General features: G+C 64.4%; 55 protein-coding genes (1 of these 55 only partly in view). 37 read left to right on the top strand and 18 right to left on the bottom strand.

The genetic code is table 11. The annotated features are described in order from the left end of the window. Window positions 1-682: the 3' end of a sensor histidine kinase gene (locus ACLEJU_RS23020; protein WP_435423025.1), read on the top strand. It extends 710 nt beyond the left edge of the window; the window shows 682 of its 1,392 coding nt (coding positions 711-1,392); the start codon falls outside the window, past its left edge; the stop codon is at window positions 680-682. Between the two features lie 120 nt (window positions 683-802). Here ACLEJU_RS23020 and cysS read toward each other — a convergent pair whose 3' ends face one another. Continuing rightward, a complete protein-coding gene (cysS, locus tag ACLEJU_RS23015) occupies window positions 803-2,185 on the bottom strand; it encodes a cysteine--tRNA ligase (RefSeq protein WP_435423026.1) in 1,383 nt (460 codons plus the stop codon). Window positions 2,186-2,194: 9 nt separating this feature from the next. Next, the gene (locus ACLEJU_RS23010; protein WP_435423027.1) at window positions 2,195-3,898 is read right to left on the bottom strand and encodes a glutamine--tRNA ligase/YqeY domain fusion protein; all 1,704 of its coding nucleotides are present in this window, start codon (window positions 3,896-3,898) and stop codon (window positions 2,195-2,197) included. Window positions 3,899-4,146: 248 nt separating this feature from the next. Here ACLEJU_RS23010 and ACLEJU_RS23005 point away from each other — a divergent pair, with 248 nt between their 5' ends. Next, window positions 4,147-4,650: a peptidylprolyl isomerase gene (locus tag ACLEJU_RS23005; RefSeq protein ID WP_103447066.1), complete on the top strand. Its 504-nt coding sequence runs from the start codon at window positions 4,147-4,149 to the stop codon at window positions 4,648-4,650. Beyond that, on the top strand, window positions 4,647-5,369 hold the full coding sequence (locus tag ACLEJU_RS23000; RefSeq protein ID WP_435423028.1) for a UDP-2,3-diacylglucosamine diphosphatase: 723 nt from the start codon (window positions 4,647-4,649) through the stop codon (window positions 5,367-5,369). Before ACLEJU_RS23005 ends, ACLEJU_RS23000 begins: the two co-directional genes overlap by 4 nt. Before the next feature lie 120 nt (window positions 5,370-5,489). Here ACLEJU_RS23000 and pvdQ read toward each other — a convergent pair whose 3' ends face one another. Next, window positions 5,490-7,802, bottom strand: a complete 2,313-nt coding sequence (gene pvdQ / locus ACLEJU_RS22995) for a bifunctional acylase PvdQ (protein ID WP_435423029.1) — start codon at window positions 7,800-7,802, stop codon at window positions 5,490-5,492. Window positions 7,803-8,005: 203 nt separating this feature from the next. Here pvdQ and ACLEJU_RS22990 point away from each other — a divergent pair, with 203 nt between their 5' ends. Further along, a complete protein-coding gene (locus ACLEJU_RS22990; protein WP_435423030.1) occupies window positions 8,006-8,380 on the top strand; it encodes a fe2+ zn2+ uptake regulation protein in 375 nt (124 codons plus the stop codon). Window positions 8,381-8,415: 35 nt separating this feature from the next. On the opposite strand, the gene ACLEJU_RS22985 is transcribed toward ACLEJU_RS22990, so the two are convergent. After that, on the bottom strand, window positions 8,416-8,604 hold the full coding sequence (locus ACLEJU_RS22985) for a hypothetical protein (protein ID WP_003248064.1): 189 nt from the start codon (window positions 8,602-8,604) through the stop codon (window positions 8,416-8,418). A 148-nt stretch (window positions 8,605-8,752) separates the two neighbouring features. Here ACLEJU_RS22985 and ACLEJU_RS22980 point away from each other — a divergent pair, with 148 nt between their 5' ends. The 4 genes from ACLEJU_RS22980 to ACLEJU_RS22965 all read left to right on the top strand — a co-directional run bounded on the left by ACLEJU_RS22980 (window position 8,753) and on the right by ACLEJU_RS22965 (window position 11,184). Then, entirely contained in the window at window positions 8,753-9,211 is a 459-nt protein-coding gene (locus ACLEJU_RS22980; RefSeq protein ID WP_435423031.1) for a hypothetical protein, read from the top strand. Window positions 9,212-9,445: 234 nt separating this feature from the next. After that, entirely contained in the window at window positions 9,446-9,826 is a 381-nt protein-coding gene (locus ACLEJU_RS22975) for a Mor transcription activator family protein (protein ID WP_435423032.1), read from the top strand. A gap of 64 nt (window positions 9,827-9,890) precedes the next feature. Continuing rightward, the gene (locus ACLEJU_RS22970) at window positions 9,891-10,553 is read left to right on the top strand and encodes a DUF2589 domain-containing protein (protein ID WP_435423033.1); all 663 of its coding nucleotides are present in this window, start codon (window positions 9,891-9,893) and stop codon (window positions 10,551-10,553) included. Window positions 10,554-10,647: 94 nt separating this feature from the next. After that, on the top strand, window positions 10,648-11,184 hold the full coding sequence (locus ACLEJU_RS22965) for a DUF2589 domain-containing protein (RefSeq protein ID WP_435423070.1): 537 nt from the start codon (window positions 10,648-10,650) through the stop codon (window positions 11,182-11,184). Between the two features lie 8 nt (window positions 11,185-11,192). Here the strand turns inward: ACLEJU_RS22965 and ACLEJU_RS22960 are convergent, their stop codons facing one another. The 3 genes from ACLEJU_RS22960 to ACLEJU_RS22950 are packed head-to-tail and all read right to left on the bottom strand — an operon-like array spanning window position 11,193 to window position 17,310. Beyond that, window positions 11,193-14,867, bottom strand: coding sequence for a translocation/assembly module TamB domain-containing protein (locus ACLEJU_RS22960; protein ID WP_435423034.1), 3,675 nt, complete (start codon window positions 14,865-14,867; stop codon window positions 11,193-11,195). Beyond that, window positions 14,864-16,606 carry an autotransporter assembly complex protein TamA gene (locus ACLEJU_RS22955; RefSeq protein ID WP_435423071.1) on the bottom strand — a complete coding sequence of 581 codons (1,743 nt, stop codon included), beginning with the start codon at window positions 16,604-16,606 and terminating at the stop codon, window positions 14,864-14,866. The genes ACLEJU_RS22960 and ACLEJU_RS22955 overlap by 4 nt, the downstream gene beginning before the upstream one ends. A 53-nt stretch (window positions 16,607-16,659) precedes the next feature. Further along, on the bottom strand, window positions 16,660-17,310 hold the full coding sequence (locus ACLEJU_RS22950) for a GNAT family N-acetyltransferase (protein WP_435423035.1): 651 nt from the start codon (window positions 17,308-17,310) through the stop codon (window positions 16,660-16,662). Between the two features lie 163 nt (window positions 17,311-17,473). Between ACLEJU_RS22950 and xthA the strand changes: the two genes are divergently transcribed. Beyond that, entirely contained in the window at window positions 17,474-18,286 is an 813-nt protein-coding gene (xthA, locus tag ACLEJU_RS22945; protein ID WP_435423036.1) for an exodeoxyribonuclease III, read from the top strand. Between the two features lie 105 nt (window positions 18,287-18,391). Here xthA and ACLEJU_RS22940 read toward each other — a convergent pair whose 3' ends face one another. Together ACLEJU_RS22940 and ACLEJU_RS22935 are read right to left on the bottom strand one after the other, a co-directional pair. Beyond that, on the bottom strand, window positions 18,392-19,144 hold the full coding sequence (locus ACLEJU_RS22940; protein ID WP_435423037.1) for an anti-sigma factor family protein: 753 nt from the start codon (window positions 19,142-19,144) through the stop codon (window positions 18,392-18,394). After that, window positions 19,141-19,662: a sigma-70 family RNA polymerase sigma factor gene (locus ACLEJU_RS22935; protein WP_435423038.1), complete on the bottom strand. Its 522-nt coding sequence runs from the start codon at window positions 19,660-19,662 to the stop codon at window positions 19,141-19,143. Before ACLEJU_RS22935 ends, ACLEJU_RS22940 begins: the two co-directional genes overlap by 4 nt. A gap of 130 nt (window positions 19,663-19,792) precedes the next feature. On the opposite strand from ACLEJU_RS22935, the gene ACLEJU_RS22930 reads away from it, so the two are divergent. The 4 genes from ACLEJU_RS22930 (at window position 19,793) to ACLEJU_RS22915 (ending at window position 23,286) form a co-directional block, all read left to right on the top strand. Next, window positions 19,793-20,839 carry a catalase family peroxidase gene (locus ACLEJU_RS22930; protein WP_435423039.1) on the top strand — a complete coding sequence of 349 codons (1,047 nt, stop codon included), beginning with the start codon at window positions 19,793-19,795 and terminating at the stop codon, window positions 20,837-20,839. After that, window positions 20,836-21,369 (top strand): cytochrome b, encoded by a 534-nt coding sequence (locus tag ACLEJU_RS22925; protein WP_435423040.1) that lies wholly within the window; start codon window positions 20,836-20,838, stop codon window positions 21,367-21,369. Before ACLEJU_RS22930 ends, ACLEJU_RS22925 begins: the two co-directional genes overlap by 4 nt. A gap of 87 nt (window positions 21,370-21,456) precedes the next feature. Then, window positions 21,457-22,662, top strand: a complete 1,206-nt coding sequence (locus ACLEJU_RS22920; RefSeq protein WP_435423041.1) for an MFS transporter — start codon at window positions 21,457-21,459, stop codon at window positions 22,660-22,662. Between the two features lie 78 nt (window positions 22,663-22,740). Further along, window positions 22,741-23,286, top strand: coding sequence for a cupin domain-containing protein (locus tag ACLEJU_RS22915; RefSeq protein ID WP_027916793.1), 546 nt, complete (start codon window positions 22,741-22,743; stop codon window positions 23,284-23,286). A 38-nt stretch (window positions 23,287-23,324) separates the two neighbouring features. Here ACLEJU_RS22915 and ACLEJU_RS22910 read toward each other — a convergent pair whose 3' ends face one another. Then, complete coding sequence (locus ACLEJU_RS22910; RefSeq protein WP_435423042.1) at window positions 23,325-23,918, bottom strand: 2-hydroxychromene-2-carboxylate isomerase; 594 nt, start codon at window positions 23,916-23,918, stop codon at window positions 23,325-23,327. A gap of 26 nt (window positions 23,919-23,944) precedes the next feature. Then, window positions 23,945-24,676: an SDR family oxidoreductase gene (locus ACLEJU_RS22905; protein ID WP_261940290.1), complete on the bottom strand. Its 732-nt coding sequence runs from the start codon at window positions 24,674-24,676 to the stop codon at window positions 23,945-23,947. An 87-nt stretch (window positions 24,677-24,763) separates the two neighbouring features. On the opposite strand from ACLEJU_RS22905, the gene ACLEJU_RS22900 reads away from it, so the two are divergent. Both ACLEJU_RS22900 and ACLEJU_RS22895 read left to right on the top strand, forming a co-directional pair. Beyond that, a complete protein-coding gene (locus tag ACLEJU_RS22900) occupies window positions 24,764-25,327 on the top strand; it encodes a TetR/AcrR family transcriptional regulator (protein ID WP_435423043.1) in 564 nt (187 codons plus the stop codon). Further along, window positions 25,314-25,907 carry an eCIS core domain-containing protein gene (locus ACLEJU_RS22895; protein ID WP_435423044.1) on the top strand — a complete coding sequence of 198 codons (594 nt, stop codon included), beginning with the start codon at window positions 25,314-25,316 and terminating at the stop codon, window positions 25,905-25,907. Before ACLEJU_RS22900 ends, ACLEJU_RS22895 begins: the two co-directional genes overlap by 14 nt. A 23-nt stretch (window positions 25,908-25,930) precedes the next feature. On the opposite strand, the gene ACLEJU_RS22890 is transcribed toward ACLEJU_RS22895, so the two are convergent. Then, window positions 25,931-26,935, bottom strand: coding sequence for a bile acid:sodium symporter family protein (locus ACLEJU_RS22890; protein WP_435423045.1), 1,005 nt, complete (start codon window positions 26,933-26,935; stop codon window positions 25,931-25,933). 122 nt (window positions 26,936-27,057) lie between these two features. Here ACLEJU_RS22890 and ampC point away from each other — a divergent pair, with 122 nt between their 5' ends. Together ampC and ACLEJU_RS22880 are read left to right on the top strand one after the other, a co-directional pair. Beyond that, window positions 27,058-28,194 carry a class C beta-lactamase gene (ampC, locus tag ACLEJU_RS22885; protein ID WP_435423046.1) on the top strand — a complete coding sequence of 379 codons (1,137 nt, stop codon included), beginning with the start codon at window positions 27,058-27,060 and terminating at the stop codon, window positions 28,192-28,194. 304 nt (window positions 28,195-28,498) lie between these two features. After that, a complete protein-coding gene (locus tag ACLEJU_RS22880; protein WP_027916800.1) occupies window positions 28,499-28,831 on the top strand; it encodes a hypothetical protein in 333 nt (110 codons plus the stop codon). 47 nt (window positions 28,832-28,878) lie between these two features. Here the strand turns inward: ACLEJU_RS22880 and ACLEJU_RS22875 are convergent, their stop codons facing one another. From ACLEJU_RS22875 to ACLEJU_RS22860, 4 genes are all read right to left on the bottom strand, one after another. Continuing rightward, window positions 28,879-29,175: a hypothetical protein gene (locus tag ACLEJU_RS22875; protein ID WP_435423047.1), complete on the bottom strand. Its 297-nt coding sequence runs from the start codon at window positions 29,173-29,175 to the stop codon at window positions 28,879-28,881. Window positions 29,176-29,335: 160 nt separating this feature from the next. After that, a complete protein-coding gene (locus ACLEJU_RS22870) occupies window positions 29,336-29,524 on the bottom strand; it encodes a hypothetical protein (protein WP_110638228.1) in 189 nt (62 codons plus the stop codon). 135 nt (window positions 29,525-29,659) lie between these two features. Beyond that, window positions 29,660-29,980 (bottom strand): YbjQ family protein, encoded by a 321-nt coding sequence (locus tag ACLEJU_RS22865; protein ID WP_110638227.1) that lies wholly within the window; start codon window positions 29,978-29,980, stop codon window positions 29,660-29,662. 59 nt (window positions 29,981-30,039) lie between these two features. Next, entirely contained in the window at window positions 30,040-30,927 is an 888-nt protein-coding gene (locus ACLEJU_RS22860; protein WP_435423048.1) for an EamA family transporter, read from the bottom strand. 234 nt (window positions 30,928-31,161) lie between these two features. Between ACLEJU_RS22860 and ACLEJU_RS22855 the strand changes: the two genes are divergently transcribed. The 10 genes from ACLEJU_RS22855 to ACLEJU_RS22810 all read left to right on the top strand — a co-directional run bounded on the left by ACLEJU_RS22855 (window position 31,162) and on the right by ACLEJU_RS22810 (window position 41,422). Beyond that, complete coding sequence (locus ACLEJU_RS22855; RefSeq protein WP_435423049.1) at window positions 31,162-32,559, top strand: purine-cytosine permease family protein; 1,398 nt, start codon at window positions 31,162-31,164, stop codon at window positions 32,557-32,559. Window positions 32,560-32,774: 215 nt separating this feature from the next. Beyond that, a complete protein-coding gene (locus tag ACLEJU_RS22850) occupies window positions 32,775-33,608 on the top strand; it encodes a transporter substrate-binding domain-containing protein (RefSeq protein WP_435423050.1) in 834 nt (277 codons plus the stop codon). Window positions 33,609-33,657: 49 nt separating this feature from the next. Next, window positions 33,658-34,479, top strand: a complete 822-nt coding sequence (locus ACLEJU_RS22845) for an amino acid ABC transporter ATP-binding protein (RefSeq protein WP_435423051.1) — start codon at window positions 33,658-33,660, stop codon at window positions 34,477-34,479. 10 nt (window positions 34,480-34,489) lie between these two features. Next, window positions 34,490-35,161, top strand: a complete 672-nt coding sequence (locus tag ACLEJU_RS22840; RefSeq protein WP_435423052.1) for an amino acid ABC transporter permease — start codon at window positions 34,490-34,492, stop codon at window positions 35,159-35,161. A gap of 10 nt (window positions 35,162-35,171) precedes the next feature. Then, window positions 35,172-35,837 carry an amino acid ABC transporter permease gene (locus ACLEJU_RS22835; protein ID WP_435423053.1) on the top strand — a complete coding sequence of 222 codons (666 nt, stop codon included), beginning with the start codon at window positions 35,172-35,174 and terminating at the stop codon, window positions 35,835-35,837. Between the two features lie 24 nt (window positions 35,838-35,861). After that, on the top strand, window positions 35,862-36,737 hold the full coding sequence (locus ACLEJU_RS22830; protein ID WP_435423054.1) for a dihydrodipicolinate synthase family protein: 876 nt from the start codon (window positions 35,862-35,864) through the stop codon (window positions 36,735-36,737). Window positions 36,738-36,867: 130 nt separating this feature from the next. After that, window positions 36,868-38,148, top strand: coding sequence for an NAD(P)/FAD-dependent oxidoreductase (locus tag ACLEJU_RS22825; protein ID WP_435423055.1), 1,281 nt, complete (start codon window positions 36,868-36,870; stop codon window positions 38,146-38,148). Then, a complete protein-coding gene (locus ACLEJU_RS22820; RefSeq protein ID WP_435423056.1) occupies window positions 38,145-39,626 on the top strand; it encodes an aldehyde dehydrogenase family protein in 1,482 nt (493 codons plus the stop codon). The genes ACLEJU_RS22825 and ACLEJU_RS22820 overlap by 4 nt, the downstream gene beginning before the upstream one ends. A 9-nt stretch (window positions 39,627-39,635) precedes the next feature. Further along, window positions 39,636-40,661, top strand: coding sequence for a proline racemase family protein (locus tag ACLEJU_RS22815; protein WP_435423057.1), 1,026 nt, complete (start codon window positions 39,636-39,638; stop codon window positions 40,659-40,661). Between the two features lie 53 nt (window positions 40,662-40,714). Further along, window positions 40,715-41,422, top strand: a complete 708-nt coding sequence (locus tag ACLEJU_RS22810; protein WP_294323439.1) for a GntR family transcriptional regulator — start codon at window positions 40,715-40,717, stop codon at window positions 41,420-41,422. Between the two features lie 133 nt (window positions 41,423-41,555). Here the strand turns inward: ACLEJU_RS22810 and ACLEJU_RS22805 are convergent, their stop codons facing one another. After that, window positions 41,556-42,599: an ABC transporter substrate-binding protein gene (locus ACLEJU_RS22805; protein ID WP_435423058.1), complete on the bottom strand. Its 1,044-nt coding sequence runs from the start codon at window positions 42,597-42,599 to the stop codon at window positions 41,556-41,558. 188 nt (window positions 42,600-42,787) lie between these two features. On the opposite strand from ACLEJU_RS22805, the gene ACLEJU_RS22800 reads away from it, so the two are divergent. The 8 genes from ACLEJU_RS22800 (at window position 42,788) to ACLEJU_RS22765 (ending at window position 52,380) form a co-directional block, all read left to right on the top strand. Continuing rightward, the gene (locus ACLEJU_RS22800) at window positions 42,788-44,740 is read left to right on the top strand and encodes an oxidoreductase (protein ID WP_435423059.1); all 1,953 of its coding nucleotides are present in this window, start codon (window positions 42,788-42,790) and stop codon (window positions 44,738-44,740) included. A 39-nt stretch (window positions 44,741-44,779) separates the two neighbouring features. Continuing rightward, entirely contained in the window at window positions 44,780-45,382 is a 603-nt protein-coding gene (locus ACLEJU_RS22795) for a helix-turn-helix domain-containing protein (protein WP_435423060.1), read from the top strand. Between the two features lie 39 nt (window positions 45,383-45,421). Beyond that, a complete protein-coding gene (locus tag ACLEJU_RS22790) occupies window positions 45,422-46,477 on the top strand; it encodes a GlxA family transcriptional regulator (RefSeq protein WP_435423061.1) in 1,056 nt (351 codons plus the stop codon). 94 nt (window positions 46,478-46,571) lie between these two features. Continuing rightward, window positions 46,572-47,774 carry an NAD(P)/FAD-dependent oxidoreductase gene (locus tag ACLEJU_RS22785; protein WP_435423062.1) on the top strand — a complete coding sequence of 401 codons (1,203 nt, stop codon included), beginning with the start codon at window positions 46,572-46,574 and terminating at the stop codon, window positions 47,772-47,774. Between the two features lie 155 nt (window positions 47,775-47,929). Next, window positions 47,930-48,769, top strand: a complete 840-nt coding sequence (yghU, locus tag ACLEJU_RS22780; RefSeq protein WP_435423063.1) for a glutathione-dependent disulfide-bond oxidoreductase — start codon at window positions 47,930-47,932, stop codon at window positions 48,767-48,769. Window positions 48,770-48,905: 136 nt separating this feature from the next. Continuing rightward, window positions 48,906-50,609, top strand: coding sequence for an amidase (locus ACLEJU_RS22775; RefSeq protein WP_435423064.1), 1,704 nt, complete (start codon window positions 48,906-48,908; stop codon window positions 50,607-50,609). A gap of 185 nt (window positions 50,610-50,794) precedes the next feature. Then, the gene (locus tag ACLEJU_RS22770) at window positions 50,795-51,466 is read left to right on the top strand and encodes a helix-turn-helix transcriptional regulator (protein WP_435423065.1); all 672 of its coding nucleotides are present in this window, start codon (window positions 50,795-50,797) and stop codon (window positions 51,464-51,466) included. Beyond that, window positions 51,463-52,380 carry a pyridoxal-phosphate dependent enzyme gene (locus ACLEJU_RS22765; RefSeq protein ID WP_435423066.1) on the top strand — a complete coding sequence of 306 codons (918 nt, stop codon included), beginning with the start codon at window positions 51,463-51,465 and terminating at the stop codon, window positions 52,378-52,380. Before ACLEJU_RS22770 ends, ACLEJU_RS22765 begins: the two co-directional genes overlap by 4 nt. Window positions 52,381-52,410: 30 nt before the next feature. Here ACLEJU_RS22765 and ACLEJU_RS22760 read toward each other — a convergent pair whose 3' ends face one another. Further along, the gene (locus ACLEJU_RS22760) at window positions 52,411-52,623 is read right to left on the bottom strand and encodes a DUF2945 domain-containing protein (RefSeq protein WP_435423067.1); all 213 of its coding nucleotides are present in this window, start codon (window positions 52,621-52,623) and stop codon (window positions 52,411-52,413) included. Window positions 52,624-52,819: 196 nt separating this feature from the next. Between ACLEJU_RS22760 and ACLEJU_RS22755 the strand changes: the two genes are divergently transcribed. After that, a complete protein-coding gene (locus ACLEJU_RS22755; protein WP_435423068.1) occupies window positions 52,820-53,917 on the top strand; it encodes a carboxynorspermidine decarboxylase in 1,098 nt (365 codons plus the stop codon). A gap of 33 nt (window positions 53,918-53,950) precedes the next feature. Continuing rightward, window positions 53,951-55,195 carry a saccharopine dehydrogenase family protein gene (locus ACLEJU_RS22750; protein WP_435423069.1) on the top strand — a complete coding sequence of 415 codons (1,245 nt, stop codon included), beginning with the start codon at window positions 53,951-53,953 and terminating at the stop codon, window positions 55,193-55,195. Window positions 55,196-55,323: the final 128 nt, after the last annotated feature.

The following is a 55,323-nucleotide window of genomic DNA, read 5'->3' as shown; positions in this document are numbered from 1 at the left end:
CGAGGTCAAAGGCGTCTGCGACAACATTGCCCACGACCTGCGCACCCCCCTCACCCGCCTGCGGGCACAGCTGTACCGTATACGTCAGCAGAGCGCGCACGACTCGCCGCAAGCCGAAGCGCTGGACCAGGCGATCGGCGAGACCGACACGTTGATGGCACGCTTTCGTGGCCTGCTGCGTATCAGCGAGCTGGAAGACCGCCAGCGCCGCGCGGGTTTCGTTCAGCTCGATCCGCACGACTTACTGGTGGAACTGCACGACTTCTACCTGCCGCTGGCCGAGGATGGCAGCATCCGCCTGAGCCTAGAGCAGCCTGGCCAGTTGCCGGCGCTGCATGGTGATCGCGAGCTGCTGTTCGAAGCGCTGGCCAACCTGGTGGGTAATGCGATCAAGTTCACGCCCGAAGACGGCCGGGTTGCCATCATGGCGACACAGGATGAGCTGGGCGTGCACATCGCCATCGAAGACAGCGGACCGGGCATTCCCGAAGAGGAGCGGACTGCGGTGTTGAAGCGGTTCTATCGCAGCGAGGAAGGCCACCGCCATTCCGGGTTCGGGCTGGGGTTGTCGATCGTTGCGGCGATCGTCGACCTGCACGGGTTTGGGTTGGAGATTGGCGAGAGCGAGCTGGGTGGGGCCAGGCTGGTATTGCACTGCCCATTGGCCGGTTTGGCTAAATAAAAACTGGGGCTGCTTTGCAGCCCTTTCGCGACAAAAGGTCGCTCCCAGAAGGTGAACGCGATCTCCTGTAGGAGCGGCCTTTGTCGCGAAAGGGCCGCAAAGCGGCCCCAATTACGCCGATCAGTCAGCCAGGCGCCAGGTAGTGGCACCCTTGCTGTCTTCCAGCACCACGCCCATGGCAGTGATCTGGTCACGGATGCGGTCGGATTCCGCCCAGTTCTTGTCCGCACGCGCCTGCAGGCGCGCCTGGATCAAGGCTTCCACCTCAGCCGCGTCGACCTTGCCTTCGGCACCGGCACGCAGGAAGTCGTCGGCCTCCAGCTGCAGCACGCCCAGCACATCACCCAGCTCACGCAGGCGACCGGCCAGGCCAGCCGCCGCGTCGACATCGTTGTCACGCAGGCGGTTGATCTCGCGCACCAGGTCGAACAGCACGGCGCAGGCTTCCGGGGTACCGAAGTCGTCGTTCATCGCCACGCTGAAGCGCTCGACGAATGCTTCGCCACCCTGGGCAGCAACCCGTGGCAGGCCACGCAGTGCGTGGTAGAAGCGCTCCAGGGCGCCCTTGGCATCGCGCAGGCTGTCTTCGGAGTAGTTGATGGCGCTGCGGTAGTGGCTGGCCACCAGCAGGTAGCGCACTACCTCCGGGTGGTACTTGTCGAGCACGTCGCGGATGGTGAAGAAGTTGTTCAACGACTTGGACATCTTCTCGCCATTGATGCGGATCATGCCGCAGTGCATCCAGCTGTTGGCGTACTGCTTGCCAGTGGCTGCCTCGCTCTGGGCGATCTCGTTCTCGTGGTGCGGGAACTCCAGGTCGCTGCCGCCACCGTGGATGTCGAAGCTCTCGCCCAGGCAGCAGGTGGACATCACCGAGCACTCGATGTGCCAGCCCGGACGGCCAGGGCCCCACGGCGAATCCCAGTAAGGCTCGCCCGGCTTGACGCCTTTCCAGAGGACGAAGTCCAGTGGGTCCTGCTTGGCCTCGTCGACCTCTATGCGGGCACCGATGCGCAGGTCTTCGATCTTTTTGCGCGACAGCTTGCCGTAGCCGACGAACTTGCCGACCCGGTAGTACACGTCACCATTGCCCGGCGCGTAGGCGTAGCCTTTGTCGATCAGGGTCTGGATCATCGCGTGCATGCCGGCGATATGGTCGGTGGCACGCGGCTCCAGGTCCGGCTTGAGGATGTTCAGGCGGCGCTCGTCTTCGTGCATCGCATCGATCATGCGCGCGGTCAGGGCGTCGAACGCTTCGCCGTTTTCGTTGGCGCGGTTGATGATCTTGTCGTCGATGTCGGTGATGTTGCGCACGTAGGTCAGGTCGTAGCCGCTTTTACGCAGCCAGCGGGTCACCAGGTCGAACGCCACCATGCTGCGGCCGTGGCCAAGGTGGCAGTAGTCGTACACGGTCATGCCGCACACGTACATGCGCACCTTGTTGCCATCGAGCGGCTTGAAGGCTTCCTTGGTCTTGCTCAGCGTGTTGTAGATGGTAAGCACGGCGATTCCTTAGCTGCCCCAGGAGTCACGCAGGGTGACGGTGCGGTTGAACACCGGGCGACCCGGCTGGCTGTCCTTGAGGTCGGCGCAGAAGTAGCCTTCGCGCTCGAACTGGAAACGGTCCTCAGGCTGTGCCTGGCCCAGCGACGGCTCGGCGCGGCAGCCGGTCAGCACTTGCAGCGAATCCGGGTTGATGTTGTCGAGGAAGCTGCCGCCATCTTCGGTCTTCTCCGGGTTGGCGGAGCGGAACAGGCGGTCGTACAGGCGTACTTCGCACTCGACGCTGCCTTCGGCCGGCACCCAGTGGATCACGCCCTTGACCTTGCGGCCTTCCGGGTTCTTGCCCAGGGTGTCCGGGTCGTAGGAGCAGCGCAGCTCGACGATGTTGCCGTCGGCATCCTTGATCGCCTCGTCGGCGCGGATCACGTAGCTGCCGCGCAGGCGCACTTCGCCAGCCGGTTCCAGGCGCTTGTAGCCCTTCGGCGGCTCTTCCATGAAGTCATCGCGGTCGATGTACAGCTCGCGGGCGAACGGCAGCACGCGCACGCCCATGTCTTCCTTCGGGTGGCGCGGCAGTTCGAGCTGCTCGACCTGGCCTTCCGGATAATTGGTGATGACCACCTTCAGCGGGCGCAGCACGCACATGGCACGTGGCGCGGTGCGGTCGAGGTCGTCACGGATGCTGAACTCGAGCATCGACATGTCGACCACGCCGTCTGAACGGTTGGTGCCGATCATTTCGCAGAAGTTGCGGATCGACGCCGGGGTGTAGCCACGGCGACGGAAGCCCGACAGGGTCGACATGCGCGGGTCGTCCCAGGCGCTGACGTGCTTTTCATCGACCAGCTGCTTGAGCTTGCGCTTGGAGGTGATGGTGTAGTTCAGGTTCAGGCGGCTGAACTCGTACTGACGCGGGTGCGCCGGTACCGGCAGGTTGTCGAGGAACCAGTCGTACAGCGGGCGGTGGCCTTCGAACTCGAGGGTGCAGATCGAGTGGGTGATGCCTTCGATGGCGTCGGACTGCCCGTGGGTGAAGTCGTAGTTCGGGTAGATGCACCACTTGTCACCGGTCTGGTGGTGGTGGGCATGGCGAATGCGGTACAGGATCGGGTCGCGCAGGTTCATGTTCGGCGAGGCCATGTCGATCTTGGCGCGCAGCACGCGCTCGCCGTCCTTGAACTCGCCGGCCCTCATGCGCGCGAACAGGTCGAGGTTTTCCTCGACGCCGCGCTCGCGGAACGGGCTGTTCTTGCCGGGCTCGGTCAGGCTGCCGCGGTATTCCTTGGCCTGATCAGGGGTCAGGTCGCAGACATAGGCCTTGCCACGCTTGATCAGTTCAACGGCCCAGTCGTGCAGCTGGTCGAAGTAGTTGGAGGCATAGCGCACCTCGCCGGCCCAGTCGAAGCCCAGCCATTTCACGTCGCTCTGGATGGCGTCGATGTATTCCTGGTCTTCCTTGGCCGGGTTGGTGTCGTCGAAGCGCAGGTGGCAGACGCCGCCGAACTCCTTGGCCAGGCCGAAGTTGACGCAGATCGACTTGGCGTGGCCGATGTGCAGGTAGCCGTTGGGCTCCGGCGGGAAACGGGTGACGATGCTGCTGTGCTTGCCCGAGTCCAGATCGGCCTGGATGATCGGCCGCAGGAAGTTCGCAGGGACAGCGGGGGCGCCTTTGGCAGCGGCGTTGGGCGCGTTGTCGGCAGTGGGCTTGCTCATAGGATCCTTGAATGCACGTGTCCGGCCTGGGTAGGCCGATTGAATCAAAGGGCCTATCATAGCCGAAGCAGTCAAGCTGCTGACAGCCGGGCACCGACAAACTGGCGCGATTTATCGCGATCCGTGCAAAATGGTCACTGCGCGCCATGTGCCATGAACATGTGTCGCGGTTGCCCGATCCTGCGTCAGGTGGCTACACGCGCCCTGCGCAAACTATTTCCGTATGCCTTGAAAGAGCGAATTTCAGCATGTCCAAAGTCAAACTGACCACCAACCACGGCGACATCGTCATTGAACTGAACGCTGAAAAAGCCCCGATTACCGTGGCCAACTTCATCGAATACGTCAAAGCCGGCCACTACAGCAACACCGTGTTCCACCGCGTGATCAACAACTTCATGATCCAGGGCGGCGGTTTCGAGCCAGGCATGAATGAAAAACGTGACAAGCGTGCCAGCATCCAGAACGAAGCCGACAACGGCCTGAAGAACAACAAGTACAGCATCGCCATGGCCCGCACCATGGAGCCGCACTCCGCTTCCGCTCAGTTCTTCATCAACGTCGCCGACAACGACTTCCTCAACCACAGCGGCAAGAACGTGCAGGGTTGGGGCTACGCGGTATTCGGCGAAGTGATCGAAGGCCGTGAAGTGGTCGACGCCATCAAGGGCGTTTCCACCGGCTCCAAGTCCGGCCACCAGGACGTACCGAAAGAAGACGTGATCATCGAGAAAGCCGAGATCATTGAGTGATCCTGCTGATCTCCGATCTGCATTTGCAAGAAGAACGCCCGGACATCACCCGGGCGTTTCTTGATCTGCTCGACGGCCGCGCCCGTCACGCCAAGGCGTTGTACATCCTCGGTGACTTCTTCGAAGCGTGGATCGGCGACGATGCCATGACCCCGTTCCAGCAGTCGATCTGCCAGGCCTTGCGCCAGCTCAGCGACAGCGGCACGGCGATCTACCTGATGCATGGCAATCGCGACTTTCTGATTGGCCAGGACTTCTGCAAGGCCGCCGGCTGCACGCTACTGGCCGACCCGAGCGTGATCGAGCTGGGCGGTGAACAGGTGTTGCTGATGCATGGCGACACCCTGTGCACCCGCGACCTGGCCTACATGAAGATGCGCCGCTACCTGCGCAACCCGGTGAGCCTGTGGATCCTCCGGCACCTGCCGCTGGCCACCCGGCAGAAACTGGCGCGCAAGCTGCGCAGCGAAAGCCGTGCGCAGACGCGCATGAAGGCTACCGAGATTGTCGACGTCACGCCGGAAGAAGTGCCGAAAGTAATGGCGGCGCACGGCGTGCGCACCCTGGTGCATGGTCACACCCACCGGCCGGCGATTCACAAGCTGGTGGTGGATGGCGAACAGGCACGGCGCATCGTGCTGGGGGATTGGGACCGGCGCGGTTGGACCTTGCAGGTCGATGGGCAAGGCTTTGCCCTGGAGCCGTTCGAGTTTTCCTGACAGATCAAGTCGACCCTTTCGCGGGCAAGCCCGCTCCCACAGGAACCGCACCAAGGCTACAGGCGGTGTAATCTTGTGGGAGCGGGCTTGCCCGCGAATAGGCCAGTGCAGGCTATGACCTCAAGGCCGGCTAGCCACCGCCCCTTTGTCCCGCTCACTGATCACATACTGCCGATACTCCGGGTCCGCCTTGATCTGCGCCTCGGTAAACGGCAGCGCTGCCAGCTGCTTGGCGGCAAACGCCTTGGTCTGATCGCTGAAATGCGCCGAACCGGCTTCGCTGGACTGCGAGAACGCCAGCAACCCACGCGCCTGTGGCCCATTTTCAGTGAAACTCACCAACTGCAGATAGCTGGTACCGCTGACCACCAGGCGCTTGCCCGGCCCGTGCGGAACGCTGAACATCGCATTGTAGACCCCCAACTGCTGCGGCCCGCCCGGTACCGGCGTGCCATCGGCGGCCTGCTGGATCTGCCCCCAACGGCTGCCCTCCTCCACGCCCGCCTTGGCCACTTGCTGCAACGAGGCCAAGGCCGCTTCGCGCAAGAGTTTGCGTACCGCCGCCTGCTCCACCGCCAAGCCACGCGGGGTGTGCTGCGGGTCTGCGGGGTCGAAGGCCACACGCCAGCTTTGCGGGTGTTTGGCCATGCTCTCGACCATGTTCTGGAAATGCACCAGGCCGACACCACTGTTCAGATCGGCATTGCCATTCCACGCGGCGAGGCTGGCGCACACGGCCTGCAGGTCTGCCTCAGCCCCTTTGCACCACTGCAGCAGGTCGGGCAGCACCAGGCTGGCCAGGTATACCTCGTCATCCAGCACCATGCGCTGCAAGTCATCGACACCCAGCTTGGCGCTGCCTTGCAGCCGCTCGAGGGCGAAACGCCCGCGCATGCCCAGCGGCTGGTCGTTGCGGCTGATCAAGGGCGAGAACCCGGTCAACGGCTGGGCCGGGTTGGCCATCCAGGCCGGGTCGTTGGAGTTCTGCACGAAGTCGTTGCGCTCAAGGCTTGGCAGCATCCGCGCCGGGAAAATACCAGGCTGTGCGGCCTGGGCATCGACCTTCCACTGGCAGGCGCTGCGCGACCCATCCAGCATCACCATAGGGCCCTGTGCCGCCGGGTTGCTGCATTCACTCAACAGTTGCTGATCGACATAGGGCACCACGGACTGGTTCAGGTACAGCGCCTTGCCTGTGGCATCGACCGCCAGGGTGTTGACCCAGGGGATGCCCTGCAATTGCTCGATGGATCCCTTGAGGGCATCCAGGCTGTCGGCCTGGTTGATGCGGTACCACTGCTGCAGCACGCGCGTGTTGTCCAGGTTGGCATCGCGCAGGCTATAGGCCGCCTGGGTGTCCCAATCCAGTCGACCGGGCCACTGCACCACCGGCCCGAAACTGGAGCTGTAGACCTGGCGCTCGACCTGGTTGAGCGAGCCATCCGCGGCCTTGACCGTGACGCTCACGGTCTGCTGTGCCATGGGGATCGACTGGCCATCCTGCAGGTAGTGAGTCGGGTCCTTGGGGTCCAGTTGCAGGCGATACAGGGTGAAGTGCTTCGAGGTGTCCACCGTGTGGGTCCAGGCCAGGTGGCGGTTGAAGCCGATGTTCACCACCGGCAGGCCAGGCAAGGCCGCTCCCATCACATCCAGCTTGCCAGGTATGGTCAGCTGCATCTGGTAGAAACGCATGCCGCCCATCCACGGGAAGTGCGGATTGGCCAGCAGCAGGCCACGGCCATTGGCCGAGCGCTGCGCCCCCACTGCCACCGCGTTGCTGCCGCGCTCGGAGGCGAAGCGCTGCTGCTGGGTCAGTGCCACGTCAAAGGCCGAGGCTACTTGCTGGGCTGCCAGCTTTGGCGGTTGGGCCCCCGCCAGCGCTTCGGCAAACTGGCCCACGCCCCCTTCGGCCAGCAGGCGGCGGGTCAGCTTGACCAGGTCCTGGCTGGTGATCGGGCGTACCCACTGGCCATCGCCACATTCCGCTGGCAGGCCTTGGCTGCGTCGCTCGGCCAGGGCTCGATTGAAGCCGCTGGCATACCCCTCCAGCAGTTCACGCACCTGCGCTGGCTGGGCCTGCATGAAGCCACTGACTGCCGCCGGCGTGTTGAGCCAGGTAAAGAACAGGTCGCTGGCCAGGTTGTCGCGTTGCTCGAGGGTCTTGCCCTGGGCGCCGAAATAGCGCGAGCGCTCACCGTTGACCGTCAACACTTCATTGGCCAGCAGGCACAAGTTGTCCTGGGCATAGGCATAGCCAATGCCATAGCCCAGACCGCGCTCGTCCTTGGCGACGATATGCGGCACGCCAAAACTGGTACGGCGGATCTGCGCACTGGCATCAGAGCTGGGTTCCCGCGCCTGCACGGCTACGCTGGAGGCGACCAGGGCAGCCGCCAGGCTGGCACAGGTCAAGGGACGCGAAATTGGCAACACGGGCACTCCTCGGATTCAGGGGGTCATTCCCGATCAGACGAATGGCTGGATGAAAATTTTACGCGCATGCGCGCCGTGAACCGTCTTTAAGGAAAACCGACAGAAATCTTTTTTCAGGCAGAAGCTGCAGATTTGCCGTTCTCATTCGTCCTAATCAGTGAGCCACCCATATTTCGGGACAGTCCACGAAAAGGAGCATTCACATGTACAACCCGCAACCCTCAGTGCAGAGCGGACGCGCCACGGGCAAAGCAGCCGACGGAGCGGCCGCCTGCGTGGACGAGCGTGCCGGCAACGTGCAGATTCGCGAACTGCTGCGCGGATACGGCCTGCGTACCAGCCTTATTCGCCTGAAGGTGATCGACGCGCTGTACAACGCGGACCGCACCGGACGCAGCATTGGCGTACGCGGCGTGCATGCGCAACTGGAACAACTAGACATCCCGCTGTCGTTCCTGAGCGTACGTGAGGTGCTCAAGCGGCTGTGCACAGAGGGTGTGATCAGCCTTGGCAGCGACAAGTGCTACAGCCTCAAGCCAGAAGCACGCGCCGTGCTCGAGCAGCCCTTGCCGCGCTGATTGAAGGCCGGCCTGGCGTGGCCGGCCGGCAGACGTCAGGGCTTGACCTTGCGCCGCAGGATCCCGTTGATCACTACCACGACTACGGCAATGGCAATGGCCAGCATCTGGAAGGTCTGTTCACTGATCGTGCCTTGCTTCTGCAGATGCGACAGGCCCAGCATGAGGCCCAGCACCACCAGGATGATCAGAAGCGAGTATTTGAGGCGCTGCACGTGTGTCATCGAAAATTCCTTCAACATCGGGGGCATTTGGCTCGCAACGAGCAGGCGCAATGATACAACGGCCATGGCTTACGGCGCTGTATTTCCTGCTTAGCGTGGCGAGCCCAGCCTGAAAGCATGGATTTCCCCAATCCATGCTGGAGGCACCATGCGCAATTTCGCGCTGTTCATCATGCTGCTCACACCCTCTCTTCCCACTCATGCCCTGGACACCGGCCAGGCTGCGCCTGAACAATTGCTCAAGCTAGGTAGCCAACTGGCGGCCCACGCAGGCAGCAGCCAATGGCAACAACTTTGGCAAAGAACCCGCGCTGCAGGGCACCTGCAAGTCACGCCCGGGCAAGCCTACTTCACGATCCCCCACCCGCTGCTGCCGGAACTGGCTCGTCAGACGCTGGCGCAAGCGGATCAGGTAGAAACCGTAAAGCGCACCCTCGTACGCTATCGGCGTACTTTCCCCGACAGGGTCATCGGCTTGCTCGATGGTCAGCCCTTGAACAGCCTTTGCCTGATCATCGACTGGCGCACCTTGCCAGAGGAGCAGGCCGACAAAGCCCAGGCCTACCTCGGCAGTGCAAGCCTGTTGAACAGCTATCCATGCAAATAAGGGTGGGTGGCACTTACAGCCACGGTAGACAATGCAACCCTATGTAACATCGGGCCTGTACGGCAGCGCTGAGGCATCTTCCTACACCGCTAGGCATCGTTGCCTGCAAGCCCTGCTCATCAAAACTACAACTGCCAGCCCACTTGGCGCCTAGCGACAGCATTCGTCGCTCATCGAGAATTCCTCCATGCCAACGACAGGCATCGCGCTCCATCCACCGCGAGGAAGTCTCATATGGAACTGCCAGATCTCACAGCCATCGACATCGGCCAGTTACCGCATTCGTTGCAGGCCCTGATCGAATGCATCGGCCTTGAAAATGCCTACCAGCTGACCTGCGCCTACGGCGGCAGGCCCAAGTACATCCCCAAGCACCGAGAGCGCACCAAGCTCGCCGACGTACTCCCCGCCGACGCGCTCGACGCCTTGATCAAGCGTTTCGCCGGTGTCGCCCTGGAAATTCCCAAGGCCGACCATTTCCTGAGGCAATTACGCAACCTGCAAATCCAGAAAGAAAGCGCCGATGGTTTGTCACGCAGCCTGCTGGCGAACAAGTACGGCCTGAGCCTGCGCCAGATAGGCAACATTCGTCGTCAGGAGCATTGCGCTCGCTGAACGTGCTCACGCGCGGCCACCCTGAGTGACCGCATCCCTAGCCTTGCCAAAAGAGATAACCACCATGTCTATCGACAACAGCCTTATCGGTTCGGTCATCAACGCCCTACCCATGGACCGTATGATCGCCGCACCGCTGCAAGCGATGGTGCAAGCGCAGGTCACTGCCAGTAAATCCTATGCGGACTTCCTCATGCAGGTCTGCGTGCAGGATGGAAAAGCGGTCGCCATCCAGTTCGACTACGATGAAACCATCGTTGACGAACAAGGCGAGTACAAAGGCATCGTCAGCAAGTCCATGAAGGTGCCCCTGCTGGCAGCCATCACCCACCCGAACATCACCATCGAAGAAGGTAACGTCGAGTTCGAACTGACCATCAGTCAGATGGCCGAGGACTTCAGCGAATCGAGCAAGAGCGGCGAAGTGGCTGCCTCGCTGGGCTGGGGCCCTTTCAAACTGGATGTGAAAGGCAGCATCAGCAGCAAGTCCACACAAACCCGCAAGACCGATACCCGGGCACGCTATGCGTTCAACACCTCGCTACGTCGCCAGGACCCGCCGGAAGCCATGATGCGGGTGATCGACTTCCTCACCGAAGCCGCCACCAAGCCGACCGTGGTCAAGACCTCAACGCTGGAAAGTCAGGACACCATCTCGCAGGCCGACACCCTGAAACCCACACCCGCCATAGAAAGTGACAATGGCAAGGGTTCCACTAACGCCTGATTGTCAGCCCGATGCTTGATCGCTCGCCCCGCTCCTGCCGGCGGGGCCTCTTCCTGCCTCAGGAGCCAGCCCTTTGGACAACCCACCAGCGCCCATGACCGCAATCGACCTGCGGGATATCACTCGCGGCCTTCAGGAGGCCGCTGCTGCAACCAACAGTCTGATAGCGCAGCAGTACATCAACCTGTTCGACCAGTTTTTCGACTGCGACACCGAGGCACTCGGCAGCCCGATGAAAGCCAAGATGGTCGAGGTCGCCATGGACGACAGGCACGTGATGCGCGTGCCACTGTTCGCCCTGGTGGCGCCCAAGGGCTTGACCCTGGAGCGCATGCAGGTAGACCTGTCAGTGCGGGTCAATGCCACCGAGGAGCTGCGCGCATCACGCGAGGAGTGTGAGCGGGCCAGCGCCGCCAGTTTCAAGGTGACGATCGGCGCACAGGGCCGCCAGGGCGAAATCCGGGACCCTGACGAAGTGCAGATCCGCATGCAGTTTCATGCCAGCGAACCACCCGAGGCGATCAACCGCCTGATCGAGGAGTACACCAAGTTGATTACGCCTATACGCAAACCCGAAACGCCTGTCCCCTCCGAAACCAACGAATTCATCGAGGCCGCCACCGTGCGCTGAAGCCTTCCTCAGAAGTCTCGCTTGTAGAAGATATCCAGCGAGCTTGCCAGCCCGCTGGCGGCCTCCAGGTACACCTTCTTGCTCAGTTTGTATCGCAGCGCAACGGTATTGGCAGGCTCGAACACCCCGACCCCGTAGCGCAAGCTGAGCTTCTCGGTCAGGTTGCCACTGGCCACCACACTGGTGCTGTTACCGGAGCCTTCGGTGTCCAGTTGGAAGTCATCGATCCCCAGGCCCGATGCCAGGCTGCCGGTAATCCCGGCACTGCCCGCCAGGCCCAGGCCCAATGCCGCTTCGGCAAGCATGTTGTTGTCCTCACCGGAAGTCCCGAGTGGGCGCCCGAGCACCAGGTAGGACAACGCCTGCTCCTGGCTCATTGCCGGCTCCGAGAATACGCTGGAGGTCGGTTGCTCGGCACTGCCACTCAAGCGGATACCGGCAATCACATCGTCGACCTTGCGGATGGCCTCGATATCCAGATAGGGCTGGTCGATCGGCCCGGCGAACAACAGCCGTGCGCGGCGAATGGTCAGGCGCTGGCCATAGGCACGGTAGCGTCCATCAGCCAGGCTCAATTCGCCACGGGTGTCCATGTTGTCACCGATGTGCACATGGCCAAGCAGGTTGGCGGTCAGGCCGAAGCCGCTGAACGACAGCGTGTCCTGCCCCACGACCACGTCGATATCCATGGCCATCGCCATGGGCGGTTTGCCCTCTTCGGTCTGGTGGCCGACGATGACGGTGTCGTCCGAGACCTTGACGGTAGAAGGTGGCAACTCGCGCACAACGATCTTGCCCTTGGGCACCAGCACTTTACCGGACACCGCCAGCTTGTCATCTATCAGGCGCAGGTTCAGGTCTGGCGCGACTTCCAGTGTGGCGTAGGGCTCCACGGTCACGGGCAACTGCTGGCCCTGCAGGCGCAGGTCCATGCCCAGCGCCTGGCCCCAGGTCAGGTGGCCGTTGAGCTGACCGCGGCCAGCGTCCCCGCTGCGCCAGCCGCCGTTGAGCTGCACTTGCTCGCCGGCGATCAAGGCCTGCAGGGAAAGGTCCTGCAGGCTGACCGGCAACTCGGCGCCACTGACCTCACCACCACTGAGCATCAGGTTGCCGTTGACCTGTGGCGCCAGCAAGGTACCGCTCAAGCGCCCGCTGCCATTCAACTGCCCGGCCAGGCGCTCGACCATCGGCATGAACGGACGGGCGATCGACAGGTCCAGCCCGGCCAAGCGGAAGTCGCCCGACAGCGGCTTGTCCTTGCCCAGCGGATCAAGGCGCGTGTTCAGGCTCAGTTCGCCCAGGCGTTCGCCACGAAAATCCAGGCGCGTATCGACCCGGCGTGGCGCCAGGGTGCTGTCCAGGCGCAGGGCCTGGTAAGGGAAGTCGATCCAGCGGCCCTTGTCGCGAACGCGCAACGTACCGCCACTGGCATCGACACGCACGCTGCCTTTCGGGCCACTGGCCGGAACATCCAGGTTCACGTCGGCATTGAGCATGCCCTGCCAGGCGAAGTCCTTCGGCAGCCATTGCGCCAGGCTCTCCAGCGGGAACTGCTTGAGGTGATAGCGCAGGCGCGGCTCGGGCGCCAGGCGCTGATCCTCGCCGCACAGACTCGCCTGGCCGGAGCGCCAGCAGTGGGCACCGAAATCGATTTGACCACTGGCCAGTCGCTGCAGCCGCGCGGGTGTCTGCAGCTGCCAGTCCTGGCCGCCGGCCTGGATCCTGCCGCTGGCCAGGCGGCCACGCCAGTCACCTTTGTTCAGCTGGCCATCCAGCCCCAGGTCGAGCTTGAGTTGCGGGCCGTCCAGCGCCAGGGTCAGCGCCTGTTGGCGGATGTCGCCCTTGCCATTGGCCTGCAGAGTGCCCAGCGCCGTGTCGCCCAGGCGGATGCCGTTGGCCTTGAGGTCGATCACACCCCGTTGAGCGCTGTCCAGGCGGGCCTCCAGGTCGAGCCGCTGGAGACGGTTTTCTTCCTGTGCCAGTTGCTGGCCCTGCAGGGTCAGGTTGCCCTGCGGCGCGTTCAGCGTGCCGCTGACATCCAGGCGCCCCTTGACCTGCCCCTGCAGCCTCGGCCACAGCTGGCCGAGCCGCGGCAGCTCGAGGTCGACACGCCCAGCCAGGCGCTGCTGCAGGCTGCCGCTGCCGTTGATACGGTTATCGCCCAGTTGCACGGCCAGCGCACCCAGCGTCCAGCTCTGCCCGGCCCCTTGTGCCTCGACCTTGAGCACCGCCGGCTGCCCACGCAGGCGCCCTTTGAGGTCAAGCTGGGCATCCAGGCTGAGCTGCTCGCCTTTCATCTCACCCTTGCTGCGCAGCGGTCCGGCCAGGGTTCCGGGCAGCTCGGCGAGCCAGTACGCCGGGTCCAGGGCCGACAACTGCAGGTCGACGTCCCAGGCCAGCGTATCGGCGAAGCGCACCGCGACACTGCCCGCCGCCTTGCCCTGCCCGGCCGTCAGCGCCAGCTGCGGCAGGCGCACCTGGCCCAGGTCACCTTCGAACGGGCTGGCCAGGGTGAACGCCCCGGCAGGGCCGTCGAGGTCACCGTTGAAGGTGCCTTGGTAATTGCCATTCTGATATTGGACCTGGGCATTGAAACGCTTGAGGGTAACCTGTGGCGGTGTTTCCAGCGGGTACAGGCGCAGCCACGGAAAGTCCTGCCACTCCAGCTGGGCGTCGGCCTTCAGCGCCTGCTGCCAGTCAGCGCTGGCCTGCAACTTGACACGCTGGGTGTCGCTGGCCGTGAGATCCAGGGCATCGAGCTTGGCGCCCTTGGCGTCCACCTTGCCGGTCAGCGCCAGTGCGATCGGTGCCTGCTCGGCTGGCAAGCTGGCGCTGCCGGACAGTTGATAGCCCTTGAGCAGATCGCCCTGGGCATCCAGCATGAGCTGATTGAGTTGCAACGTGTCGGGCAACGATGCCGTTGGTTTGAAGGCATCGGCGCGAATCTGCAGTTTCGCCGGCAGGTGTTCGGCGAGGGCCTGTACTGTCCCGCTCAGGCGGGCATCAAGGTAGCCGCTGCTGGTGGCGTCGAGTGATAGGGTTTTCTGCAATTCACCCTTTACGTTCAGCGCCAGCAACCATGCCTTGCCCTCCACCTCAGGTAATTGCACCTGACCTTGAAGTTGTACCGGCCATTCGCCCTCTGGCTGCACATCGCCCTGCACTTGCAGGCGCAAATTGTCACGCTGCAGCTGCAGGTTGTCGATGCGCAGGCCGCTCGCTGTCCAATGCGCAGCCAGGTGCAGATCGCCGAGCAGATCACTGCCATCCAGGCGCAGCTGGCCCACCTTTACCTCACCGACCTCGATCGCCACCGGCAAGCGCAGCACGGGTAACTGCAGCGGGCCACTTTCGGCCGGTTGATCGCTTGGCGCAAAGGCCATGTCGACCCGTTGGGCATGCAACTGGTCGATACACAGCGTGGCGCGCATGAGGCAAGCTGGGGACCAGCTCAGTAATGGCGCCTCCACTTGCACATTATTGCCGCCGTCGATCCAGCTCAAATGGCTGGCTTGCCAGGTGCCCGCCAGGCGCCCCTGGAAATCGTCGATAGTCAGCCCTGGCACCCGGCCGAGCGCCCAACGGCTACCACCTTCAGTCCCCAGCAACACGCCCAGGGCCAGGGCCACCAGCAACACACTGCCGAGCACACCCAGCAGAATGAATTTCAACACACGCATCACAGCTCAGGCCCCATGGAGAAGTGCAGGCGAATACCGCCGTCGTCATCGAGTGCCTTGGCCAGGTCCAGGCGCAGCGGCCCGACCGGCGACACCCAGCGCACACCGATACCGACCCCGGTCTTGAGGCTGGGCAGCTCCAACGTGTTGAAGGCGTTGCCCTGGTCGATGAAGGTCGCTACTCGCCATTTTTCGGCCAGCGAATACTGGTACTCGACACTGCCCGCGACCAGGTAGCGGCCGCCGATACGGTCGCCGTCGCTGTTCTTCGGCGACAGGGTCTGGTAGTCGTAGCCGCGCACGCTCTGGTCGCCACCGGCGAAGAAGCGCAGCGACGGCGGAATGTTGTTCTTGTAACCGTTGGTGGCACTGCCACCCAATTGCACCCGGCCGAGAAAGCGGTGGTTGTGGCCAAGGGTGGTCAGGCCCTTGAGCAGGACATTGCCATGCAACAGGTTGGTGTCGGACATCAGCCCTTCCTTGGCCACCTGGGTGTCGAACTGCAAGCGGTAGCCGTTGTGCGGGTCGATGCGGTTGTCACTGCGCAGGTAGGAAAAACTCACGCCAGGCATCAGCAGCTTGCTCAGCCCCGAATCATCGCCCAGGCGGTACTCTTCGCGCTGGTACTTGAGCGAGATCACCCGCTGCCAGCCGCTGGCCAGCTTGCTGTGCCACTCCGGGCCGACGGTCAGCAGCTTGCTGAGGGTGTCGGTGCCGGCGATTTCTTCGTTCTGGTAGCCGCCGGCGAAGCGCAGCTTGTCGGTCAAGGGTGGATCGAGGGGCACGTCGTACCACAGGCCGACGTTCTGCCGCGGTGCCGAAAGCTCTGTTTCCCAGCCATAACTGTGGCCTTGCGGGTTGACCCAGTGCCGTGTCCAGTTGGCCTTGCCTCGCGGCCCCACGTCGGTCGAGAAGCCCAGGCCCAGGCCCATGGTGCGGGGCTTGCGGGTGTCCAGGCGAACGTCCACCGGGATGTCTTCGCCTACCGCCGCAGTGGGTGCGGCATCGACCCGCACGCCTTCGAAATAGCCGCTCGATTGCAGGTCGTTGTTGAGTTGGGCGACCAGTTCGGAGTCGTAGGGCGTACCGGGTTTGAACGAGACCATGCGCTGCAGCAGGTCTTCGTCGAGCGGCGTGTCGCCACTGAACTTCACCGCCCCGAGGCGATAACGCGGACCGCTCTGGTAAACCAGCTCGATATCCGCCACGCCGGCCTGAGGATCGACCGCCAGGCGCTGGCGCGTGAAGTGGCCACTGAAGAAGCCATAACGCGAAGCCTGGTTCTGGATCAGCCGCTTGGCATCTTCGTACAGGCCATGGTTGAGCTGTTCGCCCGCACGCAGGGCGCGGCTGTCAGGCACGCGAAAGGCCTTCATCTCGCTGGCCGGCCCTTCGATGCGCACGGTGACGTTGCGCAGGCGCACCGGCTCGCCAGGGTCGATCTTGATGATCAGTTGTGGATGCCGATCAGCCTTGGCAGGCGGCTTGACCTCGGTGTCGATCTGCGCCTGATAGTAGCCAAGTGCCTGCGCGGCCTTGCGCGCCTGCTCCTGAGCCCCGCGACTGAAACGCAGCAGCGCTTCTTCATCGCGGTCGCCAAGGGTACCTATATAGCCTTCGACATTGGCCTTGAGCTCCTTGTTGGCAGGTTTTACCTTCACCAGCAACTCGCTCTGGCCCCATGCTGCAAAACTGGCGGCCCAGAAAACCAGGCCCCAGGTTAGTCTTCCTGAATACGTCATGCGGCGCATGCTACCAGAGCCAGGCGCTCAAGGGAGGCGCCTGGCGGCCTTCTTCAAGCAATTGATGACATGGATGACACTGGATTGGGGTGAAAGAATACCCTTTCCCGGATTGGCCCTACAGCCACCTCGCCTATCTCTTCATAGCCCTGGCGCGCGTAAAATGCCAGGTAATGCTCATTGCCGGAGTCCAGCACCACGCCCTGGGTATTGGGGTCTTCCGCGCACCAGTCGTGAACAGCTTGTAACAATTGCTCGCCGTAGTGATGGCCACGAAATTGCGGATGCACTCCCAGCAGCGGCAGCATATGCACCTGCCCGGTCGGCAGGCAGCTGGCCAGCGCCGCCTGGTAATCCATGTAACGCCGGGTGCAGCGCTGGCCGGTGCCCAGCAGCATGCGCAAACGCCAGGCCCAGCTGTCGGCCACACCCAGGCGGCGTTGCGGCGGCACGATCAGGGCCAGGGCGATCAGGCGGTCTTCCAGCAGCAGGCCAATGGCCGGCAATTGCAGATAGAAGTGCTGGCGTACCCACTCGCGCACCATCACCCGCAGCCGGCGTTCGTAGCCCGGGCGCTGAGCCTCGAAGATATAGGCGAAGGTCGGTTCGTGGCGGTAGGCGTTGTACAGCAGCGAACGCGCCTCACGGCTGTAGCCGTCATCGAGGGTGCAGATGCGCGCCTGGGCGGCAGTGGCTTCGAGCATGGCGGGTCGTCCTCCTGGAAAGGGCATGTCAGTGCCTTGGAGGTGCTCCACAGCGCATCGTTCACCTCATCCAGCACGTTAGCAGCGCCTTGGCCAAGCCGCCACGCTGGTGATGAACGCCGATGTCGGCTAGCATCCGGCCTTTTACCAGGATTGTCTTTCCATGAAGATCGTCTGTTTCAACATCAACGGCCTGCGGGCCCGCCCGCACCAGCTGGCGGCGCTGATCGAAAAGCACCAGCCGGACGTGATCGGCCTGCAGGAAACCAAGGTCAGCGACGATCAGTTCCCTCTGGCCGATGTCCAGGCATTGGGCTACCACGTGCACTACCACGGCCAGAAGGGCCACTACGGGGTCGCCCTGCTCTCGCGCCAGGCGCCGCTGAGCCTGTTCAAGGGCTTTGCCACGGATGAAGAAGATGCCCAGCGCCGCTTCATCTGGGGCACCTTCGCCGATGCCGACGGCAACCCGATCACCGTCATGAACGGCTACTTCCCGCAAGGCGAAAGCCGCGACCACCCCACCAAGTTCCCGGCCAAGCAGCGTTTCTACAGCGACTTGCAAGCGTTGCTCGAAGGGCAGTTCAAGAACGACCAGCCGGTACTGGTGATGGGCGACATGAACATCTCGCCCCAGGACTGCGACATCGGTATTGGCCCGGACAACGCCAAGCGCTGGCTGAAGACCGGCAAGTGCAGCTTCCTGCCGGAAGAGCGTGAGTGGATGGAACGCCTCAAGGGCTGGGGCCTGGTGGACAGCTTCCGCCACCTGTACCCGGAGGTGGCCGACCGCTTCAGCTGGTTCGACTACCGCAGCCGCGGCTTCGAAGACGAACCCAAGCGCGGGCTGCGCATCGACCTGATCATGGCCTCCCAGGCCCTGGTGCCGCGGATCAAGGCGGCTGGCGTGGACTATGAGCTGCGCGGGATGGAAAAGCCGTCGGACCATGCGCCGATCTGGCTCGAATTGAGTTGAGTTGTCTGGGAGCGTGCCGTCAGGGATGTGTCGCCTGTGAGACCGAGCGCCGCGCGGGCGGCGCGCGATCTCAAACCCACCGCAAACCTCAAGCCTACACCCCCGCTACAACCCCAACCGCAACGCCTCCCCCACCCCTGCCCCACGCCCATCGTCCGCCGCGCTGACCAAGGCAAAGTTGTACGCCCCATGCGACCAGTACCGCGCCTCCAGCTGCCCATCGACCCGCTGCCCCTGCGGCATGCGCTCATAGCGGTCACCGGGCGAGCGCAGGAACAGGCTGATGCGTTGGCCGTTGCGATCCTGGAATACCAGCAGCGCCGCCGGCCCCTGCTCGTTGCTGAGCAAACGCGCGCCCACCGGCTGAAAGCCGTATCCCGCCAGGTCCGGCAATTGCCCCACGCGGCTGAAATGCCGGCCCAGCCAGTCGCGTAGCTGCGCCGGGTCGCTGGCCTGGATATCCAGTGCCTCACTGCCGGCGAACAGCCGATGGGCCTGCACCGCATCGGCCATCGGCAATTCATTGCTGGCCAAGGTCACCTGCCGTGCCTGCCAGCCACCCAACCCGCCAATGCCCATGGCCAGCAGCAATACCGCCGCCGAAGCCAGGCGCCGCTGCCGGCGCTGGCGCACCCGCTGCTGCACCTGGCGCAGGTCGAGCGTGGCCGCCCCAGGCTGCTCGGCAAACCCTGCCAGGGCCGCACGCAGGCGCCGGGCGTCGTTGCGCCAGGCTTCGACCCGCGCCGCCTCCTGCGGGTTGGCCGCCAGCCAGGCCTGTACCTCGGCGCGCCGCGCCGGCTCCAGGCGGTCGTCGATGTAGGCGTGCAGCTCGTCTTCACCAGGGATCAGGCGTGTCATTTGAGTCTCCGCAAGGCCGGCGGCTGGGGGTTGCCCTCGGTCAGTTCGCGAAAGGCGGCACGGGCACGCGACAGGCGCGACATCACTGTACCAATGGGGATTTCCAGGGCTGCGGCCGCTTCCTTGTAACTCAACCCTTCGATACTGACCAGCAACAGCAGGGCCCGCTGCTCAGTCGACAGCTGGGCGAAGGCCTGCAAGTCGGCCTGGGCCAGGACGATGTCCTCGGTGTTGTCCCCCACCACTTCGTGTTCCACGGCGCTTCGGCCGAACCACGATAGCCAGCGAGCATGCAAGCGCTCACGGCGCTTACCATCGAGAAACAGCCGATAAAGAATGGTGAACAGCCAGGCGCGCAGGGCCTCGGCTTCGCGTTGCTGGCCACGGCGGCTCAAGGCGCGTTCGACCGTGGCCTGGACCAGGTCATCGGCACTGCCGGGCTCGCGGGTCAGCCACAAGGCAAAGCGGCGCAGGCGCTGCAATAGCTCACGCCACTGCTGTTCGTCCAGATCGTGCATGGTCAGGTACCGGGCGCTGGGGTTGTCAGTGTATGGGGCAGACGCCTGGCGAGAAAATCTATTCCCGCCGAGGGAATAAGTTTTTCTCTGCGCCGTCGTACCGGCACCTTCACTGAACCGGAAGACGACCATGAACTCACCTTTGCAAGGCCCCGCCAAGGCACTGCGCCTGGCCGGCATCGGCGCCGTGATGCTGGCGCTGGGCGCCGGTTTCGCCTATGCCGCTGGCTGGATCGGCGGGCCGCAGCTGACGCCACAACGCATCATCGACACCTTCGAGGCCCAGGCCGGCCACCACCCGGGCTATCGCAAGAACCACGCCAAGGGCCTGTGCATCAGCGGCTACTTCCAGCCCAGCGGCCAGGCCGCGAGCTTGTCGACTGCACGGGCCTTCAGCCAGGCGCGGGTGCCGGTGATCGGCCGCTTCGCCATCGGCGGTGCCAACCCTTTCGCCCCGGACACCGGCGTACCGGTGCGCAGCCTGGCGATTCAGCTGAGTACTGATGACGGTCAGATCTGGCGTACCGGCATGAACAACCCACCGGTGCTGGCGGTCAGCAACCCGCAGGGCTTCTACGACCAGGTGCTGGCCGGCGCGCCAGACCCGGCCACCGGCAAGCCGGACCCGGTCAAGCTGCAGGCATTCTTCGCCGCCCACCCGGAAAGCGCGGCATTTCGCCAATGGGCGGCGAGCTACAAGCCCAGCGACAGCTTCGCCAGCACCCAGTACCACAGCATCAACGCCTTCCGCCTGATCGATGCCAGCGGCACGGCGCACCCGGTGCGCTGGCAGCTCGAACCGCAAACGCCATTCACCGCCTTGCCCGGCCAGGTCGACGACAAGCAGTTCCTCCAGCACGACCTGCAACAGCGCCTGGCCCAAGGTCCGCTGCGCTGGACCCTGCGCCTGGTCCTGGCCGACCCGGACGATGCAGTGGACGACCCGGCTCGCCCATGGCCAGCGGAGCGCCGTAGCGTCGATGCCGGCACGCTGGTGGTCGAACAGGTCGACGCCCCCGAACAAGGCGCCTGCCGTGACCTGAACTTCGACCCGTTGATCCTGCCCAGCGGCATCGAGCCGTCCGCCGACCCGATCCTCGCCGCCCGTTCGGCGGCCTATTCGGAATCCTTCAACCGCCGCAGCCGCGAGTCTCTCGGCGCAGGAGCACAGCGATGAAACCTGAAGTCTTCCACCCCTTGGCGCGCCTGGTGCACTGGCTGATGGCAATCCTGATCATCAGCATGCTGTTCATCGGCGTGAGCATGGTCGGCGACCTCTCACCGCGCCACCCGCTGCTGGTCGAATTGCACAAGGCCACTGGCCTGGCTTTGCTGGTACTGGTGATCGTGCGCATAGGCCTGCGCCTGACCTTGCCACATCCGCCACTGCCCACCGACCTGCCGGCGTTCCAGCGCTTTGCCGCAGGCGCCTCGCACCTGCTGCTCTACGGCTTGATGTTGGCCATGCCGCTGCTGGGCTGGGCGATGCTGTCGGCGGGTGGCTACCCACGCCCCCTGCAACTGCCGGCGATCGCCCCTCACGACCTGCAACTGTATGCCGTGCTGCGCCAGGCCCACGGCTGGGCTGGGTACCTGCTGTTCGCCACCGTGCTGGTGCATCTGGGGGCCGCATTGATGCATGCACTGGTGCGTCGGGACGGCGTGTTGCGTAGCATGTGGCCAGGCCCCGTGCGGCGCAGCGAATGACAGGCTGATGCCCGGGCGGGCTCGACAAACAACAATTATTCTCATTAAGCTCGACAGCTTTCTTGTCGACCTGCCCTGGATTGCCTTATGAACGTCGCAAAGGACCCTGCATTACTGACACCCGCCAACACCCTGGACATGCGCCCGCTGCTGCTGGCCAACATGGCCTGCACCATGTCGATGATGGCCTTCGTCGCATTGATCGGGCCGATCTCGCGCCTGCTGGGCATGGCCACCTGGCAAGCTGGCGCGGCGGTGACCGTGGCCGGCGTGGTCTGGGTGCTGCTGGCGCGCCCGTGGGGGCGGTTGTCCGACCGCCTGGGGCGCCGCCGGATACTGCTACTGGGCAGCGCCGGCTTCACCCTGGCCTACTGGCTGCTGTGCCTGTTCGTCGAAGGGGCGCTGCGCTGGCTGCCGGGGGCGGGCCTGGCGTTCGTCGGCCTGATGCTGGCACGCGGTTGCATCGGTGCCTTCTACGCCGCCATCCCGGTGGGCTGCAACGCGCTGATCGCCGACCATGTCGAGCCACAGCGCCGGGCGCGGGCCATGGCTTCGCTGGGCGCGGCGAATGCTGTGGGCCTGGTGGTGGGGCCGGCGCTGGCGGCCGTGCTGGCACAGCACAGCCTGAGCCTGCCGTTCCATATCATGTCGCTGTTGCCGGCCAGCGCATTCCTGGTGCTGCTGTTCAAGCTCAAGCCCCAGCCCCTTGCGCAAAGCCATGCGCCCAGCCCTGTCCGGCTCAGCGACCCTCGCCTGCGCCGGCCACTGCAGGTGGCATTCAGCGCCATGCTCAGCGTCACGGTGTCGCAGATCGTCGTCGGTTTCTTTGCCCTCGACCGCCTGCAGCTGGCGCCGACCGACGCTGCCCAGGCTGCCGGTATCGCCCTGACCACCGTTGGGGTCGCGCTGATCCTGTCGCAGGTACTGCTGCGCCAGTTGGAGTGGCCGCCCTTGAAGATGATCCGGGTCGGCGCCAGTGTGTCGGCGCTGGGCTTCGCCTGTGGCGCGCTGGCCACCACGGCGCCCTGGCTGTGGAGTTGCTACTTTGTCGCCGCGGCCGGCATGGGCTTTGTGTTCCCGGCGTTTTCCGCGCTGGCGGCCAATGCCATGCAGGCCTCGGAACAAGGTGCCACCGCAGGCTCGATTGGTGCCGCCCAGGGCATGGGCGCGGTGATCGGCCCGCTGGCCGGTACGTTGGTCTACGCCCTGGACCCACGCCTGCCGTTCCTGGCAGTGGCAGTGCTTTTGCTGCTGGTCGGGCTGTGGCCGCTACCGCGTGACCCACGCGCCTGAAAGCACAGCGCGCAAGCGTGCAGAGTGTGTTTTAATGCGTCGCTAATTATTTTAAACACCTCTGATTACAAGGCGGCTATGGACACGGGGACGCGACTCAAACTGGTGCGTGAACGCAACAACCTCTCCCAACGGGAACTGGCCCGTCGCAGCGGGTTGACCAATTCGACGATCTCGCAGATCGAACAGAACCGAGTCAGCCCGTCGGTCAGCTCCCTGAAAAAGCTGCTCGAAGGGATCCCCATGACCCTGGCCGAGTTCTTCAGCTTCGACGAGCCGGTGCGCGAAGAGCGCTTCGTGTTCCGTGCCAGCGAGCAGCCGGACCTAGGCCGTAATGGCCTGCGCATGCTGCTGGTAGGTGCCAGCGTCGAGGCCCGGCAGATGCGCATGCTGCGCGAGCTCTACGCCCCGGGTGCCGACTCCGGCGAGCCGATCGTGCATGCCGAAGGGGAAGAATGTGGCCTGGTCACCCGCGGCACCGTGGAACTGTGGGTCGATGGCCAGGTAAGCATCCTCAACTCGGGCGATGGCTACTACATCCCCACCACCCTGCCACACAGCTTCAAGAACATTGGCCAGGACGAGGCGGAAATCATCAGCGCCAACACCCCGGCCAATTTCTGAGCCAGGTTTGGCCTCGCCCAGGGCGAGGCCCTCCTCCCTTAACGGCTCAGCGCTTCTTCGACGAAACCCAGGCGATCCTGGCCGAAGAACATCTCCCCGTCGACAAAGCAGGTCGGCGCACCGAACACACCCCGCGCAACCGCCTCCTCGGTCACCCGCTTGAGTTCGGCCTTGACTTCGCCATCCGCCGCCAGGGCATGAAACGCCACTGGGTCGAAGCCGGCCTGGCTGAGCGTTTCATCCAGTGCCGAGCCATCGCTCAAGTTGCGCCGCTGTTCCCACAGCCCCTTGAACAGCACGGCCAACAGCGTTTCGAACTGGCTTGACGCGCGAAGCTGCATGCCGATGGCGCCGCGCATCAGGGTCAGAGTGTTCACCGGGAACCCCGGCGGCAGGCCGAATGGCACGCCATACCGGCGGGCATAACGGCCAAGGTCGGTGAACATGTAACGGCCCTTGGCGGGGATCATCGCAGGCGAAGCGTTGCCGGTGGCCTGGAACACTCCGCCAAGCAGCATGGGTCGGTATACGAGGGTCGCGCCATGCCGGGCGCAGAGGGCAGGCAGCTGCGTCCAGGCCAGATAGCTGGCCGGGCTGCCTAGGTCGAAGTAGAACTCCACGGTCTTGCTCATGCATCACACTCCTTGCTCAGTCAGGCTTACCAACGCTCCATCCACGGGCGCAGGTCCAGTTCGAAGGTCCAGGCATCGCGGGGCTGTGCGTGCAGGAACCAGTAGCTGTCGGCGATGTGCGCCGGGTCGAGAATGCCGTCCTGATCCTTCAGCGCATAGCGTTCCGGGAAACTGTCACGGATGAACGCCGTGTCGATGGCTCCATCTACCACCACATGGGCAACGTGGATGTTCCGTGGGCCGAGCTCCCGCGCCATGCTCTGGGCCAGGGCGCGCAATCCGTGCTTGGCCCCGGCGAAGGCAGCGAAACCGGCAGCGCCACGCGTGCCTGCGGTGGCGCCAGTGAACAGCAGGGTGCCGCGCTCGCGGGCGACCATGCGCCGGGCCACGGCCTGGGCGGTGAGGAAGCCGGCGAAGCAGGCCATTTCCCAGATCTTGAAATACTTGCGTGGTGTCTCCTCAAGGATGCTGCACGGCACATTGGCGCCGATATTGAAGACAAACGCCTCGATCGGGCCGATATCACGCTCAATCGTTTCCACCAGCTCGGCAACTTCTTCTTCCTTGCGCGCATCCGAGCCGAAGCCATGGGCCTGCCCCCCTGCAGCGCGGATCTCATCGATCAGCGGCTGCAGCTTTTCAGCCTGGCGGCGGGTTACACATGCGACATAACCCTCACGGGCAAAGCGCTTGGCGATAGCGCCGCCGGTGGCGTCCCCTGCCCCGATCACCAGCACCACTTTTTGTTGTTCTGCCATGCTTGACTCCATTGGTGAATGATCGTTTAGTAAACGAACGCTATGTTATGATCGCCCCCATCGTCAAGCAGCGCGAAGAGGTCGTGCATGCGCTACTCCACCGAACACAAGCAGCAGACCCGTGACAAGCTGCTGGCCAGCAGCGGCGCGTTGGCCAAGCGCGGCGGTTTTTCCAGCACCGGCGTAGCTGGGCTGATGAAGGCCATCGGTCTGACCGGCGGCGCCTTCTACAACCACTTCCCGTCCAAGGACGACCTGTTCACCGAGGTGGTCCGCCAGGAACTGTGCAACAGCCCGCTGGCCCGCCTGGCCAACCAGGGTGGCAGCCGCGAACGCCTGGCCCGCTGCCTGCAGCAGTACCTGAGCCTGGCCCACCTGCACAATGCTGAAGGCGGCTGCCCGCTGCCGCCCTTGGGGGTGGAAATCGCCCGCGCCGAACAACCCGTGCGCGAACAGGCCGAGCACTGGCTGGTGAGCCTGCATGCCGCGTGGAGCGAAACCCTGGAAGACCCGGCGCTGGCCTGGGTGCTGATCAGTCAGTGCGTCGGCGCACTGGTGGTCGGGCGCATGCTGGCCAGCGAAACGGTGCAACAGCAGTTGCTCGATGCCAGCAAAGGCTTTGTCGACAGGGCGTTGAATGAAGCGGATTAACCTGCTGTTGGGGCTGTTGCTGGCAGCGCCTGCTGTGGCCGAACAGGCCTGCCCGCCCGGGCAGTATCAGGTGTGCCTGATGGGCTGTTTCTGCGCACCGATCGACCCCGGCCAGGCCGGGCAGGTGCTCAAGGATGTCGAGACCGTAGCGTCGGGCAGCCTGGCGTTTGCCTTGCAACAGGCGCGTGACGAGGCCACTGCCAGCGGCACTCAACCGATCCCCTTGCACATCCGCGCGCAACTGGAGCCCTGGTATGACTTTGCCGTGCTCGATGCCGCGCGCTACCGGGTCGGTGACGAGCAGCAGGTCACGGCGGCCAACGCCATGCTGCAGAACCCGGACGTGAATGCGGTGACGCTGATCGACACCATCATCTTCCGCCATGCCAGCGATGCCGAGGACAACGTGGCGTTGTGGGCCCATGAGCTCAAGCATGTGCAGCAGTATCAGCAACTGGGGGTGAATGAGTTTGCCCGGCGCTATGCGCGCAACTACGAGGAGCTGGAAGGACCGGCCTACAAGATCGAGGCCGAGGTAGGTAAGGCATTGCGCGAGCGCAGTTCCGGGCAGGCTCGATAGCCTGCACCGGAAACATACTCTTGTCAGGAAGAAGCCGTAGCCTCCTCACCTACCTGCTCGCGGCTGGCATAGCGCTGCGCCAGCACCGCACACACCATCAACTGGATCTGGTGGAACAGCATCAGCGGCAGGATCATCGCGCCAATGCCGCTCCCCACGAACAGTACCTGGGCCATCGGCACCCCGGTGGCCAGGCTCTTCTTGGAGCCGGCGAACAGGATGGTGATGCGGTCTTCCAGGCTGAAGCCCAGCACCTTGCCCAGCACGCGCGTAGCGAACAGCACCACCGCCAGCAGGATGCCGCAGACAGCGAACAGCCCGGCCAGGTGCTGCGGCGACACGGTGTGCCACAGGCCGGTGACCACAGCCTCGCTGAACGCGGTGTACACCACCAGCAGGATCGAGCCTTGGTCCACCATCTTGAGCCAGCGAGCATTTTTCTTGACCCAGGCACCGACCCAACGGCGTGCGACCTGCCCGGCCACGAACGGCACCAGCAACTGCATCGTGATCTTCAGTACGGCATCCAGCCCCGAACCCGTATCACCGCTGGCGCCCAGCAGCATCATCACCAGCAGCGGGGTCAGAAAGATGCCGATCAGGCTGGAAGCCGCCGCGCTGCAGATGGCTGCCGGCACATTGCCTCGGGCCAGCGAGGTGAAGGCGATGGCCGACTGCACGGTGGCAGGCAGCGCGCACAGGTACAGCACGCCCAGGTACAGCTCGTTGCCTACCAGCGGCACGAACAGCGGCTTGAACGCCAGGCCCAGCAGCGGGAACATCACGAAGGTGCAGGAGAACACCAGCAGGTGCAGACGCCAGTGGCCAGCACCCGCGATGATCGCCTCGCGCGACAGCTTGGCGCCGTGCAGGAAGAACAGCAGGCCGATCGCCAGGTTGGTCAGCCAGCCGAAATACACCGCGCCGTCGCCCGAGCAAGGCAGCACGGTGGCGATCAGCACCACCCCGAGCAGGCACAGGGTGAAGTTGTCGAACAACATGCGCAAATACTTCATAACAGTTTCCATCTTGTCGTTGTGCAAGGCCAGACGATAAGGTCTTGGGTTTTTTCCCGCTAACGCCGGAACCCCCATCGGTGTCGCTCAACGGACACACCCTCGACGGCCACACCCAAAAAAAGGAACCTCGCATGCCGCTCGTACGTCTTGCACCACTGCTCATCCTCTTCGGCTCCACCTGTGCGCAAGCTGCCGAACCCTTGCAAGCCCAGGTGGACGAGGTCATCCGGCCCCTGATGAAAGAGCAGGACATCGCCGGCATGGCCGTGGCGGTCTACGCCAACGGCCAGGCCCACTACTTCAGCTATGGCGTGGCCAGCAAAGCCGACGGCAACGCGGTCACCGCCGACACCCTGTTCGAGATCGGCTCGCTGAGCAAGACCTACACCGCCACCCTCGCCGCCCTGGCCAGCGCCGAAGGCAAACTCGACCTTGAGGCCCCTGCCCGTCGCTACCAGCCCGCGCTGGCCGGCGCGCCCCTGGGCGAGACCAGCATGCTGGAGTTCGGCGCCTACAGCGCTGACTGCCTGCCGTTGCAGTTCCCCGACGAAGTACAGACGCCAGAGCAGACGCTGGCGTTCTTCCGCAACTGGAAGCCGCGCACCGAGCATGGCACCCAGCGCTGCTACTCCAACCCGAGCCTGGGCCTGTTCGGCGACCTTGCGGCACGTGCGCAACACAAGCCATTCGCCGCCGTCATGACCGAGCACCTGCTACCGCAGATGGGCCTGCGGCACACCTACCTGCAGGTTCCACAGCGTGCACAGCCACTGTATGCGCAAGGCTATGACGCGCAGAACCACCCGGTGCGCGTCAGCCCCGGCCCCTACGCCGACGAAGCCTACGGCATCAAGACCAGCGCCAGCGACCTGCTGCGCTACGTGCGCCTGCACATGCAGCCTGACGAATTGCCACCGGCCCTGCGCAAAGCCACCGCCATCACCCAGGCCGGCTACTTCAAGGTGGGCGCCATGACCCAGGGCCTGGGCTGGGAACGCTACCCTTACCCGGTCGCGCTGGAGACACTGGTCGATGGCAACAGCCCGCGCCTGATTCGTGAGCCCCAAGCCACCCAGCGCCTGAACCCGGCGCTCCCGGCCCTGCCCGCCGCCTGGTACAACAAGACCGGGGCCACCAGCGGTTTCGGCGCCTACGCAGCCTTCATCCCGTCCGAAGGCAAGGCCATTGTCCTGCTCGCCAACCGCAATTACCCCAACGAGGCGCGGGTCCGCGCGGCCTTCCAGATCCTGTCCAGCCTCGACCGCTGAGTCACCGGCGAGTGAGTTGCCAGACAATATGACAAAAATGTAGTGACGAAAAATATTCACTACAAAAGCATTGACGCCGTTCATCAGCCTTGTGCATGATGAAGCCGTCTCCCTGATCGGGAGCGGTGGCAAGGGTGTTCCAGACGGCTTGCGCGGTAACGCAGGCCGTCCGTGGAGAGGGAATCTGTCCAAAAGGCAGCGTGAGAAAGCCCCTGTTGCGATGCTGCTGTAGCAGCCTTGGTAGTGCGCTACAACCGGTGGCGCCAACTGTGACAATCAACAACAAATAGGTGATGGGGGCTTTATGATGAACTTGAACAACAATCCGACTATCGACCAATTGGCCCAGCTGTTCGCAGTACGCAAGGACAGCCTCGACGACCACCTGCTGTGGGTCAGCCAGACCGGCGAGGTGCGCATCGACCGCCTGCCGCCGAACACGGTCGAAGATGAATTCGAAGCGCACCTGCCCAGCATGCGCGCCCGCTTCAAGGTCTACCGCCGTGGCCAGGGCTACGTCGGCAAGAAGGCCGCCGCCGATACCGAGTTCGTCGGCCGCGTCCTGCAGACCCTGCAACAAGAATGGCCCGCCGCCCGTGAGCGGCAGGCAGTGAAGGTGATCGAACCGCTGAACTGAGGGTTCGCCGCCACTTATGAAGCCCGGCCCGCATAGGCCGGGCTTTTTCATGCCCGCCGTTGCCGCCGCGGCATGGGCAATGCACCCGTGGCCAACGCCCGGGCCCGGTCGACACCCCACACCAACGCACGGGTCATGGTCTCGCCAGGCCGCGACGCGTAGTACTCCTCCAGCAGTGCTCGCCCATCTTGCCCATACAGCCCAAGGAACAGCTGCGTGGCGCCGAGCCGCGACAAGCGCACCTGGATATCCAGCGAAGTGCCGTCGCTGAGCACTTCGTCATGGCAGCGGCTGTGTAACCGTGCGTCGGCCCACTGCCAATAGGTCTCGTCCCTGACTCGCATGAAAAATCAATCCTCTTTTTCCTGGATGCCGCGCCAGAAGACCACAACTGCGCCGCCATCGCGAGGGCAACCCACGGTTACCATGAGCAGGGTCAAGCAACACCCACAAAAAACCCCGCCATCGGGCGGGGTTGTGTGAGCCGGTTCACTTTTTCGAGGCTTACTTCCTGGCTGGCACCCGTGGCGTGAAACGGCCCTTCTTGATGCGCTGCAGGTGTGCAGGCTTGAGGTTTTCCGAGTCGTCCAGGGTCATGTGGGCGAAGCCCAGGTTGAATGCCGCCTGACCGCAACGTACTTGGCTGTTGATCGGGAATGCATCGTTCGTGTCTTCGAAAAAGGTGTCGCTCATGCCTGTCTCCATTCCGTGGCGCCCGCGTCGGCCAGCAATGGGCTGACCTGAAAAACGCGACCTATGCCAGTGAGACTAGCCGGTCACAAGCGGACTGCCTGGCCGAAACCTGCAGACCCGACCAGTGGCATTTGGCTACTTCAGCCGCACGGCGGTACCGGTGGCGAAGACCACGACCATGCCGCCTTGCACCGACGGCATACTGATCTCGAAGTCTACGCCTACCACGGCATCGGCTTGCAACTGCCGTGCCCGCGCAATGAGTTCCTCGGTGGCCTGCTCGCGGGCCTGGCGCAGGGCGCTTTCCAGGGTCTGCGAACGGCCACCGAAGACATCGCGAACGCGTGTGAAGAAATCGCGCACGAAGTTGATGCCCTGCACCGATTCGGAGCTGACCACGCCAAGGTACTCGGCGATCGGGCGGCCTTCGAGTTGGCTGGTGGTGGAGATGATCATGTTGCGCTCCTTGGCCTTGCAAAAAAGGCCAAGTCTAACAAATGCGCCGGCTGCTTCCGCTACTGCGCACTGGCTGCCCGCAGACGCTGCCCCAGCTTCGGCCCGAACACATTGACCAACAGGCCGAGCATCACCAGCAGCGCACCCCAGCCCTGCACCGCCGTCAACCGTTCACCCAGCAACCACGCCGACGAACTCAGGCCGATCACAGGCACCAGCAGCGAGAACGGCGCTACCTTGCCCGCCGGGTGGCGCGACAGCAGCTTGCTCCACAGGCTGTAGCCGATCATGGTGGCGACGAATGCCAGGTACGCCAGCGCCAGCACCGAACTCCAGCTGATATTGGCCAGCGCATGGCCGATACGTTCCGGCCCTTCCAGCCACCACGACAAGGCCAGGAACGGCAGCGGCGGAATCAACCCGCCCCAGATCACCAGCGCCACCAAATCCACCGAGCCAAAGCGGCGGGTGATGATGTTGCCCATGCCCCACATGGCCCCGCCACACAAGGTCAGCAACAACGCCACCAGCGGCACATGGCCGCTGTCTTCACTGCCGATCAGCGCCAGGCCGCAGGCAGCCACCACCAGCCCCAGCACACTGGCCAGGCGCAGCCGCTCACCCAGGAACAGCGCGGCAAAACCGAGGGTGAAGAAAGCCTGCGACTGCAGCACCAGCGACGCCAGGCCCGGTGGCATGCCGCTGTACATGGCCTGGAAGAGGAAGGCGAACTGGCCAAGGGAAATGGTTGCGCCATAGGCGATCAGCCAGCACCACGGCAGCTTCGGCCGCTTGACCAGGAGCACGGCCGGAAACGCCACCAGCAGAAAGCGCAATGCCCCCAGCAGCATCGGCGGCAGGCCATCGAGGCCGACCTTGATGACCACGAAATTGACTCCCCAGGCGACAATCACCACCAGGGCGATCAGCAGGTCCTTGAGCGGCATTCCAACTTCCTTCTTCAGGCGTTCTAGACATATTTCGTAACAGCATAAGGCCATTTTCCGACCAGGGACCAGCACAGTTGTGGCCAACCCTTGCGCAACAGATTGTCTGTTATGGCTTGCAAGCTTCACTTGACCTTACTTGTATAGACATGCTCACATCAGGCAGACGCCATCCGCGCAGCGTGCCGGCGATGGCCCTCTCCCTGACACAAAAACAATCAAGTGGAGCCCTCAATGTCCCGCAAATCCGTGCTCGAACGGCGCTCTATCGACTACATTCCCGAAGCCGAGCGCCATGGCAAGCTGTACAGCCAATTCACCCTCTGGCTCGGCGCCAACCTGCAAATTACCGCCATCGTCACCGGTGCCCTGGCCGTGGTGCTGGGCGGCGACGTGTTCTGGTCGCTGATCGGCCTGCTGCTGGGCCAGTTGATCGGTGGCGCGGTCATGGCCCTGCATGCGGCCCAGGGCCCGCGACTGGGCCTGCCGCAGATGATCTCCAGCCGCGTGCAGTTCGGCGTGTATGGCGCGGCCATCCCGATGGTGCTGGTATGCCTGATGTACCTGGGCTTCACGGCCACCGGTACGGTGCTGTCCGGGCAAGCCATCGGTCAGTTGCTGAGCGTCAGCGACAGCACCGGCATCCTCATCTTCGCCTCGGTGATCGTGCTCGCCACCCTGGCCGGCTACCGGGTAATCCACTGGATCGGCCGGGTCGCCAGCGTGCTGGGCATCATCGCCTTCGTTTACCTGTTCAGCCGCATCCTGATGCTCGCCGACATCGGCCAGCTGCTGGAAAACCGCCACTTCAGCTGGGCCACCTTCCTGCTCTCAGTGTCGCTGGCGGCCTCCTGGCAGATTGCCTTCGGCCCCTACGTGGCAGACTACTCGCGCTACCTGCCGAGCAGCACGTCACCGGTGAAGACCTTCCTCGCCGCTGGCCTGGGTTCGGTCGTCGGCGCGCAGGCGTCGATGATTCTCGGCGTGTTCGCTGCGGCCATCGCTGGCGGGCAGTTCAGCGGGCGTGAAGTGGCCTACATCGTCGGCCTCGGCGGCGCCGGTACCACCGCAGCGTTGCTGTACTTCAGCATCGCCTTCGGCAAGGTGACCATCTCGACGCTGAACTCCTATGGCAGCTTCATGTGCATCGCCACCATCATCAGCGGCTTCCGTGGCCACCTGGCGATCAGCCGCGTGCAACGCCTGGTGTTCGTACTGGCCATCGTCGGCGCCGCCACCCTGGTCGCCCTGCTCGGCCAGCACTCGTTCCTCAGTGCGTTCAAGTCGTTCATCCTGTTCCTGCTGACCTTCTTCGTGCCTTGGAGCGCGGTCAACCTGGTGGATTACTACTTCATCACCAAAGAACGCTACGACATCCCGGCCCTGGCCGATCCGGAGGGCCGCTATGGCCGCTGGAACTGGCCTGGCATCAGTGTCTACACCTTTGGCGTGCTGGTGCAGATGCCCTTCATCGACACCAAGCTGTACACCGGCCCGATGGTCGCGCACCTGGGTGGCGTGGATGTGTCATGGCTGATCGGGCTGGTGGTGCCGAGCGTGCTGTACTATTGCGTAGCGCGCCGACGTGCCGCCGAAGCCCCTGCCAGCATGATCGTGCCGGAGGCGCGCTGATAACATAACCCTCTGATTCAAAAAGACCTGTGGCTAGGGGCCTGCCCCTTCCCACAGGTCTTTTTTTTGCCTGCAGAAAACTCCCCGTTGACAACATTTCGCGCTCGGGCCTAACCTGAATACATCGCTGCACACATCACAACACTCAAATAAACACACAGCGATTCAGCTTTGCCCTTCTGCCTACAACAACAAGTTCAACGGAGAGGTCAAAAATGCGCGTTTCAGTCCCCCGCTCCATCCGCAATACCCTGGCCAGCGCCGCTGTCATGGGCCTGGCCTTCAGCGCCCAGGCCGCTGAAGCCCCCCAGTGGCAAGCCGTCCAGAAAGCCGGCGTGCTGCGCTGCGGCGCTGCCGTTGCCGCGCCCTACGTGATGCGCGATGCCGCCAGCGGCCAGTACAGCGGCTACTTCGTCGATCTGTGCCGCGATTTCGCCGAGAAGGTACTCAAGGTCAAGGCACAGTTCGTCGACACCAGCTGGGACAACCAGGTCGCCGGCCTGCAAAGCGGCAAGTGGGACCTTGCCATGGCCCTCAACCAGACCCCGGAACGCGCCCTCGCCGTGGCCTTCTCGGTGCCGGCTACCGACTACCAGGTGTCGCTGCTGGTGAACAAGGAAAACCCCAAGTTCAGCGGTGCCGGCAGTGTCATCACCGACTACGACAAACCCGGTGTGACCATTGCCGTGATGTCCGGCACCGCCGCAGACAAGGCCGTCTCCGCCGTTGTGAAGAACGCCACCGTGATGCGCCTGCCGGGCTCCGACGAAACCCGTATGGCCCTGATGTCACGCCGCGCCGACGTGCTGGCCGACGCCAGCGACACCAACCATCTGTTCGCCCTGGCCAACGACTGGGCCAGGGAAGTCTTCCCCACGCCGGCCCTGGCCAAGCAAGGCGTGTCGTTTGGCGTCTCGCGCGAGATGTCCGCCGCGGACCTTGCGGTGCTCAACATCTACCTGACCCAGCGCCGCGAAGCCGGTGAGATCGACAAGCTGGTAGACAAGGCGTCGACCGCAACCAACGCCGCCGACAAGCCCGCCCAGTAAAGCCCTGTGCCGAAGGCGCCGCCCGATGCGCCTTCGTGGAGACGAAACGATGAACACTCCCCGATTGGTGGCTGCCCAGCCACAGGCTTCGCTCACCCCGGATTTGCCCCAGGGCGGCGATTTCATCCAGCTGCATGACGTCTGCAAGGCCTATGGCGAGCAGCTGGTGGTGATGGACCGGATGAACCTCGACATGCGCGCCGACGATCGCCTGGTGATCATCGGCCCGTCGGGCAGCGGCAAGAGTTCGCTGCTGCGGGTGCTGATGGGCCTGGAGGGCATCCAGGGCGGCCACATCCAGTTCCAGGGCAAGCCCTACATCGCCGGCGAGCGCAAGCACGGCAAGCCACTGGACGAAGCCCTGCACAAGCAGGTCGGCATGGTGTTCCAGCACTACACGCTGTTCCCGCACCTGTCGGTGCTGGGCAACCTGATCCTGGCGCCGGTCAAGGTGCACGGCCTGAGCAAGGCCGAGGCCACCGAAAAGGCCCGCGCCTACCTCGCCCGGCTGGGCCTGGAAAGCAAGCTGCACGCTTATCCCAGCCAGCTGTCCGGCGGCCAGAAGCAGCGCGTAGCGATTGCCCGGGCGCTGATGCTCGAACCGCGCCTGATGCTGTTCGACGAAGTCACCTCGGCGCTGGACCCGGAAATGGTCACCGAGGTGCAGAACGTGATGCTGCAGCTGGCCGAGCAGAAGATGGCGATGATCATCGTCACCCACGACATGCACTTCGCCCGGCATATCGCCACCCGCGTGGTGTTCTGCGCCAACGGCAAGGTGGTCGAGCAAGGCCACCCCGAGCAGCTGTTCACCTCCCCACGCGAACCGCGTACCCGCGAGTTCCTGGAAAAGGTCCTGCACCTGGATTGAGGCCGCCGCGATGAACTACCAATTCGACTTCCACTTTCTCAACGGCAGCCTGCCGGCGCTGCTCGACGGCCTCAAGGTCACCCTTGAGCTTGCGCTGGTGGCCAACCTGATCGGCCTGACCTGCGGCTTCGTGCTGTGCCTGATGGCGCTCAGCCGCTGGTGGGTCATCCGCTGGCCGGCGCAGCTGCTCATAGAGTTCTTCCGCTGCACCCCGGCGCTGCTGCAGATCGTCTGGTTCTTCTACTGCGTGCCGATGCTGTTCAACGTGTTCATCGACCCGATCGCCATGGGCTTCCTGGCCCTGGGGCTGAACCTCACCGCGTTCAATGCCGAGGCCTATCGGGCCGGTGTGCAGGCGGTGCCGCGCGAGCATCTGGATGCCGCCATCGCGCTGGGCCTCAAGGGCTGGCAACGCACGCTGTACGTGGTGCTGCCGCAGTCGCTGCGCAGTGCCCTGCCGGTGCTGATCACCAATGGCATCGGCACCCTGCAGCAGAGCGCGCTGGTGGCCATCGTCGCGGTCGCCGACCTGATGTATGTGGGCAAGAGCCTGGCCACCGAGGCCTACCGCCCGCTGGAAACCTACACCCTGATCGCCCTGGTCTACTTCGCCCTGTCGCTGCCGGTCGCGCAGCTGGTGCAGTGGTTCGAACGGCGCCAGGACCTGGCCGCGCAACGCTGAGGAGACCGCCATGCCACTCGATTTTTCAGTCGTGCTGCACTACTGGCCGGTGCTGCTCAAGGGCCTGGCCCTGACCCTGGCATTCACCGCCGTGTGCGCCCTGCTGGGCATCCTCGCCGGCTTCGTGCTGAGCCTGCTGCGCCAGTTCAGGACGCCGCTGCTGCGCCTGCCGCTGACCCTGTACGTGGAGTTCTTCCGCGGCACACCGCTGCTGATCCAGCTGTTCTGGGTGTTCTTCTGCTTCCCGGTGGTATTCGGAGTGGATATCCCGCCCTACGGCTCGGTGTTGATCGCGCTGACCCTGTATATGGCGGCGATCACCAGCGAGACCTTCCGCGGCGCACTCAAATCCATCGCCAGCGAACAGCACGACGCCTGCACTGCGCTGGGCCTGAACTCCCGGGTCAAGGTGCTGTACGTGGTGTTCCCCCAGGCCCTGCTGCGCGCCGTGCCGCCGCTGCTGTCGAACGTGGTCAGCCTGTTCAAGGAGAGCGCGCTGATCTCCTCGGTCGGTGTCGCCGACCTGATGTTCGTCGGCCAGAACATTTCCAACAGCACCGCCCGCCCGGTCGAGTTCCTCTCGGCGGTGGCGGTCATCTACTTCCTCGTCGCCTTCCCGCTCACCCGCCTGGTCGGCGTGATCGAAGGGCGCCTGCTGCGTCGCTACGCCTACTGATACCTCACCCAAGGAGACTTGCACATGAAACTCAACGGCATCCTGCCTGCCCTGGTCACCCCGTTCAACGCCGCCGGCAAGGTCGACCACGACACCCTCGCCGCGATCCTCGAACACCAGCTGGCCGCCGGCGTCAGCGGCTTCGTGCCGCTGGGCTCGACCGGCGAATACTACGCCCTGGCCAACGACGAGCGCCGGCAGATCCTCGCCACGGTGAAGGAAGTGGTCGGTGACCGCGGCACTCTGATTGCCGGGGCCAACGGCTCTTGCACCCGTGAAGTACTGGAGCAGGTCAGGCAAACCGTCGACGCCGGTTATACCAACCTGCTGATCGCCCCGCCCTACTACGCACTGCCCTCGCAGGAAGAGCTGCTGGCCCATTACCAGACCATCCTCGAGGCCTTCCCCGAGATCAACGTGGTGCTCTACAACTACCCGATCCGCACCAATGTCGAAGTCGGCATGGACGTGATCGCTGCACTGCACCAGCACCCGCGTGTGATCGGCATCAAGGAAAGCAGCGGCAACCTGTTGCGCGCCATCGAGATCGGTGAGAAATACAAGGGGATCCAGCTGTCCTGTGGCTCCGACGACCAGGCCCTGGACTTCTACCTGTGGGGTGCCGACAGCTGGATCTGCGGGCCGGCCAACATCTTCCCGGAGAAGGTCGTGGCCTTCCACCAGGCCTTCACCCGCGGCGACATCCGCGGTGCCCAGCAGGTGATGCGCAGCCTGTTCCCGGCCATGGCCAACCTGGAAAGCGGCAAGTTCGTGCAGAAGGTCAAGTACGGCGCCGAGCTGGCCGGCTTCAAGGTCGGCAACGCCCGCGCCCCGCTGCTGCCGCTGACGGATGAAGAAAAGGCCGAATTCCGCAAGGTATTCGAAGCTTCGCAACAGTAATCGCAAGGGGCCGCTTTGCGGCCCATTCGCGGGGCAAGCCCGCTCCTACAGAGCGGCGCGGACCCTGTAGGAGCGGGCTTGTCCCGCGAATCGAGGGCAAAGCCCTCGCCTTCACCCAAGAGCCTGACCCATGAACAACCCGCACCCTACCCCGCAACAGGCCGTGGTCATCGGCGGCGGCATCGTCGGCGTCTGCTGCGCGCTGTACCTGCAGCGCGACGGCCACCGGGTGACGCTGATCGACCCCGCCGCCCCCGGCGACAGCACCGCCAAGTGGAGCTGCGGGCAGATGGCCGTGAGCGAAGTGATCCCGCTGTCCAAGCCCGGCATCCTGATGAAGATCCCCGGCTGGCTGCTCGACCAGAATGGCCCCCTGGCCCTGCGCCCGAGTGCGCTGCCGGGGATCCTGCCGTGGTTCATGCGTTTTCTCGCCTGCGCCCGCCCGGCCAAGATCCACGAAATCGCCCAGGACATGGCGCGCCTGACCCAGCACGTGTACGAGAACTACGCGCCGCTGCTAGACGCCTGCCCGGACAAGTCCCTGCTTGGCCAGCGGCCGATCCTCGAAGTCTTCGACTCCCCCGCCGGCCTCGCTCACGAACGCCCGCACCTGGAACTGCGCAAGCAGCTGGGCTTCCGTTCCGAAGAGCTGGACGGCGCCGCTATCGGCGACCTCGAACCGGCCCTGGCCGGCAAGTTCCAGCATGGCCTGCTGTTCCCCGACTGGCGCGCCGTGAGCGACACCGAAGGCTTCATCGCCGCACTGACCGAGAGCTTCATCGCCCTGGGCGGCAAACGCATCCGCCAGCGCGCGCTGAAGATCGAGGAAAACCATGACAAGGCCAGCGGCGTGGCCCTGGCCGACGGTGCCCATGTACCCGCCGACCTGCTGGTGGTCGCCGCTGGTACCGGTGCGCGCCCCTTCTTCGACACGCTGGGGGTCAATATTCCGCTGGCCGGCATCGCCGGTTACCAGGCGGTGCTGCCGCAACCTGGCGTCGAGATCCGCCATTCGGTGATCTACGCCGACGGTGGCTTCTGCTTCGCACCGATGACCCGTGGCCTGCAGATCGGCGGCACCATCGAGTTCGCCGGGCCCAATGCCCAACCCAATTTCAGGCGCGCCGAAATCATCCTGGAAAAGGCCCGCCGGATGCTGCCGCAACTGCGCACCGAAGGCATGGAGTTCGGTGTCGGCTACCGCCCGTTCCTGCCAGACACCAAACCGGTGATCGACCGCTCGCCACGTCTGCAGAATGTGCTCATGGCGTTCGGCCACGGCCAGCTCGGCCTCACCCTCGGCGCCACCACCGGCCGCCTCATCAGCGACCTCGCTGGCGGCCGCCGCCCGGCCCAGGACCTCAGCCCCTTCAGCGCCCGACGCTTCGCCCTTATCGGAGGACATGCATGAACCGCTACGACCAGCTGTACATCAACGGCCAATGGACCGCGCCCATCAACAACGGGCGCTTCGACACGATCGACCCGAGCGACGAAACATTGATTACCCAGGTGGCCGCTGCCACCGCCGAAGACGTCGACGCCGCCGTCGCGGCCGCCCGCAACGCCTTCGACAACGGCCCCTGGCCACAGCTGCCCGGCCATGAGCGCGCCCGCGTGCTGCGCCGTATCGCCGCGCTGATTCGCGAGCGCCAGCAAGCCCTGGCCGAGCTGGAAGTGCGCGACAACGGCAAGCCGCTGCCTGAAGCGCTGTGGGACATCGGTGACACCGCAGGTTGCTTCGACTACTACGCGGAGCTCGCCGAGAAGCTGGACGATCAGCGCGAGCAAGGTATCGCCCTGGCAGACGATCGCTTCACTGCGCTCGCCCGCAAGGAGCCGATCGGCGTGGCCGGCGCGATCATCCCGTGGAACTTCCCGATGCTGATGGCCGCCTGGAAGGTCGCGCCAGCCCTGGCGGCCGGCTGCACGATGGTGCTCAAGCCGTCCGAACTGACCCCGCTCACCGCCCTGGAGCTGGCCCGCATCGCCGATGAAGCCGGCCTGCCGGCAGGCGTGCTGAACGTGGTCACCGGCCTCGGTACCGACGCCGGTGCCCCCTTGGCCGAGCACCCGGATGTCGACAAGTTGGCCTTCACCGGCAGCGTGCCCACCGGCAGCCGGATCATGCAAGCGGCGGCCCGCGACATCAAGAACATCAGCCTGGAGCTGGGGGGCAAGTCGCCGTTCGTGATCTTTGCCGACAGCGACCTGGATGCCGCGGTGGAGTGGATCCTGTTCGGCATCTTCTGGAACCAGGGCGAAGTCTGCTCGGCCACTTCCCGGGTGCTGGTGGAGCGTGCGCTATACGCGCCGCTGCTCGCCCGCCTTGAGCAGGAGGCGCGCAAGATCACCCTCGGCAACGGCCTGGAAGATGGCGTGCTGCTCGGGCCGCTGGTCAACCGCGGCCAGTACGACAAGGTGCTGGCCGCCATCGAACGCGGTCGCGAAGAAGGTGCGCGGCTGGTCTGCGGCGGTGAGCGCCCGGCGCACCTCGACAAAGGCTACTACGTGCAGCCGACCGTGTTCGCCGACGTGCCCGAAGACAGCTGGATCTGGAACGAAGAGATCTTTGGCCCAGTGGTCTGCGTTCGACCCTTCGATAGCGAAGAAGAAGCCGTGCGCTCGGCCAACCGCTCACGCTTCGGCCTGGGTGCGGCCGTCATGTCAAGAGACCTGCAGCGCTGCGAGCGGGTCGCCCGCAAGTTCCGCGCCGGCATCGTCTGGATCAACTGCTCGCAACCGACCTTTACCGAGGCCCCCTGGGGCGGGTACAAACACAGCGGGATCGGCCGCGAGCTGGGTGAATGGGGCCTGAACAACTACCTGGAAACCAAGCAGATCACCCGCTACGACAGCCAACAGCCCTGGGGCTGGTACATCAAGTGAGGTAACGCCATGCGTTGGAAACAGACCCTGCAACTGGCCGAAGTGCACTGCGAGGGCGAGATCGGCAAGGTCATCACCGGCGGCGTGCTGGGCATCCCTGGCGCGACCATGCTCGACAAGATGAACCACATCAACGAGGTGGACGACAGCCTGCGCCGTCTGGTGACCCTGGAGCCCCGTGGCTGCCTGCAGATGTCGGTCAACCTGCTGCTGCCGCCGACCCGTCCCGAAGCCCACGCCGGCTTCATCGTGCTGCAGGCCGACAAGGCCCACCCGATGTCGGGCAGCAACTGCATCTGCGTGGTCACCGCCCTGCTCGAACTGGGCATGGTGCCGATGCAGGAACCGGAAACCACGGTGGTGCTCGACACCCCCGCCGGCCTGGTCACCGCCCGCGCCCAGTGCGCGGACGGGCGCTGCCTGGGTGTGTCGCTGGACATGGTGCCGGCGTTCGTCGAGCACCTGGACCTGGCCATCGAAACCGAGGCGTTCGGCACGCTGAAGGTCGATGTGGCCTTCGGCGGCGTTTACTACGCGCTGATCGACGTCGAGCAGACCGGCCTGACCATCACCGCGGAAAACGCCCGTGCCCTGGCTGATGCCGGGGTGGCGCTGAAGGCGGTGATCAACCGCCAGCTGAACATCGAGCATCCGCTGCTGCCCTCGGTCAACGAAGTGGCCTACGTGATGTTCCGCAACCGCCTCGACGGGCGCACCTACCAGACCTGCACCACCCTGCCCCCGGGCCGGGTCGACCGCTCGCCGTGCGGCACCGGCAGTTCGGCCAACCTCGCCACCCTGGCCGCCCGTGGGCTGGTGCAGGCGGGCGACAGCCTAGTGTCACGCTCGACCATCGGTGGGCAGTTCCAGGTCGAGATGCTGGGCACCACCGAGGTGGCCGGGCGCCCGGCGGTGCTGCCGCGGGTCACCGGGCGTGCCTGGCTGTACGGCCTGCAGCAACTGGGCGTGGACCCGGACGATCCGCTGGCGGCAGGCTTCATGCTCAGTGACACCTGGGGCGCCGGCCTGCAGTGATGAAAACGATCGGGGCTGGCCTGTATGATGGAGGCCAGCCCAACCGAGACCTGATGATGGCCAAAGACACCGAAACCGAAGGCGGCGTGCGCCGTCACAGCGGTCGCTACATCTACGAGGAACTGCGCAAGCAGATCCTCACCCTCAAGCTCAAGCCCGGCGTGCAGCTGGACGAAGTCTCGCTGGCCGCGCAGTTCGGTCTGTCGCGCTCTCCGGTGCGCGATGCTTTGGCGCGGCTGATCACCGAAGGCCTGGTGACCATCCTGCCGAACCGCACCACCTTGGTGACGCCGTTCGAGATCGAGGAGTTTCCCAACTACATTTCGGCCCTGGACCTGATCCAGCGCGCGGTCACTCGCCTGGCGGCGACCCAACACCGCGAGGAAGACCTGGCCAACATCCGCAAGGCCGATGCCGCCTATCTCAAGGCCGTCACCGAGGGTGACTTCCAGGCCATGTCGGAGCTGAACAAGGCCTTCCACATGGCCATCGCCCAGGCCGGGCGCAACCCGTACTTCATCAATTACTACGAACGCCTGCTCGGTGAAGGGCAGCGTTTGCTGCACCTGCATTTCGACCACATTGTCAGCTCCGCCAGCAGCCATCGGCTGGGGCGTGACCATGAAGAAATGATCGAGGCGATTGCCGCGCGCGATGCCGATGCGGCAGAGAATGCGGCGCATGAACACACCATGCTGTTCCAGCGGCGGTTCCTCGACTACATGCAGCAGAACCTGACCGCGCGGATGGCGGTGTCCTGAGTTTTCTGCACTGGCCCTTTCGCGGGGCAAGCCCGCTCCTACAGGACAGCGCCGACCGTGAAGGTAGTGCTAAACCTGTAGGAGCGGGCTTGCCCGCGAAAGGGCCGGCAAGTCAGGCGCGATAGCCCGACACCTATTTGCTGGCCCAGGCATTGAAGCGCTGTTCCAGCTCTTCACCATGGTCGACCCAGAACTCCACATTCATCGCCAAGGCACCCTGAAGGTTCTCCGGCGAGGTCGGCACCCAACTGGCCAGCGCCGGGTCCAGCTTGGCCGCCGCCTGGGTATTGGTCGGCCCATAGGGGATCTGCTCGACGTAACGCACCTGGGTATCCGGCTGGTTGGCATAGCTGATCAGGCGCTTGGCCTGGTCGACATGCTTCGAGCCCTTGATGATCGCCCAGTAGTCCATGCCATACAAGCTGCCAGGCCACACCACCGCCAGCGGGCTGCCTTGCTGGGCGGCCACGGCGATGCGGCCGCTGTAGGTCGAGGTCATCACCACGTCGCCTGCGGTCAGCCACTGCGCCGGTTGCGCGCCGGCATCCCACCACTGGATATACGGCTTGAGCTCGGTGAGCTTGGCAAAGGCACGCTCGACACCCGCCGGGGTCGACAAGACCTTGTACACGTCATCGATCTTGACCCCGTCGGCCAGCAAGGCGAATTCCAGGTTGTACACCGCACGCTTGCGCAGGCCACGCTTGCCCGGATACTTCTGCACGTTCCAGAAATCGGCCCACGAGGTCGGCGCCTGGGCCAGCTTGTCGCGGTCGTAGGCAATCGCCACGCTCCACACCAGCGCCGCCGAGCCACAGTCCTGGGCCGCCGCAGGGATCAGTTCGGCGGCATGCCCAAGGCGCTGCCAGTCGAGGTGCTCATAGATGCCCTCGTCGCAGCCGCGCATCAGGTCCGGCCCCTCGATCTGCACCACGTCCCAGTCGACATTGCCGGTATCGGCCATCACCTGGATGCGCGCCATCTCGCCGTTGTATTCGCTCTGGATCAACTTGCTGCCGTCCTGGGCGCTGAAAGGCTGGAAGATCGCCACATCCTGGGCTTTCTGACCGGCGCCGCCATAGCCGACCACGACCATCTGCGGCGCCGCTTGCGCACCGCTCAGGCCTAGGGCCAACAACGCTGCGCAAAGGCCGGTACTGCGAGGAAATGCCTGCATCGAGTTGCCTCCTGCCGGTACCTTCCAGCGTCAGCTCGAAGGCCCGTTTCTTGTTGTTGTGAGGTCACGCGCCACTGGCGTGGCTGGAAAAAAGCTAGTCGGGCGCCAGTAAAAAAACAAGTTGATTTTTTACTGAAGCTACACTTTCATGAGAAAAACAAGAACGACACCGCACCGGAGCTGCCCGCATGACGACCGCCTTCGCCCACCTCTTCGAGCCCCTGCAGATCCGCGGCAAACGCCTGAAGAACCGCATCATGTCGACCGGCCACGACACCTGCCTGCCCACCGACAACCTGGTAAACGACAAGCTCATCGCCTACCAGCGCGCCCGCGCCGCCGGTGGTGTCGGCCTGATCGTGCTGCAGGTGGCCGGGGTGCATGACAGTGCCCGCTACACCTCGCACGTGCTGATGGCCACCGACGACGCCTGCATCGACGGCTACCGGCGCCTGGCCGAAGCCTGCCACGCCCACGGTACGGTGGTGCTGTCGCAGCTGTTTCACCCGGGGCGGGAGATCATGGAATCGGCGGACGGCCTGCTGGCGGTGGCCTACTCGGCCTCGTCGGTGCCCAACGAGCGCTTCCGGGTCATGCCACGGGCGCTGGACCAGGCGATGATCGACGAGATCGTCCGGGGGTATGCGAGCGCCGCCCGGCGCCTGCACCAGGCCGGCCTGGACGGTGTCGAGGTGGTGGCCAGCCATGGTTACCTGCCGGCGCAATTCCTCAACCCGCGGGTCAACCAGCGCACCGATGGCTACAACGGCGACCTGAAACAGCGCCTGCGCTTTCTGCGCGAAGTGCTGGCTGCGGTAAGGGCGGCCACCGACGAGCAGTTCATCGTCGGCCTGCGCATCAGCGCCGACGAGCGCGACAGCGAGGGCCTGAGCGAAGACGAATCGCTGGCTGCCGCCCAGGCCCTGCAAGACCAGGTCGACTACCTGCACATCGTCGCCGGCACTTCGGCGTCGCTGGGTGGCGCCGTGCATATCGTGCCGCCCATGGCCATCGCCCCGGCCTACCTAGCACGCGAGGCCGGCACCTTCAAGCAGCACCTGGACATCCCGTTGTTCGTCACCGGGCGCATCAACCAGCCGCAGGAAGCCGAACTGATCCTGGCGCGCGGCCAGGCCGACGTCTGTGGCATGACCCGCGCACTGATCTGCGACCCGCAGATGCCGGCCAAGACCGAACGCGGCCAGGTCGAGGATGTGCGCGCCTGCATTGCCTGCAACCAGGCGTGCATCGGCCATTTCCACCGGGGCCTGCCAATCTCCTGTATCCAGCACCCGGAAACCGGCCGCGAATTGCAGTACGAAAACCCTGCCCCCGCTACCGCACGCAAACGCATCCTGGTGGCGGGCGGCGGCCCCGCCGGCATGAAGGCCGCAGCTGTTGCCGCTGCCCGGGGGCATGACGTCACCCTGTACGAAGCCAGTACACAACTCGGCGGCCAGATACAGCTCGCGCAACTGCTGCCCCGGCGCGCCGAATTCGGCGGTGCCAGCACCAACCTGCAGCGGGAAATGGAACTGGCTGGCGTGCGCGTAGTACGTAATACGCGAGTGGACCGCGACCTGGTCGAACGCGAACGCCCCGACCTGGTGATTGCCGCCACCGGTGCCACGCCCTATTGGCCATCGTTCGAACGTAGCGGCGAGCTGCAGGTGGTGGATGCCTGGCAGGTCCTGCGCAATGCGGCCACCCTCGGCCGCTCGGTGCTGGTGATCGACTGGCGCTGCGACTGGATCGGCCCCGGCATTGCCGAGCGCCTGGTCCGCGACGGCCACCAGGTGCACCTGGCGGTCAACGGCACCCACTGCGGCGAAACCCTGCCGCTCTACGTACGCGACCAGCTGGCTGGCGAGCTGCACCGCCTGGGCATCCCGATCACGCCTTACGCCCGCCTGTACGGCTGCGACGACAACACCGTCTACCTGCAGCACACCGCCAGCGGCGAGCCGATGATCTTCGAAGGTATCGACACCCTGGTGCTGTGCCTCGGCCACCAACCTCAAGACACCCTGGCCGCGGAGCTGGCCGGCCTGGTGGAGGTGCGACGCATCGGCGACTGCCTGGCCCCACGCACGGTCGAGGAAGCGATCCATGAGGGCCTGACAGTTGCCTGGGCGCTCTGAGCCTGGCCATACTGCGGCTTTCCCGATGGACCGAAGCGCATGAGCCAGCAACCCCAGTTCCCGCCCGTGGCCGAAGAAGGCGGCAGCGCGCCACAGTTCCTCGGTGGCCGCATCCGCGGCCTGCGCAAGCGCCGCGGCATGACCCTGGCGGAGCTGGCAGCGCACAGCGAGCTGACCGCCGGCTACATCAGCCAGCTGGAACGCAACCTGTCGTACCCGTCGATCCCGGCGCTGTTCAACATTGCCCGCAGCCTCGGCGTGACCATCCAGTGGTTCTTCGCCAGCGAAGCCACCACCGCCCCCGAAGACCAGGGTTACGTGGTGCGGCGCAACAGCCGGCTGAGCGTGCATTACGAGGACGGCATCGTCGACCAGCTGCTCACCCCGCAGCCCAACCGTCAGCTGGAGATGCTGCACTCGCGCTTTCCACCGGGCACCTACAGCCAGCAGAGCTACAGCCATGAAGGTGACGAAGCGGGTTATGTGCTCTCGGGCAGCTTCGAGGTGTGGGTCGGCGAGCGCCACTTCCTGCTGGGCGAAGGCGACAGCTTCAGCTTCTCCAGCCAGGAGCCGCACCGCTATGGCAACCCTGGCGAGGTGGATGCTGTGATCATCTGGGTGATCACCCCGCCGACATTCTGAATCCGAGGACACCATCACCACCAGGCGACGCCCGATACAATGACCGAACCCAACCAGCAACTCGACCCACCGCTGCTCCCCGTCGACCACCCAAGGGTCTTGGTCTTCGTCGCCTATCCACAAATGGGCCTGCTCGACCTCAGCGGCGCGCAGACCGTGTTCTGGGCAGCGACCAAGGCCATGGCCGAGCGCGGCCTGCCGGGCTACCGCTTGCACACCGCCAGCCTGGAAGGTGGCCTGCAGCAAACGGCCGAAGGCCTGGTGGTCGCCAGCGAGCGTCTGGACGATGTCATGACGCAAACCGTGGACACGCTGATCGTGCCCGGCGCCCCCGACATCATCCGCAGCCTCCCCGATCACGGCCCGCTGATCAGCTGGTTGCGCCGTGCCAGCCACCACGCCAGGCGCACCGCTTCGGTGTGCAGCGGCACCTTCCTGCTTGCCAGCGCGGGCCTGCTCGATGGCCGACGCGCCGCCACCCACTGGGCCATGTGCGAGGTGTTGCGTCGCGACTTCCCGGCCGTGGAGGTTGACCATGAGTCAATCTTCGTCCAGCAGGGCAGCGTCTGGACCTCTGCCGGCGTGAGCGCGGGTATCGACATGGCCCTGGCGCTGGTCGAACTGGACTGCGGCCGCGACGTGGCGATGCAGGTGGCGCGCGAGCTGGTGGTGTTCCTCAAGCGCCCCGGCGGCCAGGCGCAGTTCAGCGAGCTGCTCAAGTCCCAGGGCCAGGACACGGGGGCATTCGAGGCGCTGCACCTATGGCTCAACCAGCATCTGCACGACCCACGGCTCAGCGTCGAGCACCTGGCCGAACAGGCGCACATGAGCCTGCGCAACTTCACCCGGGTATACAAGCAGAAAACCGGCCGTACCCCGGCCAAGGCCATCGAGGTGTTCCGCCTCGAAGCGGCGCGGCGGCTGCTGGAGAACAGTGACGGCCACATCGAGCAGATTGCCCGCCAGTGCGGCTTCGGCAGCGAAGAGCGCATGCGCCTGGCCTTTCAGCGCCATCTGGCGGTGACCCCTCGCGACTATCGGGCACGCTTTGCCCGCACGGTACCTTTGGCCGAAATTCAGGGTTCTCTGGCCTAGGGTGCGGCAGCTGGTCGCTCGTAACATCGTTGACCGCAATGACGGTCTATCTTGTCTACCGGTCTTTCCTCATGGACCACCCAGGAGCATAACGATGAAGAATATCCTGATCATTGGCGCCGGCTTCGCAGGCCTGTGGAGCGCCCTGAGCGCCATCCGCCAACTGGACCTGCACGGCCGCCGGGATGTCCAGGTGACACTGCTCGCCCCCCAGGCCGAACTGCATGTGCGCCCGCGCTTCTACGAGCCTGAAGTGCATACCATGGCCGCACCGCTGCAGGAGCTGTTCGATGCAGTGAACGTGCGCTTCGTCCACGGCACGGCTTTCCATGTCGATGAAGCCGAGCGTCGCGTACGCTACCGCACGCCATCCGGTACCGAATGCAACCTGCCCTACGACCGCCTGATCATGGCCTGCGGCAGCGTGCTCAATCGCCCGGACATGGTGGGTATCGAACACGTCTTCGATGTCGACAAGATCGACAGCGCCGCGCGCCTCGAAACCCACCTCAAGGCCCTTGTCGACCGGCCCGAGAGCCCGCCACGCAACACCGTGGTAGTGGCCGGCGGCGGCTTTACCGGTATCGAGACCGCCACGGAACTGCCGACGCGCCTGCGCGCCATTCTCGGCGAGGACGCCAACCTACGGGTGGTCGTGATCGACCGCGGGGCGAAGATCGGCGCCGCGCTGGGTGACGGCATCCGCCCGGCCATCGAACAGGCCTCCGAGGCACTGGGCATCGAATGGATCTGCGGCACCACTGTGGCCTCGGTGGACCGCGACGGGGTGCTGCTGGACAACGGCCAGCGCATCGACGCCGCCACGGTCATCTGGACCGTGGGCTTCAAGGCCAACCCGCTGACCGAACAGATCAGCGGCGAGCGCGACCGCCAAGGCCGCCTGCATGTCGACGGCAACCTCAAGGTCATCGGCAATGACGCGGTCTACGCGGCCGGGGACGTGGCCTACGCCGCCTGCGACAACCAGGGCAACTTCGCGGTAATGTCGTGCCAGCATGCCATTCCGCTGGGGCGCTATGCCGGCAACAACGCAGCGGCCGAGCTGATCGGCGTGGCGCCGATGACCTACAGCCAGCCCAAGTACGTGACCTGCCTCGACCTTGGCGCGTGGGGCGCGGTGTATACCGAGGGCTGGGAACGCACCGTGTCGCCACCGACCGACAAGGCCGAGGCCAAGCTGCTTAAATCGCAGATCAACTCGATCTGGATCTACCCGCCGACGGCGGAGCGTGCGGCTGCCCTGGCGGCGGCGGACCCGACCATTCCTGTGGCCTGACCCAGCGCATTCGCGGGCACGCCTCGCGAATGTCCCCCTCTCCATGCAGCCCACGCTCGCGCCTGATGCATTTGCGCTTTCCTCCGAACCCATGGCATAGATGCAGGTCAACGTCTTTGGCTGACTGCCTTCGCGCCTTCCCAGGAGAACCCTGCATGAGCAAGCACCCTTACGTCCCGCCCAAGGTCTGGCGCAACGACGCGGCCTCCGGCGGCCAGTTCGCCAGCATCAACCGGCCGATTGCCGGGCCGACCCATGACAAGGAGTTGCCGGTCGGCAAGCACCCGCTACAGCTGTACTCGCTGGCCACCCCCAACGGCGTCAAGGTCACCATCCTCCTCGAAGAACTGCTCGCCCTGGGCCACAGCGGCGCCGAATACGATGCCTGGCTGATCCGCATCGATGACGGCGACCAGTTCTCCAGTGGCTTTGTCGAGGTCAACCCCAACTCGAAGATCCCCGCCCTGCTCGACCGCAGCGTCGAGCCGCCGGTGCGGGTGTTCGAGTCCGGTTCGATCCTGCTGTACCTGGCGGAAAAGTTCGGTGCCTTCCTGCCAAAAAAACCGGCTGCACGCACCGAAAGCCTCAACTGGCTGTTCTGGCAGATGGGTTCTGCCCCTTACTTGGGCGGCGGCTTCGGCCACTTCTATGTGTATGCGCCGGAGAAGATCGAGTACGCCATCAACCGCTTCACCATGGAAGCCAAGCGCCAACTCGACGTGCTGGAGCGCCGCCTGGCGGTCAGCCGCTACCTCGGTGGCGACGAATACAGCATCGCCGATATCGCCGTATGGCCCTGGTACGGCCAGCTGGTGCGCGGCAACCTGTACGGTGCGGCCGAATTCCTGGCGGTGGACGAATACCCGCATGTGCAGCGCTGGGCCGAAGCCATTGCCCAGCGCCCGGCCGTGCAGCGTGGCACCCGGGTCAACCGCACCTGGGGCGATGAAGCCAGCCAGGTACCCGAACGGCACTCGGCGGCCGACCTGGATTGAGGCTGTCGGGGCCGCTATGCGACCCCGACAATGCCCCGTTGCAAAAAACCATTTCTCCCGCGCAAACCTCCCAGCCCTGATCCCTTCTTGTACACTCCTCGCACTAGCCCCAACCTGCACAAATTTTGGTGAAAGCATGATCGAGGTAACCGAGGTTTCCATTGCCGAGCTGCGCGACGCGCTCGAAACCGGCCGCACGACGGCAGTCGAGTTGGTCAAGGCCTACCTGGCACGCATCGACGCCTACGATGGCGCCGACACCGCCACCGCACTGAACGCCGTGGTCGTACGCAACCCTGAAGCGCTCAAGGAAGCCGAGGCCTCCGACGCCCGCCGCGCCAAGGGCCAGGCCCTGAGCCCGCTGGACGGCATCCCTTACACCGCCAAGGACAGCTACCTGGTCAAGGGCCTGACCGCCGCCTCCGGTAGCCCGGCGTTCAAGGACCTGGTCGCCCAGCGCGACGCCTTCACCATCGAGCGCCTGCGCGCCGCCGGTGCCGTGTGCCTGGGCAAGACCAACATGCCACCGATGGCCAATGGCGGCATGCAGCGTGGCGTCTACGGCCGCGCTGAAAGCCCGTACAACGCGAAGTACCTGACCGCACCGTTCGCCTCCGGCTCGTCGAACGGCGCCGGTACCGCCACCGCCGCCAGCTTCAGCGCCTTCGGCCTGGCCGAGGAAACCTGGTCGAGTGGCCGCGGCCCGGCCTCGAACAACGGCCTGTGCGCCTACACCCCTTCGCGCGGCGTGATCTCGGTTCGCGGCAACTGGCCGCTGACCCCGACCATGGACGTGGTGGTGCCGTACGCCCGGACCATGGCCGACCTGCTGGAAATCCTCGACGTGGTGGTTGCCGACGATGCCGACAAGCGCGGCGACCTGTGGCGCCTGCAGCCGTGGGTGCCAATCCCGGCCGCCTCCTCCGTGCGCCCGGCTTCCTACCTGGACCTGGCCGTCGACGCCAGCTCGCTCAAGGGCAAGCGTTTTGGCGTGCCACGCATGTACATCAATGCCGACGCCGAAGCCGGCACCTCCGAGAAGCCAGGCATCGGCGGCCCGACCGGCCAACGCATCAATACCCGCGACAGCGTCATCGAACTGTGGAAGCAGGCGCGCAAGGCCCTGGAAGCGGCCGGTGCCGAAGTGCTGGAAGTCGATTTCCCGCTGGTGTCCAACTGCGAAGGCGACCGCCCGGGCGCGCCGACCGTCTACAACCGTGGCATCGTCAGCAAGGAGTTCCTGCATGACGAACTGTGGGAACTGTCGGGCTGGGCCTTCGATGATTTCCTGCGCGCCAACGATGACCCCAAGCTCAATCGTCTGGCCGATGTCGACGGCCCACAGATCTTCCCGCACGACCCGGGCACCCTGCCCAACCGTGAGGACGACCTGGCCGCCGGCATGGACGAATACGTCAACATGGCCAAGCGCGGCCTGAAGACCTGGGACCAGATCGAGACCCTGCCCGATGGCCTGCGTGGGCTGGAAAAGACCCGCAAGATGGACCTCGAAGACTGGATGGACGCGCAGGGCCTGGACGCCGTGCTGTTCCCGACCGTGGCCGATGTGGGCCCGGCCGATGCCGACGTCAACCCGGCCTCGGCCGACATTGCCTGGAGCAACGGCATCTGGGTGGCCAACGGCAACCTGGCCATCCGACACCTGGGCGTGCCGACCGTGACCGTGCCGATGGGCGTGATGGCCGATATCGGCATGCCGGTGGGGCTGACCTTTGCTGGCAAGGCCTATAGCGACAACGCGCTGCTGAGCTTCGCGGCGGCCTTCGAGGCGACCGGCTCGCGCCGGATGATTCCGCCGCGTACGCCAGCCTTGAGTTAAGGCAGACAGGGGCCGCTTTGCGGCCCATTCGCGGGCGCGCCCGCTCCCACATCTATGGCTCAGCCTTTGAATGCGGCTCTGCACCTGTGAGAGCGGGCGTGGCCGCGAATGGCCTGGAAAAGCAGATCGCAAAATTCAACGAAATGTGCATAAATACACAATAAGTTGAATTTTGTGGTTCTCCAATGCTCCCAGCCGAAGAACGCCAGCTCACCCTCACTGTCCTCAAGGCCGCCCTCCAGGCGCTGGGCAGCGTTGCCGCACGCAACATGGAAATCCTCCTGCACAACCTTGACCACCCGGAACACTCCGTGGTGGCAATCGTCAATGGCCACCTCTCCGGCCGCGTGGTCGGCAGCCCGATCCTCGCCGCCCCGGAGCAGGACCAGGGCTTCAAGGCCCTGATGCAGGCCAGCACCGATCAGCAAGGCACTGCCCCCGTAGTACTTCCCGACTACCCCACCACCCTCAAGGGCCGCACCCTGCGCAGCGCCACGGCGATCTTCCGCGACAGCAGCGGCCACCCGTTCGCCAGCCTCTGCGTCAACACCGACGTCACCGGCCTCGACGCCGCCATGCATTTCCTCCAGCAGTTGCAGCCACTCGGCGCATCCCCCGCCGAGACCAGCGAGCCCGCCGACATGGCCATCCTGATGAGTGAGATCATCGAAGACTCGCTGCACCGCACCGGCCAGGGCCGAATGAACAAACAGGCCAAGGTCGAAGCCGTGCGCGTCATGCAGGAACGTGGCCTGTTCATGGTCAAGGGCGGGGTAGAGAAAGCGGCCGCGGCCCTGGGTGTGACCCGCTACACCATTTACAACTACCTGGAACAACTGCGAGGAGCCAATCCATGACCCTGCACATCGAGACACCGTTGATCGAATCCCGCCCGCTGTCGCTGGTCGCAGGCCGCTCGGTCTGGCTCAAGCTCGACGCCCTGCAGCCCTGCGGCTCGTTCAAGCTGCGCGGGGTCGGCCATGCCTGCGAGGTGCATCACGCCCGTGGTGCGCGCCATTTCGTCTCCTCGTCGGGCGGCAATGCCGGGCTGGCCGTGGCGTATGCCGGGCGCAAACTAGGGGTACCGGTGACCGTGGTGGTGCCGGAAACCACCACTGAAAGGGCCAAGCAGCTGCTGCACCTGGAGGACGCCAAGGTGGTGGTGCATGGCAGCTCGTGGCAAGAGGCCAACGAACTGGCACTGTCCTTGGTCGGCGAAGGCGATGCTTTCATCCACCCGTTCGACGACCCACTGCTGTGGGCCGGGCACGCCAGTCTGGTCGACGAAGTGGCAGCAGCTGGGCTCAAGCCGGATGCCGTGGTGCTGTCAGTGGGTGGTGGTGGCCTGCTAAGCGGCGTGGTCGAGGGGCTGCAGCGCAACGGCTGGGGCGATGTGCCGGTGCTGGCCGTGGAAACCACAGGCGCCGCATCGCTGCATGCGGCGATGCAAGCCGGGCACACGGTGGAACTCGAACGCATCGCCTCGGTGGCCAGTTCGCTGGGCGCCAAGCGCGTGGCCGAACAGGCGCTGACCTGCACCCGGCAGCATCCCGTACAGAGCCACCTGGTCAGTGACCGGGCGGCGCTGGAGGCCTGCGAGCGGTTCCTGCTCGATCATCGGGTGCTGGTGGAGCCAGCGTGCGGGGCGGCGTTGGCGCTGGCTTTTGAAGCACATGCGTTGTCCATCTATCAGAATGTACTGGTGGTGGTGTGTGGCGGGGCCACTGCCACGTCAGGGCAGATTCAGGCCTGGCTGGAACAGGCCGACTGAGGCCAGCAAGTCCGCGCAAGATAGCCGCAGTCATGAATCTTTTTCCAGTGCCGCTTCCTTGTGCATCGCCAGATGCCCGGTCTTGTCGCTCTTCACTTCATACTGCGGTGCATCCTTCGAGCAATGCCGCTGCCGCCCGCAAAATTCGACATCACGCACATGTACCTTGACCACCGTGCCATGGATGATCCCGGCCTCGGAATTCCACTTCACGTGGTCACCGGTCTTGTATCGGTTGCTCATCGGATTCCCCTCGCCATTGGTCAGCGTGTCATCAGGCTGTTCACATCCTCTTGTACTAGTGAACCTGCCAGTTCCGAAACAATTCACCCGCAACCACTGCCACGCAGACGAAATACACCATCCGCCCTTTCGATCTGCGGCAAGTGAAGGCACAATGCGGGTCTTTTTTTTGGCCGGCCTGGCCGGGGGCCTTTAAATGATCAAGACGCCGTACTACCTCATCGACAAAACCAAGCTCCTGAGCAACATGGAGAAGATCGCCTACGTGCGTGAAAACTCCGGTGCCAAGGCGCTGCTCGCCCTCAAGTGCTTCGCCACCTGGTCGGTGTTCGACCTGATGCAGCAGTACATGGATGGCACCACCTCGTCGTCGCTGTTCGAGCTCAAGCTCGGCCGCCAGAAGTTCGCTGGCGAAACCCACGCCTACAGCGTGGCCTGGGCCGATGACGAGATCGAGGAAATGCTCGAGAACTGCGACAAGATCATCTTCAACTCGATCGGCCAACTGCAGCGCTTTGCCGAACAGTCCGAAGGCAAGGTCCGCGGCCTGCGCGTCAACCCGCAGGTGAGCAGCTCCGACTACCTGCTGGCCGACCCGGCCCGCCCGTTCAGCCGCCTCGGCGAGTGGGACCCGGCGAAGGTCGAACAGGTGATCGAACAGATCTCCGGCTTCATGTTCCACAACAACTGCGAGAACGGTGACTTCGGCCTGTTCGACAAGATGCTGTCGCACATCGAAGAGCGCTTCGGCCACCTGCTGCACAAGGTCGAGTGGGTCAGCCTCGGTGGCGGCATCCACTTCACCGGCGAAGGCTATGCGCTGGACGCCTTCTGCGCGCGCCTGAAAGCCTTCTCCGAGAAATACGGCGTGCAGGTCTACCTGGAGCCGGGCGAAGCCGCCATCACCAACAGCGCATCGCTGGAAGTGACCGTGCTCGACACCCTGTACAACGGCAAAAACCTGGCCGTGGTCGACAGCTCGATCGAAGCGCACCTGCTCGACCTGCTGATCTACCGCCTCAACGCCAAGATGGCTCCAAACGACGGCGAGCACACCTACATGGTCTGCGGCAAGTCGTGCCTGGCCGGTGACATCTTCGGCGAGTACCAATTCGATCGTCCGCTGGCCATTGGCGACCGCCTGTCGTTCATCGACACCGCCGGTTACACCATGGTCAAGAAAAACTGGTTCAACGGTCTGAAGATGCCATCGATCGTGGTCAAGCAGCTCGACGGCAGCGTCGAGGTGGTCCGCGACTTCGGCTTCGAAGACTACGTTTCCAGCCTGTCGTAAGACCGGCTTTCCAAGTAAGGAGCAAAAGGTAAATTGAAGAAGAACGTTCTTATCATTGGTGCAGGAGGTGTCGCCAAGGTGGTGGCCCACAAGTGCGCGCAGCATAACGACGAACTGGGTCGTATCGCTATCGCGTCACGGAACATCTCCAAATGCCAGGCCATCATCGACAGCGTCAAGGCCAAGGGTAGCCTCAAGGTACCCGCAGACATCCAGGCCTACTCGCTCAACGCCCTCGATGTCGAGGCGACCAAGGCACTGATCCGCGAGACCGAATCGCAGATCGTGATCAACGTCGGTTCCGCCTTCCTCAACATGTCGGTGCTGCGTGCCTGCATCGATACCGGTGTCGCCTACCTGGACACCGCCATCCACGAAGAGCCGGGCAAGATCTGCGAGACCCCGCCGTGGTACGGCAACTACGAGTGGAAACACCTCGAAGAGTGCCAACAAAAGAACATTACCGCCATTCTCGGTGTCGGTTTCGACCCGGGTGTGGTGAACAGCTACGCAAAACTTGCGCAGCAGCAATACTTCGACAGCATTGATTCGATCGATATTCTCGACGTCAATGCCGGTTCGCACGGCAAGTACTTTGCCACCAACTTCGACCCGGAAATCAACTTCCGCGAGTTTACCGGGCAAGTCTGGAGCTGGCAGAACAGCCAGTGGACCAGCAACACCATGTTCGAAGTCAAGCGTACCGACGACCTGCCGGTGGTAGGTTCGCAGAACCTGTACCTGACCGGCCACGACGAAGTTCATTCGATCTCGAAGAACCTCAATGTGCCGAACGTGCGTTTCTGGATGAGCTTCGGCGAGCACTACATCAATGTGTTCACCGTGCTGAAGAACCTCGGCCTGCTCTCCGAGCAACCGGTGAAGACCGCCGAAGGCCTGGAAGTGGTCCCGCTGAAAGTGGTCAAGGCCGTGCTGCCTGACCCGGCCTCGCTGGCCCCGGGCTACACCGGCAAGACCTGCATCGGTGACCTGGTCAAGGGCACCAAGAACGGCCAGCCACGTGAAGTGTTTATCTACAACGTAGCCGACCACGAAGAGGCCTACGCCGAGACCGACAGCCAGGGCATTTCCTACACCGCCGGTGTGCCGCCAGTGGCTGCGGCCCTGCTGGTCGCCCGTGGCGAGTGGGATGCCAAGCGCATGGTCAACGTCGAGGAGCTGCCAGCCGAGCCGTTCCTCAAGGCGCTGGACGTGATGGGCCTGCCGACCCGCGTGAAAGATGAAAATGGCGATCGTCCATGGGACGCTGAAGCCTAAGCTGTAAACCAGAAGGGGCGCCGACAGGGCGCCCCTTCTGCTTTTGCAGGCCGGCCTCTTCGCGGGCTTGTCCCGCGACTGTCTCTTCTCCACATCTTACGCTGCCGACGAAACATTGGTGGTGTAGA

The organism is Pseudomonas sp. SMN11, assembly GCF_052041945.1.
Taxonomy (GTDB): domain Bacteria; phylum Pseudomonadota; class Gammaproteobacteria; order Pseudomonadales; family Pseudomonadaceae; genus Aquipseudomonas.
The sequence above is the reverse complement of the archived record's forward strand: the minus strand, read 5'-3'. Positions and strand labels throughout refer to the sequence as shown.

Excerpts from the sequence above, each read along its gene's own strand:
- ACLEJU_RS23010 (WP_435423027.1), bottom strand. The coding sequence starts at position 3,898 with ATGAGCAAGCCCACTGCCGACAACGCGCCCAACGCCGCTGCCAAAGGC.
- ACLEJU_RS23005 (WP_103447066.1), top strand. The coding sequence starts at position 4,147 with ATGTCCAAAGTCAAACTGACCACCAACCACGGCGACATCGTCATTGAA.
- ACLEJU_RS22990 (WP_435423030.1), top strand. The coding sequence starts at position 8,006 with ATGTACAACCCGCAACCCTCAGTGCAGAGCGGACGCGCCACGGGCAAA.
- ACLEJU_RS22985 (WP_003248064.1), bottom strand. The coding sequence starts at position 8,604 with ATGACACACGTGCAGCGCCTCAAATACTCGCTTCTGATCATCCTGGTG.
- ACLEJU_RS22980 (WP_435423031.1), top strand. The coding sequence starts at position 8,753 with ATGCGCAATTTCGCGCTGTTCATCATGCTGCTCACACCCTCTCTTCCC.
- ACLEJU_RS22975 (WP_435423032.1), top strand. The coding sequence starts at position 9,446 with ATGGAACTGCCAGATCTCACAGCCATCGACATCGGCCAGTTACCGCAT.
- ACLEJU_RS22970 (WP_435423033.1), top strand. The coding sequence starts at position 9,891 with ATGTCTATCGACAACAGCCTTATCGGTTCGGTCATCAACGCCCTACCC.
- ACLEJU_RS22965 (WP_435423070.1), top strand. The coding sequence starts at position 10,648 with ATGACCGCAATCGACCTGCGGGATATCACTCGCGGCCTTCAGGAGGCC.
- ACLEJU_RS22955 (WP_435423071.1), bottom strand. The coding sequence starts at position 16,606 with ATGACGTATTCAGGAAGACTAACCTGGGGCCTGGTTTTCTGGGCCGCC.
- ACLEJU_RS22950 (WP_435423035.1), bottom strand. The coding sequence starts at position 17,310 with ATGCTCGAAGCCACTGCCGCCCAGGCGCGCATCTGCACCCTCGATGAC.
- xthA (WP_435423036.1), top strand. The coding sequence starts at position 17,474 with ATGAAGATCGTCTGTTTCAACATCAACGGCCTGCGGGCCCGCCCGCAC.
- ACLEJU_RS22940 (WP_435423037.1), bottom strand. The coding sequence starts at position 19,144 with ATGACACGCCTGATCCCTGGTGAAGACGAGCTGCACGCCTACATCGAC.
- ACLEJU_RS22935 (WP_435423038.1), bottom strand. The coding sequence starts at position 19,662 with ATGCACGATCTGGACGAACAGCAGTGGCGTGAGCTATTGCAGCGCCTG.
- ACLEJU_RS22930 (WP_435423039.1), top strand. The coding sequence starts at position 19,793 with ATGAACTCACCTTTGCAAGGCCCCGCCAAGGCACTGCGCCTGGCCGGC.
- ACLEJU_RS22925 (WP_435423040.1), top strand. The coding sequence starts at position 20,836 with ATGAAACCTGAAGTCTTCCACCCCTTGGCGCGCCTGGTGCACTGGCTG.
- ACLEJU_RS22920 (WP_435423041.1), top strand. The coding sequence starts at position 21,457 with ATGAACGTCGCAAAGGACCCTGCATTACTGACACCCGCCAACACCCTG.
- ACLEJU_RS22915 (WP_027916793.1), top strand. The coding sequence starts at position 22,741 with ATGGACACGGGGACGCGACTCAAACTGGTGCGTGAACGCAACAACCTC.
- ACLEJU_RS22910 (WP_435423042.1), bottom strand. The coding sequence starts at position 23,918 with ATGAGCAAGACCGTGGAGTTCTACTTCGACCTAGGCAGCCCGGCCAGC.
- ACLEJU_RS22905 (WP_261940290.1), bottom strand. The coding sequence starts at position 24,676 with ATGGCAGAACAACAAAAAGTGGTGCTGGTGATCGGGGCAGGGGACGCC.
- ACLEJU_RS22900 (WP_435423043.1), top strand. The coding sequence starts at position 24,764 with ATGCGCTACTCCACCGAACACAAGCAGCAGACCCGTGACAAGCTGCTG.
- ACLEJU_RS22895 (WP_435423044.1), top strand. The coding sequence starts at position 25,314 with ATGAAGCGGATTAACCTGCTGTTGGGGCTGTTGCTGGCAGCGCCTGCT.
- ACLEJU_RS22890 (WP_435423045.1), bottom strand. The coding sequence starts at position 26,935 with ATGGAAACTGTTATGAAGTATTTGCGCATGTTGTTCGACAACTTCACC.
- ampC (WP_435423046.1), top strand. The coding sequence starts at position 27,058 with ATGCCGCTCGTACGTCTTGCACCACTGCTCATCCTCTTCGGCTCCACC.
- ACLEJU_RS22880 (WP_027916800.1), top strand. The coding sequence starts at position 28,499 with ATGATGAACTTGAACAACAATCCGACTATCGACCAATTGGCCCAGCTG.
- ACLEJU_RS22875 (WP_435423047.1), bottom strand. The coding sequence starts at position 29,175 with ATGCGAGTCAGGGACGAGACCTATTGGCAGTGGGCCGACGCACGGTTA.
- ACLEJU_RS22870 (WP_110638228.1), bottom strand. The coding sequence starts at position 29,524 with ATGAGCGACACCTTTTTCGAAGACACGAACGATGCATTCCCGATCAAC.
- ACLEJU_RS22865 (WP_110638227.1), bottom strand. The coding sequence starts at position 29,980 with ATGATCATCTCCACCACCAGCCAACTCGAAGGCCGCCCGATCGCCGAG.
- ACLEJU_RS22860 (WP_435423048.1), bottom strand. The coding sequence starts at position 30,927 with ATGCCGCTCAAGGACCTGCTGATCGCCCTGGTGGTGATTGTCGCCTGG.
- ACLEJU_RS22855 (WP_435423049.1), top strand. The coding sequence starts at position 31,162 with ATGTCCCGCAAATCCGTGCTCGAACGGCGCTCTATCGACTACATTCCC.
- ACLEJU_RS22850 (WP_435423050.1), top strand. The coding sequence starts at position 32,775 with ATGCGCGTTTCAGTCCCCCGCTCCATCCGCAATACCCTGGCCAGCGCC.
- ACLEJU_RS22845 (WP_435423051.1), top strand. The coding sequence starts at position 33,658 with ATGAACACTCCCCGATTGGTGGCTGCCCAGCCACAGGCTTCGCTCACC.
- ACLEJU_RS22840 (WP_435423052.1), top strand. The coding sequence starts at position 34,490 with ATGAACTACCAATTCGACTTCCACTTTCTCAACGGCAGCCTGCCGGCG.
- ACLEJU_RS22835 (WP_435423053.1), top strand. The coding sequence starts at position 35,172 with ATGCCACTCGATTTTTCAGTCGTGCTGCACTACTGGCCGGTGCTGCTC.
- ACLEJU_RS22830 (WP_435423054.1), top strand. The coding sequence starts at position 35,862 with ATGAAACTCAACGGCATCCTGCCTGCCCTGGTCACCCCGTTCAACGCC.
- ACLEJU_RS22825 (WP_435423055.1), top strand. The coding sequence starts at position 36,868 with ATGAACAACCCGCACCCTACCCCGCAACAGGCCGTGGTCATCGGCGGC.
- ACLEJU_RS22820 (WP_435423056.1), top strand. The coding sequence starts at position 38,145 with ATGAACCGCTACGACCAGCTGTACATCAACGGCCAATGGACCGCGCCC.
- ACLEJU_RS22815 (WP_435423057.1), top strand. The coding sequence starts at position 39,636 with ATGCGTTGGAAACAGACCCTGCAACTGGCCGAAGTGCACTGCGAGGGC.
- ACLEJU_RS22810 (WP_294323439.1), top strand. The coding sequence starts at position 40,715 with ATGATGGCCAAAGACACCGAAACCGAAGGCGGCGTGCGCCGTCACAGC.
- ACLEJU_RS22805 (WP_435423058.1), bottom strand. The coding sequence starts at position 42,599 with ATGCAGGCATTTCCTCGCAGTACCGGCCTTTGCGCAGCGTTGTTGGCC.
- ACLEJU_RS22800 (WP_435423059.1), top strand. The coding sequence starts at position 42,788 with ATGACGACCGCCTTCGCCCACCTCTTCGAGCCCCTGCAGATCCGCGGC.
- ACLEJU_RS22795 (WP_435423060.1), top strand. The coding sequence starts at position 44,780 with ATGAGCCAGCAACCCCAGTTCCCGCCCGTGGCCGAAGAAGGCGGCAGC.
- ACLEJU_RS22790 (WP_435423061.1), top strand. The coding sequence starts at position 45,422 with ATGACCGAACCCAACCAGCAACTCGACCCACCGCTGCTCCCCGTCGAC.
- ACLEJU_RS22785 (WP_435423062.1), top strand. The coding sequence starts at position 46,572 with ATGAAGAATATCCTGATCATTGGCGCCGGCTTCGCAGGCCTGTGGAGC.
- yghU (WP_435423063.1), top strand. The coding sequence starts at position 47,930 with ATGAGCAAGCACCCTTACGTCCCGCCCAAGGTCTGGCGCAACGACGCG.
- ACLEJU_RS22775 (WP_435423064.1), top strand. The coding sequence starts at position 48,906 with ATGATCGAGGTAACCGAGGTTTCCATTGCCGAGCTGCGCGACGCGCTC.
- ACLEJU_RS22770 (WP_435423065.1), top strand. The coding sequence starts at position 50,795 with ATGCTCCCAGCCGAAGAACGCCAGCTCACCCTCACTGTCCTCAAGGCC.
- ACLEJU_RS22765 (WP_435423066.1), top strand. The coding sequence starts at position 51,463 with ATGACCCTGCACATCGAGACACCGTTGATCGAATCCCGCCCGCTGTCG.
- ACLEJU_RS22760 (WP_435423067.1), bottom strand. The coding sequence starts at position 52,623 with ATGAGCAACCGATACAAGACCGGTGACCACGTGAAGTGGAATTCCGAG.
- ACLEJU_RS22755 (WP_435423068.1), top strand. The coding sequence starts at position 52,820 with ATGATCAAGACGCCGTACTACCTCATCGACAAAACCAAGCTCCTGAGC.